General features: G+C 37.5%; 59 protein-coding genes and 1 tRNA gene (1 of these 60 only partly in view). 43 read left to right on the top strand and 17 right to left on the bottom strand.

All coding sequences use genetic code 11. The features are described 5' to 3' along the window. On the top strand, positions 1 to 681 hold the end of the coding sequence (locus HMPREF1551_RS13170; protein ID WP_021628422.1) for a hypothetical protein. Its footprint begins 894 nt before the window's first position; only the last 681 of its 1,575 coding nucleotides appear in the window; its start codon lies beyond the left edge, outside the window; its stop codon occupies positions 679 to 681. Between the two features lie 239 nt (positions 682 to 920). Here the strand turns inward: HMPREF1551_RS13170 and HMPREF1551_RS07195 are convergent, their stop codons facing one another. The 3 genes from HMPREF1551_RS07195 to HMPREF1551_RS07185 are packed head-to-tail and all read right to left on the bottom strand — an operon-like array spanning position 921 to position 1,760. After that, entirely contained in the window at positions 921 to 1,124 is a 204-nt protein-coding gene (locus HMPREF1551_RS07195) for a hypothetical protein (protein WP_021628421.1), read from the bottom strand. Next, positions 1,121 to 1,498 carry a hypothetical protein gene (locus HMPREF1551_RS07190; RefSeq protein WP_021628420.1) on the bottom strand — a complete coding sequence of 126 codons (378 nt, stop codon included), beginning with the start codon at positions 1,496 to 1,498 and terminating at the stop codon, positions 1,121 to 1,123. Before HMPREF1551_RS07190 ends, HMPREF1551_RS07195 begins: the two co-directional genes overlap by 4 nt. Positions 1,499 to 1,544: 46 nt before the next feature. Continuing rightward, complete coding sequence (locus HMPREF1551_RS07185; RefSeq protein WP_021628419.1) at positions 1,545 to 1,760, bottom strand: hypothetical protein; 216 nt, start codon at positions 1,758 to 1,760, stop codon at positions 1,545 to 1,547. 240 nt (positions 1,761 to 2,000) lie between these two features. On the opposite strand from HMPREF1551_RS07185, the gene HMPREF1551_RS13165 reads away from it, so the two are divergent. The 14 genes from HMPREF1551_RS13165 to HMPREF1551_RS07115 all read left to right on the top strand — a co-directional run bounded on the left by HMPREF1551_RS13165 (position 2,001) and on the right by HMPREF1551_RS07115 (position 12,855). After that, entirely contained in the window at positions 2,001 to 2,666 is a 666-nt protein-coding gene (locus HMPREF1551_RS13165) for a hypothetical protein (RefSeq protein ID WP_021628418.1), read from the top strand. Positions 2,667 to 2,689: 23 nt separating this feature from the next. Next, positions 2,690 to 3,265 carry a head fiber protein gene (locus tag HMPREF1551_RS07175; RefSeq protein ID WP_021628417.1) on the top strand — a complete coding sequence of 192 codons (576 nt, stop codon included), beginning with the start codon at positions 2,690 to 2,692 and terminating at the stop codon, positions 3,263 to 3,265. 14 nt (positions 3,266 to 3,279) lie between these two features. Beyond that, positions 3,280 to 4,353: a hypothetical protein gene (locus HMPREF1551_RS07170; RefSeq protein ID WP_021628416.1), complete on the top strand. Its 1,074-nt coding sequence runs from the start codon at positions 3,280 to 3,282 to the stop codon at positions 4,351 to 4,353. A gap of 1 nt (position 4,354) precedes the next feature. After that, positions 4,355 to 4,663, top strand: coding sequence for a DUF6706 family protein (locus HMPREF1551_RS07165; RefSeq protein WP_021628415.1), 309 nt, complete (start codon positions 4,355 to 4,357; stop codon positions 4,661 to 4,663). Further along, a complete protein-coding gene (locus tag HMPREF1551_RS07160) occupies positions 4,660 to 4,980 on the top strand; it encodes a hypothetical protein (RefSeq protein ID WP_021628414.1) in 321 nt (106 codons plus the stop codon). The genes HMPREF1551_RS07165 and HMPREF1551_RS07160 overlap by 4 nt, the downstream gene beginning before the upstream one ends. Then, entirely contained in the window at positions 4,980 to 5,363 is a 384-nt protein-coding gene (locus tag HMPREF1551_RS07155) for a hypothetical protein (protein ID WP_021628413.1), read from the top strand. Before HMPREF1551_RS07160 ends, HMPREF1551_RS07155 begins: the two co-directional genes overlap by 1 nt. Beyond that, positions 5,360 to 5,761 (top strand): hypothetical protein, encoded by a 402-nt coding sequence (locus HMPREF1551_RS13160; protein WP_021628412.1) that lies wholly within the window; start codon positions 5,360 to 5,362, stop codon positions 5,759 to 5,761. Before HMPREF1551_RS07155 ends, HMPREF1551_RS13160 begins: the two co-directional genes overlap by 4 nt. 12 nt (positions 5,762 to 5,773) lie before the next feature. Continuing rightward, positions 5,774 to 6,223 carry a hypothetical protein gene (locus tag HMPREF1551_RS07145; protein WP_021628411.1) on the top strand — a complete coding sequence of 150 codons (450 nt, stop codon included), beginning with the start codon at positions 5,774 to 5,776 and terminating at the stop codon, positions 6,221 to 6,223. A 70-nt stretch (positions 6,224 to 6,293) separates the two neighbouring features. After that, a complete protein-coding gene (locus HMPREF1551_RS07140) occupies positions 6,294 to 6,782 on the top strand; it encodes a hypothetical protein (protein ID WP_021628410.1) in 489 nt (162 codons plus the stop codon). A gap of 11 nt (positions 6,783 to 6,793) precedes the next feature. Further along, positions 6,794 to 6,979 (top strand): hypothetical protein, encoded by a 186-nt coding sequence (locus tag HMPREF1551_RS07135; RefSeq protein WP_034544465.1) that lies wholly within the window; start codon positions 6,794 to 6,796, stop codon positions 6,977 to 6,979. A 9-nt stretch (positions 6,980 to 6,988) separates the two neighbouring features. Next, positions 6,989 to 7,471, top strand: coding sequence for a phage holin family protein (locus HMPREF1551_RS07130; RefSeq protein WP_021628408.1), 483 nt, complete (start codon positions 6,989 to 6,991; stop codon positions 7,469 to 7,471). Beyond that, positions 7,452 to 7,961 carry a glycoside hydrolase family 73 protein gene (locus HMPREF1551_RS07125; protein ID WP_021628407.1) on the top strand — a complete coding sequence of 170 codons (510 nt, stop codon included), beginning with the start codon at positions 7,452 to 7,454 and terminating at the stop codon, positions 7,959 to 7,961. The genes HMPREF1551_RS07130 and HMPREF1551_RS07125 overlap by 20 nt, the downstream gene beginning before the upstream one ends. A gap of 6 nt (positions 7,962 to 7,967) precedes the next feature. Next, positions 7,968 to 8,477, top strand: coding sequence for a hypothetical protein (locus tag HMPREF1551_RS07120; RefSeq protein WP_021628406.1), 510 nt, complete (start codon positions 7,968 to 7,970; stop codon positions 8,475 to 8,477). A 58-nt stretch (positions 8,478 to 8,535) separates the two neighbouring features. Then, on the top strand, positions 8,536 to 12,855 hold the full coding sequence (locus HMPREF1551_RS07115; RefSeq protein ID WP_021628405.1) for a tape measure protein: 4,320 nt from the start codon (positions 8,536 to 8,538) through the stop codon (positions 12,853 to 12,855). A gap of 25 nt (positions 12,856 to 12,880) precedes the next feature. Here the strand turns inward: HMPREF1551_RS07115 and HMPREF1551_RS07110 are convergent, their stop codons facing one another. The 5 genes from HMPREF1551_RS07110 to HMPREF1551_RS07090 form a co-directional block, all read right to left on the bottom strand. Then, positions 12,881 to 13,270, bottom strand: coding sequence for a hypothetical protein (locus tag HMPREF1551_RS07110; RefSeq protein ID WP_021628404.1), 390 nt, complete (start codon positions 13,268 to 13,270; stop codon positions 12,881 to 12,883). A 16-nt stretch (positions 13,271 to 13,286) separates the two neighbouring features. Beyond that, a complete protein-coding gene (locus HMPREF1551_RS07105) occupies positions 13,287 to 14,372 on the bottom strand; it encodes a type I restriction endonuclease (RefSeq protein WP_021628403.1) in 1,086 nt (361 codons plus the stop codon). A 74-nt stretch (positions 14,373 to 14,446) separates the two neighbouring features. Then, the gene (locus tag HMPREF1551_RS07100) at positions 14,447 to 15,616 is read right to left on the bottom strand and encodes a tyrosine-type recombinase/integrase (RefSeq protein ID WP_034544492.1); all 1,170 of its coding nucleotides are present in this window, start codon (positions 15,614 to 15,616) and stop codon (positions 14,447 to 14,449) included. Positions 15,617 to 15,728: 112 nt separating this feature from the next. Then, positions 15,729 to 15,802, bottom strand: a tRNA-Arg gene (locus HMPREF1551_RS07095). Between the two features lie 19 nt (positions 15,803 to 15,821). Beyond that, a complete protein-coding gene (locus HMPREF1551_RS07090) occupies positions 15,822 to 16,271 on the bottom strand; it encodes a GatB/YqeY domain-containing protein (protein WP_021628401.1) in 450 nt (149 codons plus the stop codon). Between the two features lie 207 nt (positions 16,272 to 16,478). Here HMPREF1551_RS07090 and HMPREF1551_RS07085 point away from each other — a divergent pair, with 207 nt between their 5' ends. The 20 genes from HMPREF1551_RS07085 to uvrB all read left to right on the top strand — a co-directional run bounded on the left by HMPREF1551_RS07085 (position 16,479) and on the right by uvrB (position 38,302). Continuing rightward, positions 16,479 to 18,236 (top strand): ABC transporter ATP-binding protein, encoded by a 1,758-nt coding sequence (locus tag HMPREF1551_RS07085; RefSeq protein WP_021628400.1) that lies wholly within the window; start codon positions 16,479 to 16,481, stop codon positions 18,234 to 18,236. Between the two features lie 120 nt (positions 18,237 to 18,356). Further along, the gene (gene pfkA / locus HMPREF1551_RS07080) at positions 18,357 to 19,343 is read left to right on the top strand and encodes a 6-phosphofructokinase (protein ID WP_021628399.1); all 987 of its coding nucleotides are present in this window, start codon (positions 18,357 to 18,359) and stop codon (positions 19,341 to 19,343) included. Between the two features lie 83 nt (positions 19,344 to 19,426). Further along, a complete protein-coding gene (locus tag HMPREF1551_RS07075; RefSeq protein ID WP_021628398.1) occupies positions 19,427 to 20,746 on the top strand; it encodes a UDP-glucose dehydrogenase family protein in 1,320 nt (439 codons plus the stop codon). Positions 20,747 to 20,761: 15 nt separating this feature from the next. Beyond that, positions 20,762 to 21,610, top strand: a complete 849-nt coding sequence (locus tag HMPREF1551_RS07070) for an NAD-dependent epimerase/dehydratase family protein (protein ID WP_021628397.1) — start codon at positions 20,762 to 20,764, stop codon at positions 21,608 to 21,610. Positions 21,611 to 21,619: 9 nt separating this feature from the next. After that, the gene (locus HMPREF1551_RS07065) at positions 21,620 to 22,369 is read left to right on the top strand and encodes a cytidylyltransferase domain-containing protein (protein WP_021628396.1); all 750 of its coding nucleotides are present in this window, start codon (positions 21,620 to 21,622) and stop codon (positions 22,367 to 22,369) included. Next, positions 22,369 to 23,424: an N-acetylneuraminate synthase family protein gene (locus tag HMPREF1551_RS07060; RefSeq protein ID WP_021628395.1), complete on the top strand. Its 1,056-nt coding sequence runs from the start codon at positions 22,369 to 22,371 to the stop codon at positions 23,422 to 23,424. The genes HMPREF1551_RS07065 and HMPREF1551_RS07060 overlap by 1 nt, the downstream gene beginning before the upstream one ends. Positions 23,425 to 23,433: 9 nt before the next feature. Continuing rightward, positions 23,434 to 23,928 carry a KdsC family phosphatase gene (locus tag HMPREF1551_RS07055; protein WP_021628394.1) on the top strand — a complete coding sequence of 165 codons (495 nt, stop codon included), beginning with the start codon at positions 23,434 to 23,436 and terminating at the stop codon, positions 23,926 to 23,928. Positions 23,929 to 23,939: 11 nt separating this feature from the next. Further along, entirely contained in the window at positions 23,940 to 25,253 is a 1,314-nt protein-coding gene (locus HMPREF1551_RS07050) for a DUF4910 domain-containing protein (RefSeq protein ID WP_021628393.1), read from the top strand. A 31-nt stretch (positions 25,254 to 25,284) separates the two neighbouring features. Beyond that, positions 25,285 to 26,616 (top strand): hypothetical protein, encoded by a 1,332-nt coding sequence (locus HMPREF1551_RS07045; RefSeq protein WP_021628392.1) that lies wholly within the window; start codon positions 25,285 to 25,287, stop codon positions 26,614 to 26,616. Then, positions 26,613 to 28,031 carry a lipopolysaccharide biosynthesis protein gene (locus tag HMPREF1551_RS07040; RefSeq protein ID WP_021628391.1) on the top strand — a complete coding sequence of 473 codons (1,419 nt, stop codon included), beginning with the start codon at positions 26,613 to 26,615 and terminating at the stop codon, positions 28,029 to 28,031. The genes HMPREF1551_RS07045 and HMPREF1551_RS07040 overlap by 4 nt, the downstream gene beginning before the upstream one ends. Positions 28,032 to 28,042: 11 nt before the next feature. Further along, entirely contained in the window at positions 28,043 to 28,663 is a 621-nt protein-coding gene (locus tag HMPREF1551_RS07035; protein ID WP_196800716.1) for an acyltransferase, read from the top strand. Further along, a complete protein-coding gene (locus HMPREF1551_RS07030; RefSeq protein ID WP_021628389.1) occupies positions 28,663 to 29,805 on the top strand; it encodes an NAD-dependent epimerase/dehydratase family protein in 1,143 nt (380 codons plus the stop codon). Before HMPREF1551_RS07035 ends, HMPREF1551_RS07030 begins: the two co-directional genes overlap by 1 nt. A 2-nt stretch (positions 29,806 to 29,807) precedes the next feature. Continuing rightward, entirely contained in the window at positions 29,808 to 30,758 is a 951-nt protein-coding gene (locus tag HMPREF1551_RS07025; RefSeq protein WP_021628388.1) for a hypothetical protein, read from the top strand. Then, a complete protein-coding gene (locus HMPREF1551_RS07020) occupies positions 30,742 to 31,866 on the top strand; it encodes a hypothetical protein (RefSeq protein ID WP_021628387.1) in 1,125 nt (374 codons plus the stop codon). The genes HMPREF1551_RS07025 and HMPREF1551_RS07020 overlap by 17 nt, the downstream gene beginning before the upstream one ends. Next, a complete protein-coding gene (locus HMPREF1551_RS07015; protein ID WP_021628386.1) occupies positions 31,838 to 32,920 on the top strand; it encodes a glycosyltransferase family 4 protein in 1,083 nt (360 codons plus the stop codon). The genes HMPREF1551_RS07020 and HMPREF1551_RS07015 overlap by 29 nt, the downstream gene beginning before the upstream one ends. Next, positions 32,910 to 33,656 (top strand): glycosyltransferase family 32 protein, encoded by a 747-nt coding sequence (locus tag HMPREF1551_RS07010; protein WP_021628385.1) that lies wholly within the window; start codon positions 32,910 to 32,912, stop codon positions 33,654 to 33,656. The genes HMPREF1551_RS07015 and HMPREF1551_RS07010 overlap by 11 nt, the downstream gene beginning before the upstream one ends. After that, the gene (locus HMPREF1551_RS07005) at positions 33,653 to 34,456 is read left to right on the top strand and encodes a glycosyltransferase family 2 protein (protein WP_021628384.1); all 804 of its coding nucleotides are present in this window, start codon (positions 33,653 to 33,655) and stop codon (positions 34,454 to 34,456) included. Before HMPREF1551_RS07010 ends, HMPREF1551_RS07005 begins: the two co-directional genes overlap by 4 nt. Before the next feature lie 36 nt (positions 34,457 to 34,492). Beyond that, positions 34,493 to 35,047, top strand: coding sequence for a hypothetical protein (locus tag HMPREF1551_RS07000; protein WP_021628383.1), 555 nt, complete (start codon positions 34,493 to 34,495; stop codon positions 35,045 to 35,047). Positions 35,048 to 35,053: 6 nt separating this feature from the next. Further along, positions 35,054 to 36,220 carry a metallophosphoesterase gene (locus tag HMPREF1551_RS06995; RefSeq protein WP_021628382.1) on the top strand — a complete coding sequence of 389 codons (1,167 nt, stop codon included), beginning with the start codon at positions 35,054 to 35,056 and terminating at the stop codon, positions 36,218 to 36,220. Positions 36,221 to 36,298: 78 nt separating this feature from the next. Next, positions 36,299 to 38,302 carry an excinuclease ABC subunit UvrB gene (gene uvrB / locus HMPREF1551_RS06990; protein WP_021628381.1) on the top strand — a complete coding sequence of 668 codons (2,004 nt, stop codon included), beginning with the start codon at positions 36,299 to 36,301 and terminating at the stop codon, positions 38,300 to 38,302. Here the strand turns inward: uvrB and aroC are convergent. The 3 genes from aroC to HMPREF1551_RS06980 are packed head-to-tail and all read right to left on the bottom strand — an operon-like array spanning position 38,284 to position 40,130. Further along, positions 38,284 to 39,357: a chorismate synthase gene (gene aroC, locus HMPREF1551_RS06985; RefSeq protein WP_021628380.1), complete on the bottom strand. Its 1,074-nt coding sequence runs from the start codon at positions 39,355 to 39,357 to the stop codon at positions 38,284 to 38,286. The genes uvrB and aroC overlap by 19 nt on opposite strands. A gap of 11 nt (positions 39,358 to 39,368) precedes the next feature. Further along, the gene (locus HMPREF1551_RS14350; protein WP_021628379.1) at positions 39,369 to 39,494 is read right to left on the bottom strand and encodes a hypothetical protein; all 126 of its coding nucleotides are present in this window, start codon (positions 39,492 to 39,494) and stop codon (positions 39,369 to 39,371) included. Between the two features lie 27 nt (positions 39,495 to 39,521). Then, positions 39,522 to 40,130, bottom strand: a complete 609-nt coding sequence (locus HMPREF1551_RS06980) for an IMPACT family protein (protein ID WP_021628378.1) — start codon at positions 40,128 to 40,130, stop codon at positions 39,522 to 39,524. 205 nt (positions 40,131 to 40,335) lie between these two features. On the opposite strand from HMPREF1551_RS06980, the gene HMPREF1551_RS06975 reads away from it, so the two are divergent. The 3 genes from HMPREF1551_RS06975 to HMPREF1551_RS06965 all read left to right on the top strand — a co-directional run bounded on the left by HMPREF1551_RS06975 (position 40,336) and on the right by HMPREF1551_RS06965 (position 42,080). Continuing rightward, entirely contained in the window at positions 40,336 to 41,286 is a 951-nt protein-coding gene (locus HMPREF1551_RS06975) for an acetyl-CoA carboxylase carboxyltransferase subunit alpha (protein ID WP_021628377.1), read from the top strand. A gap of 134 nt (positions 41,287 to 41,420) precedes the next feature. After that, positions 41,421 to 41,660, top strand: a complete 240-nt coding sequence (locus HMPREF1551_RS06970; RefSeq protein WP_021628376.1) for a hypothetical protein — start codon at positions 41,421 to 41,423, stop codon at positions 41,658 to 41,660. Between the two features lie 12 nt (positions 41,661 to 41,672). Next, positions 41,673 to 42,080 (top strand): hypothetical protein, encoded by a 408-nt coding sequence (locus tag HMPREF1551_RS06965; RefSeq protein WP_021628375.1) that lies wholly within the window; start codon positions 41,673 to 41,675, stop codon positions 42,078 to 42,080. 1 nt (position 42,081) lies between these two features. Here the strand turns inward: HMPREF1551_RS06965 and HMPREF1551_RS06960 are convergent, their stop codons facing one another. Beyond that, positions 42,082 to 43,071 carry a helix-turn-helix transcriptional regulator gene (locus HMPREF1551_RS06960; protein WP_034544461.1) on the bottom strand — a complete coding sequence of 330 codons (990 nt, stop codon included), beginning with the start codon at positions 43,069 to 43,071 and terminating at the stop codon, positions 42,082 to 42,084. A 212-nt stretch (positions 43,072 to 43,283) separates the two neighbouring features. Between HMPREF1551_RS06960 and HMPREF1551_RS06955 the strand changes: the two genes are divergently transcribed. Together HMPREF1551_RS06955 and HMPREF1551_RS06950 are read left to right on the top strand one after the other, a co-directional pair. Then, positions 43,284 to 45,608, top strand: a complete 2,325-nt coding sequence (locus HMPREF1551_RS06955) for a TonB-dependent receptor (protein WP_021628373.1) — start codon at positions 43,284 to 43,286, stop codon at positions 45,606 to 45,608. A gap of 26 nt (positions 45,609 to 45,634) precedes the next feature. Then, complete coding sequence (locus HMPREF1551_RS06950) at positions 45,635 to 46,861, top strand: hypothetical protein (protein WP_021628372.1); 1,227 nt, start codon at positions 45,635 to 45,637, stop codon at positions 46,859 to 46,861. Between the two features lie 45 nt (positions 46,862 to 46,906). On the opposite strand, the gene HMPREF1551_RS06945 is transcribed toward HMPREF1551_RS06950, so the two are convergent. Beyond that, positions 46,907 to 47,896 carry a helix-turn-helix domain-containing protein gene (locus HMPREF1551_RS06945; protein ID WP_034544460.1) on the bottom strand — a complete coding sequence of 330 codons (990 nt, stop codon included), beginning with the start codon at positions 47,894 to 47,896 and terminating at the stop codon, positions 46,907 to 46,909. A gap of 181 nt (positions 47,897 to 48,077) precedes the next feature. Here HMPREF1551_RS06945 and HMPREF1551_RS06940 point away from each other — a divergent pair, with 181 nt between their 5' ends. The 3 genes from HMPREF1551_RS06940 to HMPREF1551_RS06930 are packed head-to-tail and all read left to right on the top strand — an operon-like array spanning position 48,078 to position 52,493. After that, complete coding sequence (locus tag HMPREF1551_RS06940) at positions 48,078 to 50,405, top strand: TonB-dependent receptor (protein WP_021628370.1); 2,328 nt, start codon at positions 48,078 to 48,080, stop codon at positions 50,403 to 50,405. Positions 50,406 to 50,428: 23 nt separating this feature from the next. Beyond that, positions 50,429 to 51,673, top strand: coding sequence for a hypothetical protein (locus HMPREF1551_RS06935; protein ID WP_021628369.1), 1,245 nt, complete (start codon positions 50,429 to 50,431; stop codon positions 51,671 to 51,673). A gap of 4 nt (positions 51,674 to 51,677) precedes the next feature. Continuing rightward, the gene (locus tag HMPREF1551_RS06930) at positions 51,678 to 52,493 is read left to right on the top strand and encodes a class I SAM-dependent methyltransferase (protein WP_021628368.1); all 816 of its coding nucleotides are present in this window, start codon (positions 51,678 to 51,680) and stop codon (positions 52,491 to 52,493) included. Positions 52,494 to 52,568: 75 nt separating this feature from the next. Here the strand turns inward: HMPREF1551_RS06930 and HMPREF1551_RS06925 are convergent, their stop codons facing one another. The 4 genes from HMPREF1551_RS06925 to HMPREF1551_RS13155 form a co-directional block, all read right to left on the bottom strand. After that, positions 52,569 to 53,432, bottom strand: a complete 864-nt coding sequence (locus HMPREF1551_RS06925) for a lipocalin family protein (RefSeq protein ID WP_021628367.1) — start codon at positions 53,430 to 53,432, stop codon at positions 52,569 to 52,571. A gap of 120 nt (positions 53,433 to 53,552) precedes the next feature. Then, on the bottom strand, positions 53,553 to 55,031 hold the full coding sequence (locus tag HMPREF1551_RS06920; RefSeq protein WP_021628366.1) for a YfcC family protein: 1,479 nt from the start codon (positions 55,029 to 55,031) through the stop codon (positions 53,553 to 53,555). Between the two features lie 40 nt (positions 55,032 to 55,071). After that, the gene (gene mnmE, locus HMPREF1551_RS06915; protein ID WP_021628365.1) at positions 55,072 to 56,499 is read right to left on the bottom strand and encodes a tRNA uridine-5-carboxymethylaminomethyl(34) synthesis GTPase MnmE; all 1,428 of its coding nucleotides are present in this window, start codon (positions 56,497 to 56,499) and stop codon (positions 55,072 to 55,074) included. Between the two features lie 23 nt (positions 56,500 to 56,522). Then, the gene (locus HMPREF1551_RS13155) at positions 56,523 to 57,233 is read right to left on the bottom strand and encodes a hypothetical protein (protein WP_021628364.1); all 711 of its coding nucleotides are present in this window, start codon (positions 57,231 to 57,233) and stop codon (positions 56,523 to 56,525) included. Positions 57,234 to 57,357 lie beyond the last annotated feature (124 nt).

Genomic DNA, 57,357 nt, shown 5'->3' with positions numbered 1-57,357 from the left:
ACAACCGCAAGTAGTGTGCCGATGTTTCTGTGGGGAGTAGATGGTCAAAGTGAGGGTATATCCCAAAAGGTTATACAAGCAATACAGCCTTTTAGTAGGAGTACTTATGTTTCTTTTGAACCTTTCTCACCTATGATTGTTGAGCATTTAAAGAGGGCAGGTAGCAATGCCAAAAAGCAAGCCCTTTTACAGGAAATCATAGACGATAATAGGGCAAAACTCATCTTCCAACACGAAACAAACGGTGCAAAAACAGTACTTTTTGACCTACATAAGGGTAAAGGAGAAAGTCTAAATAACACCTTAGCAATGGCAAAAGCACTTAACGAGAAAGGAAAATCTGTCGCTCTATTACCTGAATATGAAAATATAAGTAGCGCCGATGCTATCGTTCATTTCAAAAACAAATTAGTAATTGCTGATTTTAAACATAGTACTACTAAAAAGATAGGAACCCTAAAAGCAGATATTGAAAAAGGATTTTTACAATCTGATAATGTTGTATTACAATTAGAAAATGGAAATACAGATTTGTTTGTGCAGTCTATTGAAGAATTAAAAAGAAAAGGAAAAGGACTCGGTAATATGATACTGATGAACAAACACAATGATATATTAGAAATATCTGAAAAAGAATTTAAATTAGGTAAATACAGAAAGTTAGTAAAAGGCTTCTTCTAAATAAAAAACTACCTTGAATATTGTGAGTTCAAGGTAGTTAGTGAGCTTCGGGATATAACCGCAATTACACTCTGGCGGGCGTTGCCCATAAATAAAGTATTTAAAGGTGAAAACTCGGCTTAACATCTATCTCTTGCGTATAGCTTTGCATTCCCGTTCTCTGGCGGGCGTTGCCCAAAAACTTTAAAGCCATTATTTGTATGGCAAAGGTACAACAATATTTCTAAATAGCAAAGAAATTAGGCTAAACTTTCAATTTCTTTGAGTTTTTCAATATAATACGCCTTGAGCCGTTGAAAATCTTCGTCTGTGAATTTATTGCGACCTAATTGTAATCTCTTATGAGTTGCTGTAGATATTGCCTTGCCTATAGCGGCTGATACTTGCCTATCTGATAACTCTAATAGCTCAATGATATATAATACTTTCTCTTGTGTGGTCATAATCCTTGCATTTGTGTTAATTCCCAGTCAAGATAGGCCTTGTACCATTGCCACGCTTCTTCAATGAATTGTTCAACAGAGATAATAGGGGCATATATACCCCCCGTGCTTATTACATTATTCTGAATGACCACAAACCTAAATTGCTCAAGTTCATCATATACGAATAGTTGCTGTGGCATGGCTCTATATGTGTCATTGAGACTTACAATCTCGCTATTTTCTTCAATAACCATTATCAGGCTCATATAGTGAGGAGAGTAGATATAGGTAAGGTCTATATTTGGCACAATAGGGTTTTCTGCTAATAAAAACTTAGGGAGTACCAAATCTGCTACCTCAATTTTTTGATTAAAAATGTCGTCTATATTCATATTGTTTTTATTTTTAAAGCCCTCAATTAAGAGGGCTTGTTGTATACTATCTTACTTCTTCTTCATATACCACCTCTTCAGTCTCATTGCATACTATCTGAACAATGCCACCTTTGTAGTCAGCGAAGTAGCTTTCATTAGTACCATTATAGGTAGCTATGTAATTCTTGCAATAGTCTAATGTGCTTTCAAAGCCTTTATCATTAGAGTTATTGTCATCATTGAAAACTACATTGTAGGTAAGTTTAATTGTTGCGTTCATTTTTTTAAAATTTTATTTGTTACACTTATTTCTTTTTGACACTGCAAAGATACGAATTTATTTTTATTGCGCAATAAAATATATTACTTTTTCACTCTTTGATGTGGTTAAACTTTTCTTAATAGAAAAGACAAAGAAAAAAACAAAAAAAACACAAAGAAAATACAAACATTACACAAACCACTATAGAGCTTATTTACAAGTCCTTGCGTACCTTTGCATATAATAATATCGTTTTTTATGTTCAAAGAAAAAATTCTACAATTACTCAAAACTAAGTATAACCACTTAGGGTTGAGCGGGCAAGTGCTTGAGGGAGTGGCGGCTAACTTGAGTGCTTACGTAACAGAAGAAAGCCAAGTAGAACCTGCCACTGCGGGGGCTGAGGCTATGCTTAAGTTATTCCAATCTTATGCTGATAATCGGGTCAATACTTTCAAGGCTGAAAGCGAAAAGTACAAGAAGGAGGCGGACGATTGGAAAGCGAAAGCAGAGAAAAGCAACGAACCTACTCCTGCTCCATCTGCGGGCAATCAGGGCAATGCTGAAATGAATGCAATTATTGAGAAACTCAATACCTTGCAGAATAGCTTTGCAGAGTTCCAAAAAGGCAAAACAGCCGAGAGCCTTAAGGAGCAATTTGTAAGGCTGATGAAAGAGAAGAATATCCCAGAAAGCTACTATTCACATTCACTCGTGGGGCGTGATTTTGCTGATATTTCTGCGGTGGAGACCTTAGCTAATGCCGTGACAGAGGGTTTTGGCAAGCAAGAGCAAGAGCTTTCAGCACGTGGATTTTCTTACTCCAAGGCGCCTGATACCCCTGATGATCCACAGAAAGAAGAAGAGGCTATTGCTAATCTCATTGAGCAAGAAACCGAGAAACTAACGACAAGTAACAAGTGACAAACCACTAATCATTAAAAAAGATGCCAGCAGGAATTAAGTATGACCTTAAGGGTCAAGAGGTAGAGAAAGAACTCTACAACGTAAAATCAGGCTACCGCTTAGCAGGAGGGTTCAATATTGACGATAGCGATATAGATGACGGACAATATATCCCTGTCTTAGCCCCCTTAGCGGTAGATTTTAAGACACGCACGGCCAAAGTATCCAAGTCCGTAAAAGCCGTGGAAGCGATTAATGCCACTACACTCAAGGTACAGAAAGGGAGCTTTGCCAAAGTAAATATGCACCTTGGTAATGGCACTAATGGCGCAACCATTTCAGCCATCGACACTACCAATGCCGATTATGACACTCTTACCTTGTCAGCTACCATTGCTGACGTAAAAGATGGTGATGTCCTCTTTGAGGCTAAAACTGCTAATGGGAAGGAAGTCAAAAACCCTGCTAATTTCCTTAACTATGCGAGAGTGAAGAAGGAAGCAGGGGCAACTGTTACCGCTTTGGGTCAGGCGTATGAAATCCAAACCAACAAGCTCTATGTACCTGTATCCGATAAGGATAAGGAGACCCTTGGAGCAAGATTTATGTTTATCTAAAAACCAGTAGAACAATGATTTTAACTTTAGAAAAGCTCTTTAACAGCCCTCAAATCATCAGAGCGGTGATTAATAGGGTAATACAGACCGCTGCCGATACGGTGGTATGGAAGCGATATTTGGACTTTGAGGAGACCAAAGCACGCCTATTCAAAACCTACATCGGCACCGTTACAGGAGTGGTAATGGGGTCTGTGATTGACAAGAACTCAGGCAAGCCTATCCGTGAGCGAAGAACCCTCGGTAGTGGCACAGGTGAGGTGGCTGACTTGGGGAACTCCTTTCAGTTGGACAACGAGCGCCTTAGTATCATCAAGCAGCTCACAGACAAATACAACCAAGCAGGAGCAGGACAAGCTGCGGTGATGAATGAGATCATCAACTTCTTAGCCGACGATATTCGTCAATGTACGCTGGCTCCTCACAAGCGTATGGATTATTTGGTAGGGCAACTTATTTCCACGGGTAAGGGAGAGGTTAAGTTGGACGACAACAAGGAAGGGGTCTCTCTTATTGACATGGAATTGCCCGTGATGAAGTTTGACCCAACCTCCGCTGAGAAAACCAAATTCATTAGCTATTTGCAAAAAATAGTCAATGAAACTCGTACCAAGGTAGGTGTTTTTGCGGCTATGGAAATGACACGTACCACTTTCAACAAGCGTGTAATTGCCTCCAATGAGTTCAAGGACACCTACAAAATGGTATTAGGTAGCGCACAAATTGGCGTATCAGGAGGTATTATCACCGAGGCTATGGCAAATCAACTCTTAACAGGTATAGGATTGCCTCCAATTCGTATCGTGGAGGATTATGTAGTGAAAGAGGATGGCACAACGACTAACATCTTTGCAGATGAGCGTATTGCCTTGCTTCCTACTGCCAAACTTGGAAAGATGATGTGGCACGAGCCTTACGAGCTTACTGACCGTGTGCCTAACAAAACCTATACCGTATTGGAAGGCGGGCACTACATCACCACACAGCGTACTGAAGAAGGTCGCTTTATCGAGTATGGTTGTGAGTGGATGCCGAGCTTTGCTGCTCCACAGAGCATGGTTGTGATTAACACCTCTAACATGGGTTAATATGACTAAAAAGGATTATTTCCGTCAAAGGTTTGCCTCATTGGGGCTTTCTCTCACTGAGGCAGACCTTTTAGACTTAGGTATTCCTGATTTGTCAGGTGAAGCCACCGCAGAGGAGCAAAGAAACTTGTATATAGCCTTTATCCGCTTTATTCCACAAATCCTCTTACGTCCCAGTTCTATATCAGAAGGAGGAACCAGCCTCGCAAGGGCCAGCAAAGACGATATAATTGCTTTCTACAGCAATGAGTGTAAGCGGTTAGGTCTCAAGGACGAACTGAGTAAGAAACCTAAAGTCATATTCCGATGATATTAGACAATGGCACATTGCAGATACAGACCACCACAGGCGGCGGCTTGGTAGGAGGTATTCCTCAAGAGGCTACCCTTCAATGGGAGGATCCTATTCCTTGTCATATTGTGGCCAATACCTATAATCAGCGGGGTACTTTCAAGGATAGTACTTTTACCCAAAGCAGCTATACAGTATGGTTTGACTATGGGCTACATATTTTCAATGCCAAAAGGGTACGGCTTATAAGCGGCAAAGGAGAGCAATTAGGCGAATTTGAAGTGCAGAGCATAGAGCATGCCGATAGGGTAGGACGAACTAAAATCATGGTATAATGATAGAAGGAAAGCTAAACATTGCCTTTGACAGAATCAAGGAGCAGTATATCAAGGCAGCCACTCAAAAATTTATAGAGGTAGGCGAACGCTGTATCACTGAATCCAGAGATAATGGCTCCTATACCGATAGGACGGGTAACCTTAGAAGCTCCGTAGCTTATGTGGTGCTATTGGACGGCGTGGTACAATCTCAAGGGAATATAAATAAACATAACAAAGAACAGATTGAGAAAATCAAAGCCAAATATCCCAAAGGCTTGGTGCTGATTGTGGTAGCAGGAATGAATTACGCTGCCTATGTAGAAGCTAAAGGCTATAATGTGCTTTCCAGTGCCGAGCTTATGGCTGAAAACATCTTAAAACAACTCTATGGATCATGAAAAAAGGAGGCACACAGATAGAAAAGGATGTCTTTGACACCTTCCAAACCGAGATAGGCGCTTTTGTCCGTGGAGGAGTGTATTTGCAAGGTACCCGCCCACACAACTCTTTTGAGGAGGATTGTGTTATAGGCTTTCTCACAGGCCTTGATAAGGATATACAAGAAGGAAAGGTTAATATTAACTTCTATGTGCCTAAAATCAATGCAGGATCACAGAAAAAAATAAAAAACATTGCTCGTATTTTGGAGATAGAAGCCTTTATCTGTGGCTTAGTAACTCGTATCACTGATGAATATCGCTTTTATCAGGAACAAACCATTCATAGCTTTGAGGAAGACGATAATCAAACCTTGGTTAATGTCACCCTCAGATACAAAAGATTTAGTAACTATTAAAACACTTAAAACATGGCAAACATTTTAAGCTGGGGAAAACCAGGAATAGAATATGTAAAATTGGAAAACGGCGACTTGCCCAGTACACCCGTTTGGAAGGCTTTCCCTACCCCAGTGGAAAACACTACCAAATTGGAAACTGAAGAAGGAGAGAGCAAGGAAGCCAAAGTAGAGGGCGGCGAGGTGATCGCCACTCGTAAGAATGTCAGCAAATACAAGCTGGAATTTGAAATCTATGAGACGGACGACCTAACCGCTCCTATTCCCGACAATGACGGGATTGTCCTTGACCAGTACGCGGTACGCCTTACCCCTGAAAACACCAGTGCCAAAGGCTTTATCATAGACCGTGCCAGCGTGTCCGTAGTAAGGACTTGGGATAGCGAGAACGGAGGTAAGATAAAATACACCTTTACCGCTCTGAAACCAAAGACAGGGAAAATGCTCAAGCAGTACAATTAATTCATTGATTAGTGGTTAGTGCTTAGTTTGAGCATTAATCACTAATCATTAATCGTTAATCACTAAAAAGATGGACAATATTCAACAAAAAACAGCACAAACCCTATTGCAACAAGCCGAAGAGGTAACCATAGCAGGGATAAAGTACCAAGTACCACAACCCACCCTCGGCACACTGATACTCGTATCTCAAGAGATAGCCCATATACCCATGGAGGAACTCAACCGAGAAAAGACCGTAGGCGAGGCCTTTCAGAAAGCTACCCACGGCAAACATGTTGCCCGTGCCTTAGCCCTGATGATACTTGGAGCATCACACCCAAAGCCTACCCTTTGGAAACGATTTAAGGAGTGGCTACACCCCAAAGAACGCCAAATAAAGAGGCTTACTGATAAGATCCTCCACCAAATGAGTATTCAAGAAGCAGGGATATTATTCATTCAGCTACTCGGAAAAATGCAGACTACCGATTTTTTTATGCTTATCACTTTCCTAAACGAAGCCAATCTGCTCAAACCGACAAGGAAAGTGAGCGAAACGACAGCCTCTGGGCGATAGTCGGTGGGTTTTTGAAACAATATCCTAATGTAAGTATCCATGAGGCTTTGTATGAAATATCCTTTGCTAATTTGCTTCTTTACAATAGCGTAATCCCTGAATATTCCTACAGTGATGACAAGGACAAAGGCAAGGTGGTAACTGATAAAAGCCCTGACTACAACGAGGAATTAGACAAATTAATCAATCAATCTTAAAACTATTCAATGGAAAAAATATTTGTAACCCTATGGATACTCTTTGGTATCTACACTTTAGTACTTGTTATGATCTTGGCGGACTTGTGGAGCGGTGTTCGCAAGGCGCATCGAATGGGAGTTATGCGTACTTCCTACGGCTATAAGCGCACCGTGAGCAAGCTCGCCCAGTATTACAATGTACTGATTGCCCTCTCAATAGTGGATTGTATGCAGATGAGTACGATTTGGTATTTGGAAGCCTACTACCAATATTCCCTATGGCTATTTCCTTTTATCACCCTTATAGGCGCTATAGCCCTTTGCCTTATCGAGGTCAAAAGTATATATGAGAAAGCTGAAGACAAGGTGAGATTAGACCAAGCAGGGCAAACCATTAGTAAAATTGTAGTCAATAGAGACAATTTAGAAGTCGTAGTTAAGGCTATATCCGACTATATGAAAGAAAACGACAATCCTAAAACAGAAGACCATGAACCAAACACAGATTGAATTTATCAAGAAGTATAAGCATTTCGCACTTGACACAGAGATAAAGACAGGTATATCCGCCCTCTTTATTTTGGCACAAGCAGGGTTAGAGAGCGGTTGGGGTAAGAGTGTCCCTGGGAATATGTTTTTTGGGGTAAAAGCCCTAAAGAGCACACCTAAAGAGAAAAAGCAACTCCTAAGAACTACAGAGGTACTCACTACTCCTAACGAAAATAGCAAATTCCCTGAAGTGATTAGTATCACCAAACGTACAGACGGCAAATACCTGTATATCGTACGAGATTGGTTTATGAAGTATGACAGCCCTGAGGAGTGTTTCACAGACCATGCTAATTTCTTTTTTAGGAACAAGCGATACGCCAAGGCGTTGGAGGTCAAAGCCAACCCTTACAAGTTTGCCGAGGAAGTAGCAAAGGCAGGTTATGCCACTGCTCCTAACTATGCTGAGAGCCTCAAAGAACTCATTAAAGAAATTGAAAAAGTAAAATAGTTATGTATGAGAAAGATTTTGTATTTACTATTAGCCCTTTTGTTGCTGATTGGTTGCAAAAGCAAGAAATCAAGCCGAACCGAGCACAGAGAAGAGCAGCGGAGCGAAAGAAAGGAGGTAAAAGACAGCTCCTCACACGTAGAAAAGTCCCAAAAGGTAAGCACTTTTGAGCTTCAGCAATCCCAATCCTATGAAATCACCCTTGAGAGTGACAAAGACGAAATGGGTAATTCCAAAGATCTCTATTTTACTCGTATGAGAGACGGCCCAAATGAAGCCCTCGTTATAAGAGGGGGTAAGGCGACTATACATATAAATCAGAACAATAACCAAGCCCTTACCCAAGAGGATACAATTATACAAGAAAGCACTACCACAAGCCAACAACAAGCCACCATCGTACATGAGCATCGACAAACCACAAAATCACAAAAACAAGTTAGCGCCCTACCTTGGTGGCTTATAGCAAGCACATTACTATTAGGATTGTTAATATTTATTAGGTTCAAACGCTGATTAGCGTGCAACGCCTCAGCAATGGGGCGTTTTTTTACATTTTAAAACATAGATTATTATGAACAACGATAACGGAAGTTTAGATTTTGAAGCCCGTTTGCGCCTTGAGAAGTTAGAAGAAGGGCTAAAAGACATGGAAAAGCTCATGAAAGACTCCATGCAAAGCTCCCAAAAAGAGACTGATAAGCTCCAACAGTCTATTAATAACCTCGCCAAAGGGGCAATGGCATTCTTTACCATCTCAAAAGCCTATGAGTTTTCCCAAAAGATTATAGCTGTCCGCTCCCAGTTTCAACAGCTTGAAATTGCCTTTGGCACTATGCTCAAGAGCAAGGAGAAAGCTAACGAGCTAATGGCACAAATGACTGATTTGGCAGCTAAAACCCCTTTCGGACTACAAGAAGTATCCGAGGGGGCTAAGCGTTTGCTTGCTTTTCAAGTTCCTGCCGAGGAAGTAACCGAGACCCTCCGCCGTATGGGTGATGTAGCTGCTGGATTGGGTGTTCCTATGGGACAACTCATTCACGTATATGGGCAAGTCAAAGCGCAAGGCAAGTTAATGACGAATGATCTCTATCAGTTCATGAATGCAGGTATTCCTATCATTGCCGAGCTTAGTAAGGTCGTAGGTAAGAGTGAAACCGAAATCAAAGACATGGTTTCAGCAGGGAAAATAGGCTTTGCTGAAGTACAAGCCGTTATCAAGGGTATGACAGACGAGGGCGGACTATTCTACAACCTAATGGCAGAGCAGAGTAAGACCCTAAGCGGTCAGCTGTCCAACTTGGAAGATAACTTTGATAATATGCTCAACGAGATAGGCAAGGCTACCGAGGGAATCGCTTCGGGGGCTATCTCAAGCGTAGCTTTCTTGGTTGAGAATTACCAAACCTTGGGTAAGGTAATAGCGGGGCTTATAGCTACCTATGGAACGTACAGGACCGCAATTCTTGTAAATAGTGCCGTTGTTGCTGTTAATGCTGAAGTTACAAAGGGATGGACTATCGCTCAACTTGCCCAATATAAAGGGCTTTTGTTATTAGAGAAAGCTCAAAAACTCCTTAATGCAACCATGCTTTCCAATCCTTATGTACTGGTAGCAACAGCAGCTATGGGATTGGTAAGTGCTTATTTCATTTTGAGAGATAGTACCGATGCAAACACAAGGGCCACCGAACGGCATAACAAATTGCGTGAGGAGCAAGCGGGTATTATTGACAAACAGAAGAGCAAAATAAACGATTTAATCTCTGTTGTACAAGATGAGACCAAGACTTGGGAGCAGAGAAATACAGCTTTTTTGACTCTCAAAAGCACCATGAAAGGAGTTTTTGACCAATATACCTCATTGAATGACTTGTTGAGAAACATGGCCAAGGCTCTAAAAGATGTCAATGGTGAATTTGCCGCAATGGATGAAAATATGTCTCGTGATGCTGTCGTTAAAACAGAAAAAGGCATTAAAGCAAAAGAAGCCGAGATAAAACGATTAGAGGAACTCCAAAAAAAGGTAGATAGTACCGCAGCATTGGGTATTCAAAGGACTATTGATGGACTAAGAAGTCAAATCAAAGAAGATGGGCTACTAAAACGCAAACAAGAAAAGGTAGTTGTTGGCCTTGAAGTGAATGATTTTGCCAATTCTCTTAATGGAATGAATGCTTCTCAATTGGAAGAAACAAAGCGTAAGATAAACGAAGCATTCAACAGAAAGAAAGACGTAAGTACAAAAGGACAATTTAGACTTATAAATGAGGATAATCCATTTCTAAACTATTCGTATGAAGACTTAGGTCGCTTTAATCAAGCCTATAATGATCATATAAAAATGATAGAGAAGGAAAAGGAAAAAACAACAAATGTAGTTGTCCTTAGAAAGGAGATATTAGCCTTAGAAAAGCAAATAAAAACCATAGAAAATAGGAATAAAAACAGCACAAATGTATCAGATAAAATTCAAAAAGAATTAGAAGAAAAAAGATCCACTTTAGAGGCAAAGAAAAAGGAGTATAAGGGACTAACTGGAGACGACTTAAAATCAAAAACCACTAAAGCCGCCAAATCCGAACACCCTATTTTTGACCAAGAAGCGCACCTATTACAGACTACACGACTTGCCATAGATAACGAATTAGCCCAGCAGAAAGCGAATATCGAACAAATGCAGGAAGGCTATGAAAAGGAATTAGCCCTGGTACGTTATTATTATGATGAAAAAGCGGAGGCTATTCGTCGTGGAGGTGAGGACGCTCGTCGTGCCTTGGAAAAGGAACGTGTCGATAGTAAGGGGTCAATGAGTAGCGACACCTATAATACTCGATTGAAGGCTATCAATGAAAATGAGATCATAGCTAATAAGCAAAATAGCCACCTCAAACAGCAACAAGAGGAGAGCCTTATAAAATCAATGTTGGAGAAATACAAAGGCTATGATGAGAAAAGAAGGGATATAGAGCTCAAGTTTCAGGAGGATAAGAAAACACTTTTGAGTGAAATCGCAAAGATAGAAGCCGAGAATGTAGATGGAATATACAATGAGAGGGTAAAACAGCTTAAAAAGGCGCTCAAAGAATTGGAAAAACTAAAGAATGATGAATTATTCAAGTTAGAAACCGAGAGCCGAGAGGCAGGAACCACTATCTCTAACCTATTTGGCGACCTATCCAATATGAATTTGAGTGACTTGGATAGCCTTATTGCCGATGCCGAAGTACTCTATCAGAAGATGAAAGATTTGGGCAATGTTGGTCCGGAGACCCTTCATGCTATTTCTCAAGGACTGGAGAATGCCAAAGGGAAAGCCAGGGAAATAAGACCGGTATTTTCAGCCTTAGCCGAAGATTTCAAGGAGTTCATGAAGGCAATAAAAGAAGGAAAGGATACTGATAAAGCAGCTGCTTTTGAAAAGCTCAAAGGAAGTGTGCTAAAAGCAGCAGGAACCGTGAAGACCTTGTATAACTTTGTCTCTGAATTGAATGTAGTGGATTTAGGGGATTTCTCTGCTAAGATAGCCGAGATACAGAGCCTTATAGGAAATGCTGTAGAAAATGCCATGCAAATGGGTGAGGTATTTAAAAGCCTTGGGAAAAGCGCTAAAACAGGGATGATTATAGGGGCTGTTGCAGGGCTATTATCATCTGGGTTTGAGATTGCCGCCAAGGCACGTATGGAACATGAAAAGAAATTGCAGGAAATTGCAACATCCAAACTAAATCAACAAAGTGAGTATAATCGACTTCTTTGGGAAGAAAGAATGTTGCATAAAGAAAACACTTCGGCTTTTGGTACCAAGGAAATAGCCAATGCTTTGGACTATTTAAAAATATACCAAGAACAATGGAAAGAGTTCAAAAAAAATACAAAAAGCGGCCTTACTAAAGAGCGAAGAGAATATCTAAAGAATAATTCTACGCCTTTTTTTAATAGTAATTGGCATAAGAATATATTAGAATTAGAGGCGAAACAGAGTAATCTTGAAAAAATAAAGATTGCAGATGGAAGCTATACAACTGGGGCTTTGTGGTGGAAAAAATCTCATACTGTTTGGAAAGGAATTACAGATGTTTATCCTGAACTGATAAAAGCTAATGGTGAATTTAATGCAGAATTAGCTAAGAGTATTGTAAATAATAGAGAGTTTGGGGGTAGTGGGAAGCAAGCTTTACAAGATATTATTGATCAATACGATAGAGCACAAGAATCACAAAAGAAGTTCGAGGAATATGTAAAGAATACATTTGGAGAGTTGGGAAATGCTATAACTGATAGTGTGTATAATGCCTTACAGAATGGGGAAGATGCTTTTGAAAGTTTTTCAAAAACTATAGGTAGCGTTATAGGAAAGTTGGGTAAACAACTTATGTTTGAACAATTTGTATCAAAGCCTTTTAAGGAGCTGCAAGATAAGATACTTAAAGCAGGGAAGGAGTCTGATAATAGTGAAGATTTCGCAAGGCGATCATCTGAATTGGTCTCTAACTTTGGAAATACAATGAAAAGCAAGGTAAGTGAAATGGAGACTTTCACTCGACAATGGAATGAGATGGCCAAGGCTAATGGTTTTGGCTTTCTTGATGAGCAACGTAGGGCAGCAGAAAAAGGATTTATACATATGAGCCAAGACACGGGAGTAGAACTCAATGGGCGTTTTACACTTATGACAGCTTTAGAGAAGCAAACGGTTGATAGCATAAAGGAAATGCATCAATCTTTAGTGAGCCTTTCAGAAAGGCAATTAAGACACCTTGCAAACATAGACACCAATACATACCAACTCCACCAAGTAAAAGATGATATATCAGGAATGAAAAAGGATATGGCAGGAGTGAAAAGAGGAATAGACGACCTTACAACCAAAGGAATTAAGATAAGGTCATAAGAAAAGCCCCAATTAAGGGGCTTTTTTATTCATTCCATCTATGTCTTAATACAATATTTTCCGTTTTAGGAATAAAATATATAGTTTTAAATTTATATAATGTTAGTCTGTCTTTCTTTTCATTAATAGATCCTTTTATAGACAAAGAACCATCTTTACTTGTCATTAGTAGATTTGGATAATCATAGGAATAGTTTCCTTTTTCTACACGTGTCTTTGACCATAATTTATCTATGATTGTAAGAATATATTCATCGTACGAAAAAGCTAAATTTACATATTTCTCATTGTGTTCTCCCTCATTTTCAATATATGTCCATGAAACTTCTATGTCCTTAGGTACAATCTTATCTTCTTCTTTTTTAGAGCACCCCAAAGCAATTAGCCCCATAAGGAGCAGTAGTACTTTCTTCATGTGTTATGTGTTTAAGTTAGTAAATTTCAACTGTATGCAATAGGCGTTCCTTGTGGGTGTAAATATCGTCCAAGCTGTCAAGGAGTACCTTTTCGGAGCTATCTTTTCCTTTGTCAAAGAACTCGATATATTTCTTTGCTCCGTTGAAATGCAACCTACAAATAGGCTTGCGGTTGTTATCGTCCAACAATATCCCAAAGTAGGAAATGGTATCTCGGTAGGCAATTCGTGAAGCGGGTACTTTCTCCCTAACAATTGCTTTGACTATCTGAAAGCCTTCCAACTCTTCCTCAGTAGTAATGATCCTACTTTCGTCATCATCTTCTACCATAGGTTCAGGCGATACTGGATCTTCCTTGGGTTGCAGTGCCTTGCCTTCGTTAATATCAAGGGCTGTTTTCAGGCGGGTATTAATCGAATCGTTGAAATAGGAAGTCATGGCGCGCTTGAGGTACCCACGGAATATCTCCAAGCGGCCCGCGGTGATTTGCTTATCAAAGAAACGGCGCGCCAATAGCTTGATAAAGTCATCGGACGGCTCCTGTATCTCCTTTTCAAATTCATTCTTGAGGGCGCGTACATACTTGAGGGCTTCGGCACTCTCTAATATATTGTCAATGCTAAAGGTCGCCTTGGTGAACTTCACCAGCTCCTTAATGGTGCTATCCTTGAGGTTAGCCAAATTCACGGTAAGGAAAGGGTTGTTGTCCATGATATTAGGCTTTTCAAGGTCTGTGAAGAAGTCATACACAATCCCATTGGTAATAATACCAAAGCGTGCATCGGTAACGTGATAATATCGGTGCAATTGGGAGTTATGCGCATTGATATTCTCTTTCCAATGTTTACACTCAATGATAATCACGACCTGATCGTCTTTTTTGATCACATAATCTACCTTTTCTCCTTTCTTAGTACCTATGTCAGCCACGTATTCAGGAATAACCTCGGTAGGGTTGAATACATCGTAGCCGAGTATCTGCAAGAAAGGCATAATGAAGGCGTTTTTAGTAGCTTCCTCCGTGTTAATTTGGTCTTTAAGACTTTCCACACGATTATAAAGCTGCTCTAATTTGCCCTTTAGTTCTGCTTCTATTTCCATGTTATGATTGATGTATTATTTAATTGGGTACAAATTTAATAAAACCTAAAGGAATACGAAAGGAATTTAACATTCTATATCTCTATTTTCAGCTGTTTAAGCATTTCCCTGTCCTTTTTGGCTTTATTGACTTGATAGATAGCGGTGGTATTCTTGTTGGTATGGGAAGCCAAAAGCATAGCGGTGTCACTATCCAAGTTATCAAGCATATAGTGTTTGAGTGAATAAAAATCAGCTTCAATACCGAGTTTATCCTTTACGTGTCGCTTCCAAAATCGAGTAACAATTTCTTTATTTCCCATTTTCTTACTGGGTACGAAGTTCAAGGCAAAAAGATAATCATCAGGGCTTTTACACTCACTGCATACGTCCTGCCAATATTCCAATGCAGGGGAAAGTATCACCTTAGTACATCGTTTGTACTGCCCGCCTTTTTCAAGAAGTATTACGAACTCCTGCTTATCCAAATCTACATCTTTGCGTTGTAGTCTGAAAAGCTCCGTATTACGTGCCCCTGAGTAAAGGAAGATCATCATATAGCGGTAGAAATCGGGGTGTGTCTCCTCTAAGTGCTCCCTTACCCTATCCAATTCATCTTTATCAAGCACAAGGCGAGGTTCCTTGAAAGTCTTTTTAGGATAAATATCCCTGGTGATGTTAGTCTCACAGCACTCATATTCTATAAGCTCTCGATAGAGGCTTGAGATATAAATCACGAATTTATTGTAATACTTGTCAGTAAGCTGTAGATAATCCAACATACGCTTAAGATCCACACGCCGCAAATCCTTGATTTTGATATACTGCATGCTAAGGGCTTCACTGGCTTTTTCTAGTCTATTAATAGCACACTGTATATCATACAGATGTCGCTTATTGTTTGCATTCCTCTTCATTTCCAATGCTCGTCTGAACGCTTCAATAAAGAGCAAATTAGGATATAGCCCTTCATTTCGGATATTCATGTACTTTCTGGTAATAGGATTATACCCATCATTAAATTGTTGGGGAATACTTTTGAGAAAGAAAGAAATAAGCGCCTTACGTTCCTCTATTGTTTGTGGCTTATTAGCCTTTTTACGAAAAGAAAAACCTTTAGGATATTTCTTTTCATAGCGAGGATCAAAAAAGACACATTCGACAAACCAATCTTTGCTTAAATCTTTTTTGGTAGCTTTCTGCCAGTTGGATGGGGATACCCAAAATTCGGTATAGCTACACCCCTGAGATGTTTTTGTTACCATTTTGTTTGTAATTTTTACCATGACGTTTACCATGACGTTTTAGTGAAATTACAAACGAGATTTTAGCCTTAAAATAGTTGTAACACATTGAGTGGAAGAGTGTTACACTTAGTGACCGCGAGAGGCTTCGAACCCCTAACCCTCAGAGCCGAAATCTGATATTCTATCCAGTTGAACTACGCGGCCTTTTATAAATAATAAATATCTATGACAATACTTTCTTAACTATCGCTGCAATAAGCTTCCCATCAGCTTTTCCTGCAAGCTCTTTATTAGCCTCACCCATGACCTTACCCATCTCCTTCATACCAGTAGCCCCTACTCGAGCCACAATTTCTTTGATGATAGCCTCTACTTTTTCTTCAGAAAGCTGCTCAGGAAGAAACTTAGCTATGATTTCGGCCTGTGCCAGCTCTGGAGTAGCCAAGTCCTCTCTTCCTTGTTTTTGGTAAAGATCAGCACTCTCTTTACGCTGTTTTACAAGGCGTTGTAAGAGCTTTATTTCTTCTTCCTCTGCAAGGATCTCCCCTGCTTTGGCTTCTGTCTTAGCCAATAATATAGCTGATTTTACAGCTCGCAAGGACTCCAAGGCTATGGTATCTTTCGCTTTCATAGCTTCCTTGAGGGCTTCCATTATTTTTGCTTCTAAACTCATGGTAAAAAATCTTAAGCAATAGCTTGGCGTTATTGCAGGTGCAAAGTTACATCTTTTTTTCAAACTAAGAAAATATTTTTCTATTTTTGTTTGTATAAAAACAAGTAAGTAATTCTTTTCAGTTCTAATATTTTTCGTACCTTTGCAGCGTGCCTTTATAGCTACAAGGCTTTAAAAGCCTATATTTCAATACTATTTACTTATAAAATGACCCCACAGAAAACTAAAAATACCGATATTTCTATCTTACGCAAGCTCTTCTCTTATGCCAGACCTTATAAATGGACTTTTACCATAGTGGCTCTCTTGTCAATATTTATTTCAGGAGCCAGCTCCCTAAGAGCTTATATATCCAAGGAAATTATCAATAATTATATAGTACCCAAAGATTATGAGGGTCTTCTGTATGCAAGTTTGCTACTGGTAGGGGTACTCCTCTCAGAAATCATCTCCCAAATCTCATTCGCCTACTATTCCGGTTGGATAGGGCAAGCCGTCATTTGTGACATTCGCAAAAAGCTATTTTCTCTGATGCTCCGCTTCAATATGAAGTATCACAACCAATCCTCTGTGGGTGTACTTATCACTCGTGCAGTAAATGACTTGGAACGTATCGGAGAAATCTTCAGCGCAGGCCTATTTGAGATCATCTCGGATGTACTGAAGATGACTCTTATTATGTCTCTGATGCTACTGACCGACTGGAAACTCTCGCTACTGACCTTCCTTACCTTACCTATTATTATCTATGCCACTCACCTCTTCCAAAAAGCTAGTAAAGCTGCTTTTACTGACATTCGTAGAGAGGTCGCCAACCTAAACTCCTTTGTACAAGAACGTATCAGTGGGATTAAGGTTGTGCAACTCTTCAACCGAGAGAATGAAGAATACAAAACCTTCCGAGAGATTAATGAAAAACACAAGAAAGCATGGCTTAGAAATATCCTACAAAACTCCATTTATTTTCCTATAGCAGAGATACTTAGTTCCTTAGCTATTGCTTTGGTTATTTGGTATGGAGGCTTGCAAGTTGCCCAACATGAAATGGCTAGTTTAGGAGTCATCTTTATGTTTGTCCAGTTAGTTCAAGAACTCTATCGCCCACTCCGACATATTGCTGACAAGTTCACCGTGTTACAAATGGGAATGGTAGCCTCTGGTCGTGTTTTTGATATCATGGAGGAAGACCAAGAAAACCAAGAAGAGTTCAGTAAAGGACAACACAGAAAAATACAAGGAGACATTCGTTTCCAAGATGTTACCTTTGGTTATAAAAAGGAAGAAGAGATCCTACATGGTATCAGCTTTGAAGCTAAAAAGGGGCAAACAATTGCCTTTGTTGGAGCTACGGGAGCTGGAAAATCCACTGTAATACAACTACTTACGCGATTCTACCACATTACTTCAGGAGAGATCCTCATTGATGGAATCAATTGTGATGATTATAACTTGGAAAGTTATCGCAAGCAAATAGGTGTCGTCCTTCAGGATGTTTTCCTCTTTGCCAACAGCATCTATTACAATATCTCCTTAGGAGACGAGCGCATTTCCTTAGAACAAGTCAAAGAAGCAGCTAAGGAGATTGGAATCCATGACTTTATAGAGCAATTGCCTAATGGTTATTTCTTCGATGTTAAGGAACGAGGTGCCGTGCTTTCGGCAGGTCAACGCCAGCTGATTTCCTTCCTTCGTGCCTATGTACATAAGCCTAAGATCCTGATTCTTGACGAAGCCACCGCTTCAGTAGACTCCCATTCTGAAAAACTCTTACAGCAAGCCACTGAGAAAATCACCCAAGGACGTACCTCCATCATCATCGCCCATAGGCTCTCTACTATTCGCAAGGCAGATAAGATTATCGTAATGAACAAGGGAAATATTGTAGAAGAAGGCACCCATGATGAGCTCCTAAAGATTGATAATGGCTACTATAAGAACCTGTACGACATGCAGTTTGCCTCTTAGAGGAAAGACCTTAGAATAAAGGGATAAAAATAATTTATAGAAAAATATTTATTTTTTAGGGTACTATCATTTTTTTACGTAAATTTGCCCCCAACAAACAATCACCAATTAATAACAATTATGACAAACATTAAAAAAATAGCCGTTCTCACCTCAGGAGGAGATGCTCCTGGGATGAACGCCGCCATACGCGCTGTAGTTCGTACTTGCGCATACCATAACTTAGCCGTATTAGGAGTATATCGAGGATATCAAGGTATGATCGAAAATGACTTTGCTCCCTTGGATGCCCGTAGTGTCCGTAACCTTGTCAATCGCGGAGGCACCTTTCTCAAGTCGGCTCGTTCTAAGGATTTCCGCACCCCCGAAGGGCGTAAGAAAGCCTATGAAAACCTTATTGCTGCTGGAGCAGATGCATTGGTAGTTATTGGAGGTGATGGTTCCTTTACTGGCGCCCTACTCTTCAATCAAGAATTTGGCTTTCCTGTCATGGGGATTCCTGGTACGATAGATAATGATATATATGGTACCACCTATACCCTTGGATACGATACAGCCCTTAATACCGTAGTAGAGGCTATTGACAAAATACGTGATACTGCCAGCTCCCACAACCGTATGTTTTTTATAGAAGTGATGGGGCGCGACGCTGGCTTCCTTGCTCTCAACTCAGGTATAGGAGGAGGTGCTGAAAAGATTCTTATCCCTGAACAACATAGCACCTTGGAAGACTTGGTAAATGAGATTGCCATCAATCACAACAAAGGGAAAATGTCCAACATCATAGTGGTAGCCGAAGGATATACAACAGGACAAAATGTATACGAACTCAAAAAATACGTAGAGGCACAAAATCCTGACTATGATATCCGTGTAACCGTATTGGGACACATACAGCGAGGCGGTGCTCCGACCTGCTTTGATCGTGTCTTAGCCAGCCGCATGGGTGTGAAAGCCGTGGAATCCCTTCTCGAAGGAAAATCCAACTATATGGTAGGAATCAATAATGACAAAATAGACCTCACTCCACTAGAAAAGGCTATCAAAGGAGGTGAAAGCAAGCTCGATCCAGACCTTATTCGTATCGCAAAGATTATGAGTGTATAACCTTTAAAAACTTTTCGATAAAAAGTTTTTAAATCAAATTATTTTTCGTAACTTCGTCCCATCAATATAGAATTATTTTTTAAATGAAAATAGCAGTTATTGGAACCGGTTATGTCGGTTTGGTATCAGGTACTTGTTTTGCCGAAATGGGTAATAAAGTAACTTGTGTAGATGTAAACACTCAGAAAATAGAGAAACTTAAACAAGGTATTATCCCCATCTACGAGCCTGGATTAGAAGAAATGGTACTGAGCAATGTAGCTCATAAGAATCTATTTTTTACTACTAATATAGCTGAAGCTATCAAAGAGGCTGAGGTAGCCTTTATAGCTGTAGGCACTCCTATGGGTGATGATGGATCCGCTGACCTACAATACGTACTTTCTGTAGCTCAGTCTATAGGGGAGACTATGCAAGGAGAACTTATAATAGTCGATAAATCAACAGTACCAGTAGGAACTGCAGATAAGGTACGTGCTACTGTGCAAGCTGCTTTAGACAAACGTGGAGTGAATTACAAATTTTACGTGGTGTCAAACCCTGAGTTTTTAAAAGAAGGAAAGGCTATTGAAGACTTTATGAAGCCAGATCGTGTGGTAATAGGAGCAGATAACGAATATGCTTTCAAGAAGATGAAAGAGCTTTACAGTCCCTTTTATATGCAGAATGAGCGGATGATTACAATGGATATTCGTTCGGCTGAGATGACCAAGTATGCTGCTAATACAATGTTAGCTACCAAAATCTCGTTTATGAATGAGATAGCTAACATTTGTGAACGAGTTGGTGCTGATGTGAATAAAGTGCGTATTGGTATAGGTTCTGATAGCCGTATAGGCTATAGTTTTATCTATCCTGGATGTGGCTATGGAGGCTCTTGCTTCCCTAAAGATGTATTAGCGCTAAAGAAACTAGCTGAAGAAGTGGATTATAAAGCTGAACTTATAGAATCGGTGGATAATGTGAACAATCGTCAGAAGTATGTTATTGCTCAGAAAGTTGTAAAGAAATATGGAGAAGATCTTACAGGAAAAACCTTTGCTGTATGGGGGCTCTCTTTCAAACCAGAAACTGATGATATGCGAGAAGCTCCCGCTATTTATATTATCAAAGAATTAGTAAAACGAGGAGCTAAAATACAAGCCTATGATCCTAAGGCTGTACATGAAGCTAAAGTATGCTATCTAAAAGGAGTTGATGTAACTTATGTAGAAAATAAGTATGATGCTCTCAAGGGAGCTAATGCTCTTCTCCTCCTTACTGAATGGAAAGAATTCCGTGTACCAGACTTCGATGAAATAAGTAAATTACTAAAAGAAAAAGTAATTTTTGATGGACGTAATCAATACAATGCCTTTGATTTGCCTAACAAAGGGTTTGAATATATACAAATTGGAGTTTAAAATCAGGAAACAGATATGAAAATATTAGTAACAGGAGGGGCTGGCTTTGTCGGTTCTAATCTTTGTGAGGCTTTAGCTAAAAGCTCCAAAAATCAAGTGTACTCATTAGACAACTACTTTACAGGGAGTCGTGATAATCATGTAGAAGGCGTTACTTATATAGAAGGGAGCACAGAACATATTTTTGAGTTGATTGACTTTACCCCTGATCTTGTCTATCACTTAGGGGAATACTCACGAGTAGAACAAAGTTTTGATGATATAGACAAAGTTTTGTTATTCAACAAAATAGGCACTCTTAAAGTATTGGAGTTCTGCCGAAAGCATAAGTGTAAATTAGTATATGCGGGTAGTAGTACTAAGTTTGGTGATGGAGGTATAGGTAAAGATCAAAGTCCTTATGCTTGGAGCAAATCGTCGAACACAGAGTTAGTGAAAAACTATGGTAATTGGTATGGTTTAGAGTATGCTATTGTTTATTTTTACAATGTTTATGGTAAGCGTGAGATCCGTACTGGTAAGTATGCCACTCTTATAGCACTCTTTACTGAGAAGATGAAAAAAGGAGAACCTCTCACTGTAGTAAACCCTGGTACACAACAACGCAACTTTACTCATATTGAGGATATAGTATCTGGATTACTTATCGTAGGAGAAAAAGGTAATGGGGATGGTTTTGGTATAGGAAGTCCAGAAACTTATACTGTTTTAGAGATAGCCAAGTTATTTGGAGGAGAGATACAAATGCTCCCTGAACGTAAAGGCAATCGTATGACTGCTGAAGTGGTTACACAAAAAACTGAGGCATTAGGCTGGAAGGCTAAAAAGCATATAAAAGACTTTATTAAAGAAATAAAGAGATAGAAATAAATAATGAAACGAGCTATTATTATTCAGGCAAGGAATGGTTCCACAAGATTTCCTAAAAAAATGACTGCGGATATAGATGGGAAAGGAACACCTGTATTAGCATTTATTCTCAATCGACTTATAGATAGTTTTAACAAACAAGATATTATTATAGCTACCACTACCAATGAGAGAGATAATGTTTTAGAACAAATAACAACTTCTTTAGGTGTAAAAATTTTTAGAGGAGATGAGGATAATGTGCTTAAAAGATTTATTAATTGTGCAGAAAAATATAATATCACAGAAATAATACGTTTATGTGCTGATAATCCTTTCTTATCAATAGAAGATATGAAAACTCTCTTTATGATTCCCATGAATGATAATGATTATATCTCTTTTGACATAAATGGGAATGTATCAATAAAAACACATTTTGGTTTTTGGGCAGAGTTAGTATCTTTAAAAGCCTTAAAAAAAATAGCTGAACTGACAGAAGAGAAAATCTACTTAGAGCATGTAACTAATTTCATTTATTCAAATAGAAATATATTTAAGATAGAGTTGATACAACCAATATTTGATGTTTGTAAATATCCAATGAATATAAGGCTTACATTAGATACTGAAGAAGATTTTAAACATATAAAATTTGTATTAAAACATATAAAAGATAAAGATTATAGCTTATCAAATATTTACAATATTTTACAAAAAAATCCATTCTTATTAGAAAAAATGACTTTAGAAATTAATAAAAATACAAAATAATGAAAACTAAAAATCAAGAATCTGTTTACATTATTGGTGAAATAGGGCAAAACCATAATGGATCTGTAGATATAGCTAAATTAATTATTGATTTAGCATGTAGGTCTATAGAAGAAGATACTTTTGACCTAAAACTATCCCCTATGGATGCCATTAAACTAACAAAGAGAGATCTTAGCCAAGAACTCTCAAAATCGCAGATGGATGCTCCTTATAACTCTCCACATGCTTTTGCTGAAACTTATGGTGCTCATAGAGCCTATTTAGAATTAAGTGATGATGCTCATTTTGAGATATATAAATATACAAAGTCTAAAGGTGTTGATTTTATAGAGACATTATGCGCCATTGGTTGTTTGAGTCTCTTGAAACTTTTTACTCCCGATTATCTAAAAGTAGCTAGTAGAGATTTAACTAATCTTCCCCTTTTAGAAGCCCTGGCAGAAACTAAAATTCCTATTATTTTGTCTACAGGAATGGCTGGTAAAAAAGAATTAGATGATGCTTTGGATGTAATTACTAAATTTCATGACAATATAAGTATTTTACATTGTGTTTCTCAATACCCTACCCACCCTGATAATGTAAATTTAAGAACTATAGATTTTCTTAAAGAAAATTATAAAGATTACACTATAGGATATTCAGATCATACTATAGGTATTGCTACCTCTTTAGCTGCTGTAGCTATGGGAGCAAAAATCATTGAAAAACATATCACTATTGATAGACGAATGAAAGGAACAGATCAAGCTGGTTCTTTAGGTCCTGACGGAGTAAATAGAATGGTAAGAGATATTCGTCTTTTCGAAAAATCTCTAGGTGAGAAAAAAATTTTTATTGAGGAAAGTGTTGCCTCTTCTAAAAAGAAACTTGAAAGATCTATTGCTACCAATAAAAAAATGAAAGTAGGAGAAATAATCACTATAAATGATATTCACTTATTATCACCTGGTGATGGATTAAAATGGAGTGAAAAGGATAAATTAATAGGTAAAACTATTATTAAAGATATAGAAAAAGACGAAATTCTTTATTCTGAATATTTTAATTAAAACACAATTATGTTAACACTTCCAAAATTAATAACTACTGATATTGATGGTGTTTGGACTGATGGAGGTATGTATTATGACCAAAAAGATAATGAATGGAAAAAGTTCAATACTTATGATAGTGCTGGAATCTTTTTTGCAAGAAAACTAAATATTCCTATTGCCATTATTACAGGAGAAAACACTGAAATAGTAAGAAGAAGAGCTTCAAAATTGAATGTTGATTACTTATTCATGGGTGTTGAAAATAAGCTAACTATACTTTCAAAACTTTGTAAGGAACTCTGTATATCTTTATCAGAGGTGGCTTATATAGGGGATGATATCAATGACATAGAGGTCTTAAAAAATGTTGGACTCAGTGCTTGCCCCTCCTCTGCTCCTGATTATATAAAAGAATTATCAACAATTATTTGTTCTAAAAAAGGAGGAGAAGGAGTTTTTAGAGAATTTGTAGAAATTATTGTAGGAAATGACAAGATAGCAGAAATATTATCATTATAACTTCGTATAAAATGGATATAAAATTATTAGACTCCTATTTTGATAGACTCTATCCCATTTGTAGATCTATATTAGGTAAAGGATATCGCGAAAGTTTAGAGATTATGAGAGAGATAATTCCCTTTGAAATATTAGAATTTCATTCTAGACAAAAAGTTTTTGACTGGGTGATACCTGATGAGTGGGAAGTGAATAAAGCTTATTTAGAAAATATTAACGGTGAAAAAATCATTGATTTTAAAGATAATAATCTACATTTAGTAAACTATTCTGATAGATATATAGGAGATGTATCATGGGAAGAATTAAAAGAGCATCTTTATTTTGACAAAGATCTTCCCAAAGCTATCCCATATGTTACAAGCTATTACAAAAAGAGATGGGGGTTCTGTCTTTCTTATGAACAGTTTAACAAACTACCAAACACCAATTATAAGGTAGTTATAGATACTTACTTTAAAAAAGGTATTTTACAAGTAGGTGAATATCTTTTAAAAGGAAGAACAGATAAAGAAATACTGATAACTACTTATTTGTGTCACCCTTCAATGGGAAATAATGAATTAAGTGGCCCTCTGGTAATGATGTATTTATACCAACAATTAAAGCAAATTAAAGATAGAACTTTTAGCTATAGATTTGTAGTAAACCCTGAGACTATAGGTTCTATTTCATATCTAAGTTTGAGAAAAGAAGAACTTCGAAAAAATGTTTTAGCAGGACTTGTATTAACTTGTTTAGGAGGAGAGGTAGATAAATTGAGTTATAAAAAATCTAAGAACGGGAATTCCATTATTGATAGACTTTTTATAGAAGCTATGAATAAGGATGGTGATTTAAGAGACTTTACACCTTTAGGAGGATCTGATGAAAGACAATATAATACCATTGGTATAGATATACCTGTAGGACAGATAGCTAGAACTGTTTATAATGAATATCCAGAATATCATACTTCTTTAGATGATAAGAACTTTATGAGTTTAGAGCAAGTATATAAGAGTGCAGAAGAAATTTTTAGATTATTTAATCTTTTAGAAACTACTTCTTATTTTGAAAATTTATTTCCTTTTGGAGAGCCTCAATTAGGGAAGAGAGGACTTTATCCTAATATAAACACCAAGCAAACACGAAGAAGTAGAGCATCATCTTCAAATAATTTAGCTTACAGTGAAAATTTTACCAAAATTGTGATGTATTTATTAAACTATTCTGATGGCACTTTTTCAACAAGAGAAATAGCTGAGATGATAGATATTAAAGAACAAGAGATATTGAATGTAGCTTATAAATTAGAAGAGCATAAACTATTGAGAAAAATTTGAACCAATAAAAAACAATAACTTATTAAAAATTATGGAAAAAGATTTTTGGGATAGATTTTTAACCCTCGAAAAAGAAAATCATTTTTTTGATTTACAAGATAAATATGGTACTTATTATTGGGATATTTTAAGATATGAAGTATGTCCAAAACTTTTATGGAAAATAGCTTCTTCTTCTCTTAAAAACAGAAGTTTTAAATATATTACAACAAGAATCTTTTCAACACTTTATGAGCCTTTTAGATTATTCTTCTTCTCTCCTAAAAAAGAAAATTTATTTTATTTAAGTTCTCGTAATAAAGTTAATGGAAAACTTATAGACCAAAATGCAAAATCAGTATATGATCTTTTCCCAGAACAGAACAATTTAGTAATAGAAACTTTTGATAATCATAATTATTTAAAAAATAGTTACTTTCTACCTCAAAGCCTTTTCAGAAGACTCTTTAAAAAAGGAAAAAATACAGATTTTTCTTTTTTAATGAAAATTTTAGAGTCAGAATTTGGTAGACTCCCTTTTAACGAGGCCTTTTTACAAGAAAAACTATCTAACTATTATGCTGACATCTATTTTTTTTCAAACTTATTTCGCAAGAAAAAGATTAAGCGTGTTTTCCTTACTCAAAATGGAATTCAAAAAGGGCTTATGAGGGCTGCTAAAAACTTAAATATTCCTGTCTTTGAATTCCAACATGGTATAGTAGATTTTGGACATTTAGCATATAATTATTCTAAAATGGATTATAAGGAAGGACAAGTTACATTATCTGATACTATTTTTTCCTTTTCTCCTTTTTGGTTTAAGGAATTATATCTACCCAATGTAAAAATAGTTCCTATTGGTAATGATTATTTTTATAATCCTTTAGCCCAAATCATAGATGATATAGATAATTATGTAGCTAAAGGTATATTGATTATTTCATCTAATGTATTTGGAAAAGAATTGTCTGATTTTATATTGAAAATAGATAAGAAATATTTAGAAAATATACCTATATACTTTAAATTACACCCTAATCAATTTTTTGAAAAAGAGTATTACACAAAAAAGTTAAGTAGTATAAAAAATATAAAAATAATCACTAACGAACAATCAGTAGGGGAACTATTGAAAATATGTAGTACTATGCTTGCCATACAATCTACAGCTATTTATGAAGCTCTACAAGCTAACAGAAAAGTAATCTTATTAAAAAAGAATTCATATTTACGTCATAAACATGTTTTTGATAAAAAAAATCTACATTTAGTGGACACTGTCGATGATTTCATCTCTGCACTTACTACTGAAATAGTAATAGACCCTAGTGCAGTTTTTTTTGCTCCTTTTGATAAAGAAGCCTTTCTAAATGTTTTATGAGTAAACTATTTAAACAATCGCTTTTATATGCTATAGGGGAAATTATACCTAAGTTGGTAAGTTTCTTCCTATTGCCTGTGTATACTCATTATCTTTCCAAAACGGATTATGGGATTATCAGCTATACCAACTCCTTTGTGATGTTTCTTTTTGTACTTTGTGTACTCTCTCTCAATACTTATGTGTTACGATTTTATTTTGAAAAAGAAGATGAGACTTATCGCAAACGATTATTAGGTAATTTCTATATCATCATCACAGGAATTAATCTCTTACTCTCTCTGTTAGCCTACCTATTGATGCCTATTATTATTGAAAAATACAACATACAAGTACCTTGGAATCCCTATTTTAAATTAGCTGTAGTATCTAATTTCTTAGAAGTTTTTTCAGTGATTCCATTGGTGCTCTATCGTGTAAAACAACAAGCCAAGTGGTTCACTTTCTTGAGCTTGAGCAGAACTCTTCTACAGATGTTGCTAATATTTCTTTTAATAGTAGTTTTTAAATGGGGTATATTAGGTCATTTTTATGGTAGATTATTCAGTCTTATTCCCTTTTTCTTCGTCTATTGGGCTATTATTTTACGTAATGCTACTCTTAATTTTAATTTTGCAGAACTAAAAAAAGGACTTGTCTTTGCCACTCCTTTACTACCTGGAGCTTTAGCTTATTTAGCTTTAAGTCTTTCAGATAGAATTATCTTAGAGCGCTTCGTTCCTCTATCACAAATAGGAATTTATAGTTTGGCCTATACTTTAGCCCTTACACTTAATATTGTGATACAAGGTTTTTATAAAGCTGTAGAACCAGAAATCTTTCAACAATATGGAAAGGTGGGTTTTAATACCTTTATAAAAAAAACTCAAAGTACTTTCTTTCTAATAGTATATATGGGAGCAATGTTCATTACCTTATTTAGCCAAGAAGTATTTAAAATAATGGCTTCTAAGGAATTTTATGAAGGATATTTATTAGTACCTATCCTGATGATAGGAGTAATTATGACAGGACAAAATGTAATATTTGGAGGAATTATTATAGCTGAAAAGAAAACAAAAGTAGAAGGCATAGCCACTATAACAGGAGCAATTATAAGTCTTGTTTTTAATCTTTCCTTAATGAAGTATGGAGGTGTTTATATTGCAGCTATCTCTTCTGCTGTATCCTTTGCGGTAATGAATACTATTCTTTATAACAAAATGAGCTACACAGAGAAAAGTCTAAAAGCTCCTCTATTAGCTCTTTTCCTATTTATTGTAATAAGTTTTGGACTATTCTACATTGTTAATATCTCTTTTTCTTTATTTGCTTTGCTTATTAAATTTTTATTGCTACTTTTGTACTTTATTTTACTATTAAAAGTATTCAAGATACCTATGAGAGATTTACTAACTATTATAAGAAGAAAATAATGAGACTTTTCGTGAGAATATTCAATAAATTATATTTGGGAGGAAGATATTTCTTAAAACAAAAATTCTGGTTTTTATTGAATAAACCTTTCTTTAGATATTTAGGAAGGGGAACATTTATTGATTCTCCTCTAAAAATAACAAAGAAATATATAGAATGTGGAAGAAAAGTTTATATTTGGAAATTTGGTAGAATAGAAGGTATTAACCAATATAATTATCAAAAATATAGCCCAAAAATTATTTTTGAAGATGGAGTAACTATTCAACAGTTTTTACATCTAACATGTGCAAACCAAATAAAAATAGGAAAAAATACAGCTATTGCGGCTTCTGTGACTATTACGGACATCCATCATCCTTATAAAGATATTACTATTCCTATTGAACAACAAGATATTGTAGTCGGAGAAGTTATTATAGGTGAAGATAGTAAAATATACAATAATACAGTAATACTACCTAATACAAAATTAGGAAAACACACTACAGTGGGTGCTAATAGTGTAGTATCAGGTGTTTTCCCCGATTATTGTGTAATAGTAGGGGCGCCTGCTAAAATAGTAAAACGTTATTGTTTTGAAGAACAAAAATGGAAAAAAACAGATCATAAAGGTAATTTTATAGAGTAATGGAAAAAATACTTATTACAGGAGGAGCAGGATTTATAGGCTCTAACCTCGCTTTAGCTCTCCTTGAAAAAGGACACCAAGTAACTGTACTGGATAACTTATCAGAACAAATTCACGGAAAAAAACCTGAAGAAACTTCTCCTTTATACTTGAGTATTAAGGATAAAGTACAGTTTATCAAAGGGACTGTGGCTTGTCGTGAAACTTTGCGAAAAGCTATTGCTGACAATACTGTAATTGTACATTTAGCCGCCGAAACGGGTACAGGGCAATCTATGTATGAAATCCAACGCTATACTGATATCAATATAGGAGCGACTGCCCTATTATTAGATATCCTTACCAATGAAAAGCATTCTGTAAAAAAAGTAGTAGTAGCTTCCTCTCGTGCCATTTATGGCGAAGGTAAGTACTATAACAAAACTAAAAATACTTTTGTTTATCCTCTACAACGTACTGATGAGGATATGCAAAAAGGTGATTTTGAGGTAAAAGACCCTCAAAATCATTCGGATAAGCTTGAATTAGTAGCTACAACTGAAGACTCTATTATTCATCCTACTTCAGTATATGGTATTACTAAACAAGTACAAGAACAATTAGTAATGACAGTTTGCCCCACAATAGGAATTGCAGGAGTGGCTTTTCGTTACCAAAATGTATATGGGCCTGGACAATCTCTAAAAAATCCTTATACTGGGATCCTTTCTATCTTCTCTACTCAAATAAAAAATGCGAATGGTATCAATATCTTTGAAGATGGAAAAGAAACTCGTGACTTTGTGTTTATCAGTGATGTAGTAGATGCTACTGTTTTAGGTATAGAAAAAGAAACTGCTAACAACCAAGTATTTAACGTAGGGACAGGAGTAGCTACGGATGTCATTACTGTAGCTACAGAGCTTTCCAAGAATTATGGAATTCAAATACCTATCACCATATCTGGTAATTATCGTTTAGGAGATATTCGTCATAATTATGCTGATATCTCTAAGGCTAAGCAATTATTAGGTTTTGAACCAAAGATTTCCTTCCAAGAAGGATTAAAACAATTTACAGACTGGGTAAATACTCAAGAAGTAGAAGAAGATAAGTACCAGCAATCTATAGAAGAAATGAAAGCTAAAGGATTATATAAATAGATATGGATAAATATTTAGATTCAAAAAAAGTACTTTTTATAGCGCCTATTTTTTTTGGGTATGAAAAGGATATACAAGCAGAGCTAGAGAGTCAAGGGGCTGAAGTTACTTTTATAGGAGATAATAAAAAACTATGGAATAAAGATTTACCCACTATCAGAAATATAGTAAAAAAAGAATATGACTACCTTTTTGTTATTAAAGGAGAATTTGTTGAGAAAACTATATTAGAACTCTTTAAAGAAGCCAATCCTAAAGCTGAACGCATATTATATCAATATGATACTCTAAAAAGATATCCCCACATTATTGAAATATTCAATTTATTTGATAGAATATACTCTTTTGATATAGAAGATTGCGAAAAATATAATCTTATTTTAAGACCTTTGTTTTTTGTAAATACGAAAGAAAGTAATACTTCTATTAAATATGATATTTCATCTGTAGCCTCTTATTATCCAGAGAGGTTAGAAGTGATAAAAAAACTAAAAAAACAATGTAGAGAAGATAACATTAATTACTATTTTTATATCTTTTTATATTGGAAGAATTTTGTAGGTAAATTTTTTAAATTATATAAATATTTCTTTAAAATTCATTTTAAATCACTACCTAAAGAAAGAATGTTCTATATTTTGGATCATTCTAAAGCAATTGTTGATATTCCAATAAAAGGACAAAATGGACTTACAATGCGGACTTTTGAGGTGATTGGCATGGAAAAAAAATTAATTACGACTAACACCTCTATTGAAAAGTATGATTTTTTTAATTCTTCTAATATTTTTTTATTAAAAGAAAAGAATATGAAACACTTAAAAAATTTCTTATCTATAAAAGCACAAATTATAGATGAAGAAATATTAAAAAAATATTCATTGCCTCTTTTTTGTGAAGTAATGTTTCGCAATATAGAAATAAACTATCTTAGAAATGCTTTTAAAGATTGAAACAATAAATAAATATATTTTCTATTTACTTTTTGTAATATTTTTCATATTGCCTGAAGTTTTACAAAAAATATTTAGGATAGGTTTAGGAGTGTTCTTTGTTTATTATGCTTATGTATTGATGTATAATCATAAGATTTCATTTTCTTCTATTATAAAGATACATTTGTTGATTATAGGTCTTCTATTAGTAATACTAAATGGAAGTTATCAATCCTCTGTGATAAATGTAATGTTATGTACCTTTGGAGTTTTTATTATCAAAGAAGATACTAATATTGAGAATTATAAAGATAAGAGATTATTTAATATTTTGTATTATTTATCTATAGTTTCAATGACTACTCAGTTACTTATATTAAGAACTGAGGATGGAAGACCTAATTTATCGTATGAAATAAACCTTTCTGGAGCTTATTTATTTCTTTTCTTTTTATTAAGTATTTTAACTAAGAAAAAAATTGGTGTAATTTTTGTTTTTTTAGCTTCCTTTTTATTATTAAGTAGGTTACTCATTTTTGCAATTACACTATATTACATTCTTAATTTCACAAGAAAGTTTCTACCTAACTTTATATTTAAAATTAATTTTAAATATATATATGGATTAATAATTATATTTTTTTTTATTTTTAACTTTTGGTTCTTGTCAAATATTAAAATTGAAAGTTCTTATAAGACAGATTCTAGTAGGATTACTGAACTAAATGATGGTTCTAATATGTTACGTTTTATGATTAATTCAAAAGTAATAGTCGGACTATTTATTGAAAAGGATGAAAATTTAAAATTTGGGTATGGACAAATCTCTAAGGGAAAATCTATTAAATATTCTAACAAATATGGTTTAATGCCCCATAATGAGTTTTTAATGGCTATAGCTGAGTATGGTTATATTTTTACTTGTTTATGCTTTTTATTTATTATATCTATTTATAATAACTTTTTTGATAAAAAAAATATTATTATAATAGCTCCTTTATTACTTTATACTTTTATATTATGGGTACGTTTTTTGATAGTTCCAAGTTTTGAAATGATTTTTATTCTCTATCTATTAAAATTTAATTCTATAAGAAATGAAAAAAATAGCATTTTTGGTTCATGATATACACTTTGGAGGGGGAGGAGAAAGAGTTGTATCTAATCTATCAGATCTTTTTACAAAAAAAGGATACTCTATTACTATTATCTCACTCTGCAAAAGAGAAAATAACACTTTTTCTTTCCCGATAAATGAAAAAGTTCAGATAGATTACTTAAATACAAATATCTTTAAAATAGAACTTTTTAATAAAATAAGATCCTTATTTCTCCTAAAAAAATACTTTAGAAAAAATTACTTTGATTATATATTAGGAATAGGTACTTACCTTAACATATTATTAGCTTTATCTCAAATAGACAAAAATCTAACTAAAACAATAGGATGTGAACATAATTATTTTTTCAGTGTTTCTATTTTTTGGAATTTACTTAGACGACTGTTTTATAAAAGATTATCTGTAGTTGTTTCTTTAACTGAAGAAGATGCTACACAGTTACAAAAAATCAATAAGAATTTTATAGTTATTCATAATCCCTTGCCTTTTAAAACTGAAAAAAAAGCCTTATTAGTAGAAAAAAAAATTATTGCTCTAGGAAGAATTTCTTTTCAAAAAGGTTTTGATTTAATGTTGGAGATGTTTAAAGAATTTTGTAAAATAAACAAAGAATGGACTTTAGAAATAAGAGGTAATGGTGATTATAAAAGATTAGAAAATTATCTTAAAAAATTCAATATTACAGATAGAGTTACCTTATTACCTGCAACAAACGATGTTCTTTCTACTTATATGGATGCTTCAATATATTTAATGACTTCTCGTTTTGAAGGATTACCAATGGTGCTATTAGAAGCCTCAGAATGTGGTTTACCTATGATTGCTTATGATTGCAAAACAGGTCCCTCAGAGATTATTAAAGATGGAGAGAATGGCTTTCTGATACCTTGTTATGATAAAAAAATGATGGTAGAGAAACTAAATATACTATGTAATGATTTTGAGCTGAGAAAGAAAATGGGAAAAAAAGCAAAACAATTAGCAAAATGCTTTGATAAAGATATTATATGTAATAAATGGATAGATTTATTTAACACCTTAGATAGAAATGATTCCTAAAAAAATACACTACTGTTGGCTAAGTAATGACCCTTTACCTGAATTAACACAAAGGTGTTTAGCTTCTTGGAAAAGAAAATTACCTAATTATGAAATTATATTATGGGATTTAAACAAATTTGATATTAATTCTTGTTTATGGACAAAAGAATGCTTTGAGACTAAAAAATATGCTTTTGCAGCAGATTATATTCGATTATATGCCCTTTATACAGAAGGAGGTATTTATCTGGATTCTGATGTAGAAGTTATAAGGTCATTTGATCCGTTTCTTAATTATAAATCCTTTATAGGATTTGAAACTAGTGGCGATATAGAACCTGCTATAATTGGAACTGAGCCTGGAACTCTATGGATCGAAGAATGCTTAAACCACTATAAAGATAGACATTTTATAAAGCCTGACAATTCTTTTGATACTAAACCTTTACCCTTAATAGTTGAGAAGGAATTAAAGAAAACACTAAATATAAAAAATTTTAATAGAACTAAAATTTTCAAAGATGATAAAATTAGTATCTATCCTTCAGAATATTTTTCACCTAAAAGTTTTCATACAAAAGATATATATATAACAAGTAATACAGTATGTATACACCATTTTGATGGTAGTTGGATTAAAAGTAATTTTGCAAATAAAATAAAAATTATTTTACATCAATTTATTATTAGAGTAGTAGGTAGAAATAATCACAAGAAAATAGTAAATTTAATTAGAAAAATTATCAAAAAATGAATTTCTCTGTATTATTATCTCTTTACATCAAAGAAAAACCTAATTTTTTATATGAATGTCTTGAAAGTTTAGAAAATCAAACTGTTCAAGCTACTGAGATCATAATAGTTTATGATGGCCCCATTACACCTGAATTAGGGAGTATTGTAAATAAATATGCTGAAAAGCTACCTATAAAAATAGTCCAATTACCTAAAAATGTAGGTATGGGAAATGCTTTCAATGAAGGACTAAAAAATTGTTCTTATGAGTGGGTTTTTAGAATGGATACTGATGATATTTGTATACCTGAACGTTTTGAAAAACAAATAAATTTTATTAAGCAAAACCCAGATATAGTACTATTAGGTTCGCATATAGCAGAATTTAATGATAATATTAAAGATCTTGTTAGTTATAGAAAAGTACCTATAGGAACTGAAGCAATCAAAAGATATTCTCTATACAGATCACCATTTAACCACATGACTGTAGCTTATAAAAAAAAGGTGGCTATAGAAGCTGGTGGATATAAGGCGTATCTATTAGAAGATTATAACTTATGGCTACGCATAATCGCCAAAGGATATAAAGTCGAAAATATTAATGATATTCTTGTCTATGCTCGTATAGGAAATAATATGATTGCTCGTAGAAGAGGAGTTAATTATATCAAAGGAGAATGGGATCTTTTCAAATTAAAAAGAGAATTAAAACTACAGAATATATTTTCAGGTTTCTTTACTTTTCTCCTACGTGTTATTCCAAGGATATTACCTACTAAAATATTAAAAACAATATATAAATTTCTTAGGAAATAAAATAATTTTCGTACCTTTGCCTCAAAATCTATACTTATGGATCTCCCCCAAAAGCTCAAGCAAATCTTTATAAGTGATTTAGAAAGATACTCTCCATATATGGAGCGGGATCTGAAAAAGTTGCTTATGAACATCTCTATTCCTTATCTTGAGGGAAAGCAGGTGGGGCATGTAAGGGCTTTTTGCTTTGAGTATGACCATGAGGATTTGACTATTTCCTTTTGGGCTTTGGGAGAAAAAAGTGAAATAATCTCTGATATACTCCTACTCCCTACCGAAAGGGATGAAAAGCACTTCCCCTCGGATAAGTTTGTCGTGGAAGAAGAAGACTTGGAAGACCTCCTATATGAAACAGATTTGGAAGAAAACGAAATCGAAGACCTATTGATCGAATACCGACAGGAAAAATTGGCTATCTTTACCAACTGGTTTATAGCTCGTTGGAGAAATGTAAGCGAACAACTCAATACCACCATCGATGCTTATTTCTCCAAACTCAATGCTTTTTATAAGACGGATCTCAACACCTTAGAGCCCATCAGTTGGGAGGAAATTCAAGAAAAATATACGAACACTGACGATGATATATAATTTCTTATGACCATGAAAACATTAGTTCGCATTTTTTGCTTAGGTTGTCTTATCTTTGGTGGTAATCTACCAATGAATGCACAGACAAAAGGGCATTTCTCTGCCAAAAGATTACATACTGACACCTCTACGGTAGGTTGTGATGGCCCTTATATCTTTTATGACACCCAAAAGGCTACCATAAAACAGATTATAGAGAAGAATGGACAGCCTATAAAGATAAGTGAAGAACTTTCCCTCCCTATTGCAGGCAAGAAACTCAAGTGTTATGTAGATGAAAAGGAATATTTCACCTTCAAGGTACAGGAATTGCTAAAAAACCAACCTTCGGTATATTCTATGCCAGAGAAGCTCATCGCTATCTCAGATATTGAGGGCTGTTTTGAGCAGTTCAAGGACTTCCTTATTGCCAATAAGGTGATGGACAAGCACTATAAGTGGACTTTCGGGAAGGGACACTTAGTCACTGTAGGGGATTTCTTTGATCGAGGCTTGCTTGTCACTCAAACTTTATGGCTTATCTATTCCCTAGAGGAGCAGGCTGAAAAGGCAGGAGGTAAGGTTCATTTCATCTTGGGTAACCATGATCTTATGAATATGAACAATGACTTTCGTTATGTGCGTAAAAAGTACTTGGAAAATGCTACTTTTTTAGGACAAGAATATTACGACTTCTACAAGCCTGATACGGAATTAGGACGTTGGTTAGCAACCAAAAACCTCATGGAGAAGATTGGTGACTATGTCTTTCTCCATGCAGGGATCTCTAAGGAAGTAAATGATCTGAATATGGGAGTAGAAGAAATCAATAAGTATGCCAGAACTTATTATTTTAATAATAGAAAAGCAGCCTTATATGCTGATCCTATAGGAAAAACTATCTATATGTTTGGAAAAAGCCCTATGTGGTATCGTGGTTTTGGAAAAGAAGATATCAAAAAGTCGGTATTCGCTGCCATTTCCAAAAATATGGGGGCCAAGAAGTTTGTCATAGGACACACCCTTCATCAATCGGTTACCTATCTCATGGATAAAAGGGTAATCGATCTGGATGTCGCTCATGCCAAAGGAACTACACAAGGACTGCTCATAGAAAATGGTCAAGAATACACCGTTGATATTCATGGACAGAAGTCTGAAATCAAAAACCAAGCTAAAAAGATAGACGATTAATATTTACTCATGAACATGAAAAATCAATTTAGAATACTCTTTTGATTATTCTAAGTTGATTTTTTTATATTACCTCAAATGAAATTCCAATTAGTATCCGATTTCAAGCCTATGGGCGACCAGCCCGCTGCGATTGCCTCTTTAGTCAATGGTATCAATGACCAGGAGAAATATCAAACACTCTTAGGGGTTACCGGCTCCGGAAAGACTTTTACTATCGCCAATGTAGTGGAACAGGTGCAGGTACCTACTTTGGTTTTAGCACATAACAAGACCCTTGCTGCTCAGCTCTATAGTGAGTTCAAGGCGTTCTTCCCGAACAATGCAGTGGAGTATTTCGTATCTTACTATGACTACTACCAGCCTGAGGCGTATATCCCTGTGACGGGGGTATATATAGAGAAGGACTTGTCTATCAATGAGGATATTGAGCGAATGCGTCTCAGTACTACCTCTGCCCTACTCTCTGGCCGTCGCGATGTGCTCGTGGTGGCTTCTGTGTCCTGCCTATATGGTATCGGAAACCCCTTGGAGTTCCAGAAGAATGTCATCTCTATAGAAGAAGGGCAAACACTCACCCGTACCAAGTTTATGCACCAACTTGTACAAAGCCTCTATGCGCGTACCACAGCCGACTTCCTTCACGGGAATTTCAGGGTAAAGGGAGATGTCATCGATGTCTTTCCTGGGTATAGCGAAACGCCTATTCGGGTACATTTCTTCGGGAATGAAATCGAGCTGATAGAATCTTTTGACCGTGAGACGAATAAGACTATAGAACGCTTGGATAAGCTCAATATCTACCCTGCCAATATGTTTGTCACCTCTCCCGATGTGTTGCAGGCCGCTATTCGTGATATCCAAGATGACTTAGTCAAGCAAATAGAGTTCTTTCAATCGGTAGGAAAAACCTTGGAAGCAAAGCGTTTGGAAGAGCGTACTAATTTTGACTTAGAGATGATACGTGAGCTCGGCTACTGCTCTGGGATAGAAAACTATTCGCGCTACTTGGACAGGCGCCCACCAGGAAGTCGTCCTTTCTGCCTAATAGACTATTTCCCTAAGGACTTCCTTATGGTTATTGATGAGAGCCACGCTACCGTTCCCCAAGTACGCGCTATGTACGGAGGGGATAGAAGTAGAAAAGAGAACTTAGTAGAGTATGGTTTTCGCCTTCCTGCAGCGATGGACAACCGACCGCTTAAGTTTGAAGAGTTCGAAGCACTACAAAATCAGGTAATCTATGTGAGTGCTACCCCCGCAGACTACGAATTGCAGAAGTGCGGAGGTGTATATGTGGAACAAGTCATTCGCCCTACTGGTTTGCTCGACCCTAAGATAGAGGTACGCCCTAGCAAAAACCAAATAGATGACCTCTTAGAAGAAATACAGAAGTGTGTAGAGGAAGACCAACGTGTATTGGTAACCACCCTTACCAAGCGTATGGCGGAAGAGTTGACTAAATACCTAACAAAGATGGAGGTACGTTGTCGCTATGTCCATAGTGATGTGGATACGCTGGAGCGTATTGAGATTATGCAAGACCTTAGAAAAGGGCTTTTTGATGTACTTATAGGAGTAAACCTACTCAGGGAAGGATTAGACTTGCCTGAGGTTTCCTTGGTGGCTATCTTGGATGCTGATAAGGAAGGATTTTTGCGTTCCGCACGCTCTATGACACAAACGGTAGGACGTGCTGCCCGTAATATAGACGGACGTGCGATTATGTATGCTGACAAGATTACCGATAGTATGCGCGTGACCATTGAGGAAACTGCCTACCGAAGGGAAAAGCAGATGAACTATAACCTCACCCACGGCATCACCCCTCAGCCGCTACATAAAAAGATTGAAAATGCCCTCAGCAAAAGCCCTATTACAGAATTTCATTACGAAAATACGCCAAAAAAGAAAGAACACTCCCCTACCAAACCTATGAGCAGAGGAGAATTGGAGAAAGAAATACAACAAACTCGCAAGCTGATGGAAGCCGCTTCCAAAGAATTAGACTTCATCCAAGCAGCACACTATCGAGACCTACTCAAGGAACTTCAGGAAAAACTTCAAGAAAGCTCCTTATAAGCATTGTGTATCAGCAAATAATCGGCGAGCACCAAGGCAGACATCGCCTCTACGATGGGTACCGCACGAGGTACTACACAGGGGTCGTGTCTGCCTTTTCCTTGGAACTGCACCACCTCCCCTGCCCTATTGATCGTCTCTTGCTCTTGCATAAGGGTTGCTACCGGCTTGAAGGCTACACGGAAATAGATATCCATCCCATTGGAAATGCCCCCTTGTATACCTCCTGAGTAGTTAGTACGAGTGGTACCATCAGGTAGAAATATATCATTGTTTTGGCTACCTCTTTTTCTAGTAGAGGCAAATCCCCCTCCATACTCAAATCCTTTTACAGCATTGATAGAGAGCATTGCCTTACCCAGCTCAGCGTGTAGGCGATCGAAAACGGGTTCACCCAGTCCCACAGGTACACCTTGTATGACACAAGAAACAATCCCTCCTACGGTATCTCCGTCCTTGCGTACCTCTTTGATATAGGCTTCCATTTGTTCAGCTAATATAGGATCTGGACAGCGTACGGGATTTTTTTCTATTTGAGAAAAATCAAGCTGACTATAATTATCTTCAGGTAATGATAACTCCCCTACGGCTGATACATAGGCTGTAATTTTTATCCTTTTTAGGAACTGCTTGGCGATAGCTCCTGCCACTACGCGAACGGCTGTTTCCCGTGCAGAACTACGTCCGCCCCCACGATGGTCACGCAAGCCATATTTCTGCTCATACACATAATCCGCGTGAGAGGGGCGATATAGCTCCCTCAAGTGGTCATAGTCCTGAGAATGTTGTTGGGTATTGGCTATGATAAACCCAATAGGTACCCCTGTGGTTTTTCCCTCAAAGATACCCGAAAGAAACTGCACCTTATCAGCCTCCTTTCGTTGAGTTACGATAGCCGATTGCCCAGGCCGACGCCTATCAAGTTCTCTTTGTATTTCCTCGAAATCCAATGCGATTCCCGCAGGGCAACCATCAATCACGCCACCTATAGCCTCTCCATGTGATTCACCAAAGGTAGTGAGCCTAAACAAATGTCCAAATGTATTTCCTGCCATAATACTATTTTTTATTCAGATAGTTCTTTTTCTATGTAGGCTGTACAAAGATACATCTTTCCTACAAAATAGTCAATAAAAAACACTATTTTCTCTTGCAATATTCTATCTAAAACATCTTCTACTTGTGTGTCCATTCTTTTATCATCTAATTTTTACTAACTTTATCCCTCTATTGGTGTGATAGTAACTTCATAAAGCTGCTTAAAAAGCTGTTCTACATAGCTGACTTCAGCCTTTCGCACCTCTACAAGGAGCGTGCAGTTCAGTTCTAAGGTTTGGGAAACAATAGTGAGGTTCCTATCCTTGATGATTTTCATCACCTTATTCATATCCTTATAATCAAAGACAATCTGGTAAGTAAGGTCAATGGTGCGTTCCTCTATCTCGGCCTCTTGTAGGGTGAGCTGAGCGGTAATTTTGTAGGCGGTAATAAGTCCGCCCACACCCAGCTTAATCCCACCAAAGTAGCGCACTACAATCAGTAGGACATTGGTCAGCTCAAAGGATTGTATCTGTCTGTAAATAGGTAGCCCTGCTGTACCGCTGGGTTCGCCATCGTCATTCGCTCTATAGGTAAAGTATTCTTTGCCCAACTGATAAGCATAGCACCAATGCCTCGCAGAAAAGTGTTCTTTCTTAACCGCCTCCAAGTGCATTTTTACTTCCTCTTCAGTAGTAATAGGATACAAATAGCCTATAAACTTACTGCTTTTATCCTTATAGATAATATTGGTAACGGGTCGTGTGATGGTTTTATAAGTATCGGTCATGGGAAGTGAAAAGCTACCTATTATACGAGGCAAAAGTACAAAAAAATTAGTAGATTTGAAAATCTTTACCCTTCCACTACTTTAAAGAGAGGAAGGTGTTCAAAAAGTGTCCTAAAAACTCATTTGCATTTCTTAGAAAAAATACGTACATTTGCCCCGCTAAATACAGTAGCTATTATAGCCACTTCAAATCAAACAAAAAGATATGGAATATTTAGATTTTGAGCTACCTATCAAGGAACTTGAAGAACAATTAGATAAATGTATTGCCCTTGGAAATGAAAGTAATGTAGATGTCTCTGATACCTGCAAAAAGCTAAACAAGCGTTTGGAACAGGTCAAAAAGGATATCTATGAGAATCTTACTCCTTGGCAACGTGTACAAGTATCCAGACATATCGACCGCCCTTATGCGCTCGACTATATCCATGCCCTCTGTGGAGATACCTTTATCGAACTCCATGGCGACCGTACCGTAGGGGATGACAAGGCTATGATCGGGGGATTAGGAAAAATAGGCGATCAGTCCTATATGTTTATCGGTCAGCAAAAAGGAAACAATACCAAGAGCCGCCAGTATCGCAACTTTGGGATGCCCAATCCTGAAGGCTACCGCAAGGCCTTACGCCTGATGAAGTCGGCCGAAAAGTTCAACTTGCCTGTAGTTACCTTTATCGATACCCCTGGAGCCTATCCTGGTATTGAGGCTGAGGAGCGTGGACAGGGAGAGGCTATCGCTCGTAACCTATTGGAAATGTCCCGCTTACAAGTGCCCATCATCGTCTTTATCATAGGAGAAGGCGCCTCGGGAGGTGCGCTCGGTATAGGGGTTGGAGACAAGGTTTTTATGTTGGAGAACACTTGGTATTCTGTAATTTCTCCAGAGTCTTGCTCCTCTATTCTTTGGCGTACTTGGGAGTATAAGGAGCGTGCCGCCGATGCACTCAAACTTACCGCTAAAGATATGAAAGCCAATGGCCTCATTGACGATATTATCAAAGAACCTCTTGGAGGTGCGCACCGAAACAGAGAGGCCGTTTTTGAAAGTGTCAAAAAAGCTATTGAAGAGACCTACAAGAAACTTTCTAAACTTTCGGTAGAAAAACTCATTGAAAAAAGAATGGACAAATACACCAGCTATGGTGTTTATAAATAACAATTATAAGAATGAAGCATTGGTTTAAAATTGTATGTATAGCCCTTTCTTTAGGGCTATTGGCCAGTAGCTGTGGGGCTTTTCAAGGATTTGCCTGCCCTCATGGCAGAAGATGCTAACCTAATCCCCTATCTATGTCGGCCAAAATACGCGCTTTTTTATTCAACTTCCTCTGTTTTGGAGCGTTGTTTCTCTTAATTCGCTTAGGAATCCTCTATTGTTTTCCTCAGCTTCCCTATCTCATTACCTTTATTATAACAGGAGGCTTGGCTATCGTACTCTCTCCGCGCTTTGCTGCTTATGAGGATGATGAGAAAGGCAAGGAGGTACTCCTGATGCGCTGGATATTCCTCAAGGGAATACGCCAATTCTAAATCGCATAGCCCATGCAGATACAACTCAAAAAATTAGGCAAGAAGAAAATTAAAATCATTGAAGTAACCTTAGAAAAGCAGCCTGAAACGCTCCGAGAGCTGATCTCGGAGTGTGTCAAGAGTGAAGTAAGGCGCTTTAATGATTCGAGAGAGGATACTTCTCTTATTCCTTTCCTCTCTGCCCAAGAAATAGGGGAGCAAGCCCAAGAGGGAAAAATCACCTTTGGGGATAAGGAAAATAGAACCTTGGCCGACCTCACTGTGGCCTTGGACACTGCTTTCCTTGCCTTTACCGATGGACTCTTTGCTGTCTTTGTAGATGACGAGGAAGTCAAAGCCTTGGATGCTCACCTTACCATTACCCCTGAGACGGTTATCACCTTTATCCGACTTACTTTCTTAGCCAAAGCTCCTTGGTAATTTAGTTCCCCCTTACCCCCTGCGGGCTACGACCAAACTTGCGTTTGAAAGCGCTAGAAAAGTGCGACAGATGCTCATAGCCACATTGAAGTGCTATTTCACCTATAGACTTATCGGTATGTAGTAACAATTGTCGGGCGAGATTCATTTTATAATCATAGAGATAGCCGAAGATGGTATTGCCAAAAACCTCCTTAAATCCATAGCACAATTTCTTCTCATTCATACCTACTCCTTTTGCCAGTTCTGAGATAGAGGGAGTATGCTGCAAATCGTGAATAATCAGCTCGCTTGCCTGATGTATCTTATCTATATCGGTGTGGGTCTTACAATATTGGTAGTTTTGGTACTTCTGAGTGTTCAACAGGTGGAACTGCAATAGGAACAATTCCAGCACTTTCAAGTCGGCATATACCCCTGCGGCATTGCCCAAAAGTTCTGTATTATTGAGTTGTTGCAAGATAGTTTGCATTTGAACAGGAGTACAATAACAGCCATAAGGATTGAGCAAGAAACTTCCTCCTCTCTGGTATCGCTCATAGATGACCATAAAACTATCAGGGTATTGCTGCGCCATTTGAGCAAACTCCGCTTCACTTATTGCAATTGTAATTATTTCTAAATTATCATTTTTGATAAAAATATCCTTCCCTGAACATTCCTCCTTACAGAAAAAAACATTGTGCTCTCCTTGATTGGCAGAAACTAACTGCCCTGCTACATCCACACATGATTTCTTTCTAGATTTGATAGCAAAATGAAATCGTACCGAAGGAATTGACATTCGCCCCTCAAAGGAGTAATTTTCCTTTATCTGAGCTTGCCAATTATAATAGGTATGCTTACCTATCTGCTTACCACAAGTTACAAAGGTAACTATATCGTTCTGAAGACACCCATAATAGCGCTCCATTTCCCTCTCATCCTTTATCAAAGGTGCTTCTTGTTCTATAGTCAACTCCTGCAAGTCTTCTGCTGTTAATCGCTTCATCATAAATTTGCTATTGAGATTAAAATTCTGCTATTGAGATTAAAATTTTCGCTATTGAGATTAAAATAAATTAAGTATATTAGATGTAAATTTGCATACTTAACCTTGATACTCAGAACAAAAATAAATAATCATTTTAAATCTCACAAGTCTTTTTTATTATTTAACAAGACTAAATAAACTAAAACACAATTAATCAACTCATTACATTTATGTCAGTTAAGAAGTTTTTTTATCTATTACTCTTTTTTTCTTCCCTTAGCTTCGCACAAAATAAAGGAATGCTTTCAGGGAGAATTGTAGATAAGAGCACAGGAGACCCCTTAATCAATGCCGAGATTATCATCAAGGAAACAGGAAAGGGAACCACTACCAATGAAAAGGGATTCTACTCATTGTCTCTACCTAAGGGAAGCTACACCATAGGCTTCTATTATCTTGGCTACCAGAGTATTAGTAAAAAAATTACTATTAGTGGAGATACCAAGCAAAATATAGCGCTTACCCCTGAGAAGCAGGAAATAGGCGAAGTGGTATTCACTGCCAAGACCATTGCTCACCAAAAGAAAGAAGAAGCCATGCCTGTTACGGTGATTGACTTGTCCAATATGCGAGGTACCGTCAGCAGCGTACAAGATATATTGGTCAAGACCGTAGGGGTTACCATCCGTTCCTCTGGAGGGGTAGGTAGTAGCTCTCGCCTTTCTGTCCGTGGCTTGGAGGGTAAGCGTATCGGTTTTTTTATAGACGAAGTACCTATGACCGATCAAACAGATTATATTGACTACAACGATATTCCTGTGGATATGATTGACCGTATCGAGATCTATAAGGGAGTGGTACCTGCCCGACTCGGTGGGTCTTCCCTTGGTGGGGCGGTCAATATTGTAACTCGCGAATATCCTGATAAATATGCAGACCTCAGTTACGGCCTCGAGTCTTATAATACCCATAAGGTACAAGCCATCTTCAAGCGCAATCTCAAGGATAAGGGACTTACCTTTGGCATTGGAGGGGGCTATACCACCTCAGATAACAATTATTCTTTTGACTCTCCCTATCGCGAGGGCTTGCGCCTGACCCGTAACCATGACAAATATCAAAAAATATTGGCAAGTGCTGGGCTTGAAGCTAAAAAATGGTGGTTTGATAAGGTAGAAATAGAAGCTGTTACCATAAGAACCTACAAAGAAATACAAGGAATAGAGTATGATATTCGTCAGGCACATAGCCGTTCCTTTGTGGTCGGATTGCCTATCAAACTCCAAAAGAATCATTTCCTTTGGGATGGGCTTAACCTTGATATGCTCAATGTAACAGCACTCACTCAAATGAATTTTATAGACAAAGCCACCCGTCGTTACGAATGGGATGGCTCCTCCTACCCCACAGCTTCTCGCTATGGAGGGGAAGCAGGCTATAGATACCCTTCTGATTCCGATGACCAAAAACTTACCATTGGCAATAAAACCAACTTGGAGTATTTGATAAACCAGCAGCACTCGCTTAATTTCAATTCGGTACTGGCCTTTGCTAAGGGAAAACCCAAGGACGAACTCAAGCAAATGAGCTTAGGTAAGCAAGTGAATTTTGATTCTCATATGCTCAGTTGGGTCGGTGGGCTTACCTATGACTTCCGTTCTTCGGACGACAAGTTCCTCAACTCCCTTACGGGGCGCTACTATCTTTATACCATGCATACCCAAATGGCTCATCTTTTCGTACCAGGACAATATGATGTAGACTTGAACAAAAAGGATTTCGGTATCAATGATGCTATGCGTTATCGCTTTCTTCCTTCCTTAATGGGAAAATTCTCGGTAGGGTATGATGTCCGTATACCCTCTGAAACGGAACTCTTAGGTGATGGTATCGCTGTAGTACCCAGTGGGAATTTGCTCCCCGAACACAATACCAGTGTCAATGTTGGCTGTCTCTTTGATTTGGTTGGCAAGCACCCTACCAATGCCCAAGTGGAACTCAACTTCTTTTATATGTATCTGAAAGATATGATTCGATATACCGCAGGGGTTATAGGAGCCCAGTATCAAAACTTCGGTCAGATGCGTACCTTAGGGGTAGAGTTCGAAGCCAAAGCCGATATACTCCCTTGTTTATATGCCTATGTGAATACGACCTACCAAGACCTGAGAGATGTTCGCAAGTATGAGACTAACAGTAGTGTACCCAACCCTACTAAGGACAAGCGTATGCCCAATATTCCCTACCTTATGAGCAATATGGGAGTAGAGTTTCACCGAGAAAACCTCTTGGGTGGTACAGGACAGAACACCCGTATCTTCTTAGATTATGCCTTTGTAGAAGAATATTACTATGATTTTGAGATAACCAAGCGAGAAAAGCGCCGTATTCCCCGCAGTATGACCTTTGATTTGGGCTTTGAGCATAGTTTTTTCAACAACAAACTCTTTATTTCAGGAAAAATACGCAACCTTACCAACCAAAAAGTAGTTACCGAGTTCAATAAACCGCTTCCAGGGATCAACGGAGGGGTCAAGCTCCGCCTTATATTCTAAGAAATTAACTAAAAAATCATATTATTATGTATTCAAAAATTCTCTTAACCCTATGTGCTTGCGCTGTACTAAGCACCGCTTGCAAAAAAGATGATGAACCAACACCTGCACCTACTCCAGAGGGCAAGGAGTACACAGGAGATTTCCTATTGGAAACCACAGTGAAAAACCCTGATGGTATGAGTGGAAGCTCCTATGTACAAGTATTCCAAAAATTATCTGGAGCTATCACCAATGATAATGCCGAACAATTAGAGTTCGCCTCCTGTGTACAAGTGATAGGCAAAGACGTCTATATCTTTGACTTGATGAAAGGGACAAATGTTACCCATTGGGTATATGATCCTACTGCTAAAAAGCTCAATAAAGGAGCCAGCCTTCCTACTCCTGTAGGTTCCTTTGTCGGACACCTAGAAAAAGTAAGTGATACCAAAGCCTATATGCCGCTCTATACTCAAGGAGTAGTATGGATTATCAATCCACAAACTATGAAAAAAACAGGAGAAATTGCCCTCCAAGAGTATGCCCATGGAGATAACAGTGCGGATCCTGCTATGGGATTCGTGCGAGATGGTAAATACTACTTATCTCTTAACCAAATAGATCCTAATGCAAGTGCTCCCTATGCTGATTATCCACAAAGTGATGTAGCTATCATCGATGTCCAAACCGATAAAGTTGAAAAAATAGCTTCAGAGAAGACCTCTGGACTCATCTATCCTACCCGTTCTATGGCTCCACATAGCGGTATGATGTTTACTAACGAAGCGGGCGACCTCTATATAGCTACTTCAGGATATTTTGGATACAATCCTGCCAATACCAAGTGTGGCTTCCTCTGTATTCCTAAGGGAACTACAGATTTTGACACCAATAGGTCATGGGATATTTCCACTACTCCCATCGAAGGCTATGAGCATAAGGCAGCCACTGTCATTAATACACAATATATAGGCAACAACAAAGTAGCAGCCTATGTAGGTATTCGTGAACTAAATGAACAAAATCCTTATATAGCCAAAAATGTCATGGCTGTTATCATTGACCTTAGTGCTAAAACTATAAAGAAGATAGATGGTATTCCTTTCAGCGACGGACACAGTATAGCTATTGGCAAACTGGAAAATAAGGCAGTCTTTGCCGCTTTCGGAACCGATAAGGTAGGTTTGTTCTCCTTTGATCCTGCTACAGGAGCTGTTCAACAACTCCTTAGTACTCAAGGAAACCCCGCTTATTTCCATGCTTTTGAATAATAGACTAAAATGTACCCATGTTAATTTTATCTGCATGGGTACATTTTACCTTCTCATCTCTTGTGGACTTAGTCCAAACTTGCGCTTAAAAGCAGTAGAAAAATGCGACAGGTGCTCATAGCCACATTGAAAAGCGATCTCACTGACAGACTTATCTGTTTGTAGCAACAGCTGTTGGGCAAGTTGCATCTTATAATCATACAGATAGCCGAAGATGGTATTACCAAACACTTCCTTAAACCCATAGCATAATTTCTTCTCATTCATCCCTATTTCCCTCGCCAATTCACTGATAGAGGGCGTGTATCGTAGGTTATGGATAAGCCGCTCACTTACCTCATATATCTTATCTATATCCGTATGGGTCTTACAATATTGGTAGTTTTGGTATTTCTGAGTGTCCATTTGGTGAAACTGTAACAGGAACAATTCCAATACTTTAAGGTCAGCATATACCCCTGCTGCATTGCCCAAAAGTTCTGTATTATTGAGCTGTTGCAAGACTGTCTGCATCTGCATAGAAGTTAGAAAACCTCCTTGACGACTGAGCAGAAAGTTGTCCTCACTTTGGTATCTCTTATAGATCGTCATAAAGCTATCAGGGTATTGCTGTGCTATTTGGGCAAACTCTTCTTCACTTATGGCTATAGTAATCACTTCCATCGTATCATTTTTCAAAAAAATATCTCTCCCAAAGCATTCATCTTTGCAAAAGAACACATTATGTTCTCCTTGCTTAGCCGTGAAAATCTGCCCATCTATATCCACATGTATCCCTTTTTGAGACTTAGTTACAAAATAGAATCGTACTGAGGGGATCGCCATACGCCCCTCAAAGGAATAATTATCCCTTACCTCGGCCTGCCAACTGTAATAAGCATGCTTACCTATCTTCTTGCCATGGGTGGTGAAGGTTGCTAATTTGTCCTCAAGACGGCCACAATAGATCCCCATCTCTGCCTCACTCTTTACCAAGGGTACCTCTACCTGCTCTAAACTCAGTTCCTGTATATCTTGTTTGGTCAATCGCTTCATCATAAATTCGCTATTGAGATTAAAATCTTTGCTATTAAGATTAAAATAAAAAAACGTACGTTTGCCTTACGAAATTAATTATTTAGAGCAAAGATAAATAAATTTTCCAAATCTCACAATTTTTTTTCATTTTGAAGGAAAACAAATAAAATAAAACACACTGAATCAACTTATTACACTTATGCTACTTAGAAAGATTTTTTACTTACTACTGCTTTTTTCTGCTTTTAGCTATGCGCAACAAAAAGGTAGTCTTTCTGGAAAAGTGATAGACAAGACCACGGGCGAACCCTTAATCAAGGCAGAAGTCTTCATCAAAGAGACCGGAAAAGGCACCGCTTGTGATGAAAAGGGTTTTTATTCTTTTCCCTCCCTGCCTAAGGGCAACTATACCATAGGCTATTATTACCTTGGCTACCAAAGTATTAGCAAAAAAATAACCATTAATGGGGATACCAAGCAAAACATCTCTCTTACCTCTGAAAAGCAGGAAATCGGAGAGGTCGTCTTCACTGCCAAAACCATTGCCCACCAAAAGAAAGAAGAAGCCATGCCGGTTACGGTGATTGACCTATCCAATATGCGAGGTACCGTGAGCAGTGTACAGGATATATTAGTGAAGACCGTGGGGGTTACGATTCGCTCCTCTGGAGGCGTAGGAAGCTCCTCTCGCCTTTCTGTACGTGGCTTGGAAGGCAAACGTATCGGTTTCTTTATTGATGAATTGCCCTTATCAGAACAATCAGACTATATAGATATCAATGATATCCCAGTGGATATGATTGACCGTATTGAGATTTACAAAGGAGTCGTCCCTGCCCGCTTTGGAGGTGCCTCCTTAGGGGGGGCCGTCAATATTGTGATTCGTGAATACCCTGAAAAATATGCTGACCTAAGCTATGGGGTAGAGTCCTTTAATACTCATAAGCTGCAAGCGGTCTTCAAGCGTAACCTCAAGGATAAAGGGCTTACCTTTGGCATCGGAGGAGGCTATACAAGTTCTGACAACAACTATACTTTTGAATCCCCTTATCGAAAGGGACTCTATATCACTCGCAATCATGATAAATACCAGAAAATACTGGTAGGAGGAAGTTTTAAAGCTCACCAATGGTGGTTTGACGAGATAGAAGTAGAGCCTATTGTGGTCAAAACTTACAAAGAAGTTCAAGGAATAGAGTATGATATTCGTGAGGCACATAGCCGTTCGCTCATGGCTGGACTGGCTACCAAACTCAAAAAGGATAACTTCTTCTTAGAAGGGCTCAACTTTGATATGCTCAACGGCTTGGTACTTACCCAAATGAACTTTATAGACAAGGCTACTCGTCGCTACGAATGGGACGGTTCCTCCTACCCTACTCCCTCACGCTATGGGGGCGAAGCGGGCTACAACTTCCCTTCAGATTCCGATGATAAAAAGTTTTCTTTTGTCAATAAAACCAACTTGGAGTATCTGATAAACGAGCAACATTCACTGAATTTCAACACAGTACTCTCTGTTGCCAAAGGCACTCCCAAGGACGAGCTCAAGAGGTTAAGTTTAGGAAAGCAGATCAATTTTGACTCTCATATGCTTAGCTGGGTTAGTGGCCTTACCTATGACTTCCGCTCTTCAGATGATAAGTTCCTCAACTCTCTCACTGGGCGCTATTATCTATATACCATGCATACCCAGCGGGCACCCCTTTTCGTACCTGGTCAGTACGATGTAGATCTGAATAAAAGTAGTTTTGGTATCAATGATGCCTTGCGCTACCGCTTCTTCCCTACCTTTATGGGTAAACTATCGGTAGGTCATGATGTACGTATCCCCACCGAAAATGAACTCTTAGGCGATGGGATTACTATTGTCCCCAGTGGTGATTTGCTCCCTGAGCACAATACAAGTGCCAATATAGGTTGTCTATTTGACTTAGTAGGCAAGCACCCAAGCAATGCCCAAATAGAACTCAACTTTTTCTATATGCACCTAAAGGATATGATTCGTTATACGGCAGGTCTTATTGGTGCCCAATACCAAAACTTCGGAGAGATGCGTACTATGGGAATAGAGTTTGAAGCCAAAGCCGATGTGCTTCCTTCGCTCTATGCTTATGCGAATACTACCTACCAAGACCTTAGGGACATTCGCGATTATGAGCCTGCCAGTACAGTACCCAACCCTACCAAGGACAAGCGTATGCCCAATATTCCCTACCTTATGGGAAATATGGGGTTAGAGTTTCATCGGGAAAATCTCTTTGGAGGCACCAGGCAGAACACCCGTATCTTCTTAGATTATGCTTTCGTAGAAGAATATTACTATGATTTTGAGATGACCAAGCTCAACAAGCGCCGTATTCCTCGTAGTATGACCTTTGATCTGGGCTTTGAGCATAGTTTTCTCAACAACAAACTCTTTATCTCAGGGAAAATACGCAATCTTACCGACCAAAAAGTACTCACCGAGTTCAACCGTCCCCTCCCAGGGATCAATGGAGGAGTAAAACTCCGATTTATATTCTAAAATCAACTAAAAATCATATTATTATGTATTCAAAATTTTTCTTAACCCTATGTGCATGTGCGGTACTAGGTACTGCCTGCAAGAAAGATGACAACAACGACCCTAAACCTACGCCTCCTGTTGGAGCTAAGGAATATATAGGGAACTACATTCTAAAGACATCCCTAAAAAACGAAGATGGAAAGAGTGGAAGCTCTTATCTACAAGCTATTAACAAACTTAGTGCTACTGAAAGTGTAGATAATTCCAAGGCGGAACAAGTGCCTTATATGTCCAGTGTAATAATCTATGGTAATGAAGTGTATTCCCTTGATGCCATAGATGGAGCTTATGGAGTAGTCAAGTTCCAATATGATCGCAACAATGGAAAACTCACCAAAGGAGCAAAAATGGATACACCTGCACACGCTATGCCTTGCAACTTTGTCAAAGTAAGTGATACCAAGGCTTATCTCCCTTTGTATAACTCAGGAACTGTATGGATATTCAACCCACAAACCATGCAGAAAACAGGAGAGATAGACATCACCTCTTATGCTCATAGTGATAACAGCCCTGATGCTGGCTTCGGTGTAATCCGTGGCAATTATTACTACCTCCCTCTATTGCAATTAGGTCCCGATTATGCCCCTTATGCAGATCACTTACAAAGTGATGTGTTAGTAATCAACACACAAACTGATAAGGTAGAAAAACTCATCTCTGAAACTGCTACCCACTTGGCTATGCCTTCTCAGCCTTCTTATAATAGCTGTATTTTTATGAACGAGAACAAAGATATCTACATCATGTGTGCTGGATATTTTGGCTTCAACCCACAGAATACACACTCAGGTTTTGTTTGCATTCCTAATAAAGGAGATCTTTCCCAAATAAATTTTGACAGTTCTAAATCATGGGATATCTCCTCCACTCCTATAGAAGGTACTCCCTATAAGCCTAACACTATATATAGTGTAGTATATTTAGGAGGCGGCAAAGTAGCTGCTTTTGTATCAGCTGCTGAGCTTAATATCAGCAACCCTTTTATCGATAAAAATGGTATTGCGGTACTTATGGACTTAAATACTAAAACAATCAAAAAGATAGATGGTATTCCTTATACCGACAGCCATAGTGTAGGTATCACCAAATACAAGGATATTGTTGTTTTTGGTGTATCTGGCAAAGAGAAAAGAGGGCTATTCGGTTATAACCCTACCACTGGTACTACCCAACAACTACTTACCACCATAGGAGGTACTGACTTTTTCCACGCTTTTGAATAGAATTATGAAATTAGGAAAAATACCCGAAACCATGCTCATTACCTTATGGGCAAAAGCGGAAGAACGCCACTACTCCCAACCCTTTCTCATAGACAAGAAAGCAGAAGAGATGATTCCTCTGATAGACTATGACTTCTCCAAGTTCAGCAAATCCAAATTCAGCCAAGCGGGGGTCTGTCTCAGAGCAAGCCTTATAGATAAGGAAGCTCAAGCCTTCATCTCTGCCCATCCTGATGCAGTAGTAATCCAGTTGGGTGCTGGCTTAGACGCTCGTTACGAACGCCTAGGAAGCCCTGCGGTGACCCATTGGTACGAATTGGATCTACCTGAGGTGATTGAATTGCGTAAAAAGTTCTTTGAGGAGAATGATAGGCGTACCTTTATCCCTCTTTCTCTTTTTGATTACCAATGGATAAAGACCATAAAGGCACATCAGAAGCCGATCCTTATTATTGTAGAGGGGGTACTGATGTACTTTGAGCGTACACAAGTGAAGGCTTTCTTTGAGAACCTTTGCCAAAAGTGCGAGAAGGCTACCTTTCTCTTTGATATGTTAGCTTATAGTCTTGTGGGGCATGCCAAAAATCACGATTCTCTCGGCTCTATGGACAAGGAACAGCGCCCCGAATTTAGATGGAGTGAACTGGATAGCCATACCCTCGAGCAGTGGCATCCTCATCTGCATATTGGTCAAGAGTACTATATGAGTGACTACAACCGCGGACGTTATCCCTTTATCTTTAGACTACTCTATAAACTCCCTTATTTCTATAAGCGATTCAACCAAAGAGTAGTAAGAGCGGAGATAAATGAAAAGTGAATAACAAATAGTGATAAATGAGAAAGAGGCTGTCCCAAGAGGGACAGTCTCTTTCTTATAGTTTTATTGCTTATTTTATCGCAATAAAGCATCTAATTGGGCTTGGGTAATTCTCTTGTATACAACTACTTTTCTTATAGCATTACTTACAGTGGTCATTGTTAAGTTATCTCCTACTATAGAAATGAAATGTCTTTTTCTCTCTACTTCAATAGTAGTATCACTTGAAACAGTAAAATTCTTTACTTTTATTTCAGATATACATCCTACAGGCTTTTGTTCAAAATCATAATATAATATTTGATTTCCTGAGATTTTTATAGATGCCTTCTTTTCACAATTATCAAACTGTTCTATAACTTCATTTTCTGTCACGGAAACTATCTGCCAAATCCCATCGAGATTTGCTATTGTTTTTCCTGTATTGTTATTGCCTCCTTCATTACTATTGTTTCCACCTCCATTGTTATTGCCACTTCCATTGTTGTTTCCACCTGCTTTATTAGCAGAGGCTAATAAAGCATCAAGTTGGGCTTGAGTGATTTTCTTAAATTTCATAACAAGTGACACCCCTTCTTCCTTCTTTGTTAGAGTAAGTGTATTCCCTGAAATAGAAAAAGGAAATGATTCTCTCTCCTCTACATCATAGATAAGATTACCCTTTACTACATAAGGACCTCCTTCTATGTCATATTTACAAAGATTTCTTGCTGCATCTTTCTCAAAGTCATAAAAAGTTGCTTGAGTTTGTGTAAAAACAAAAGTTGTCTTTTTGCTACAATCATCAAGAGGTAGAGGTACTGACAAACCTTCTAAACTAACTGACTCTACTTGCCAAATTCCTATAAGATCTTGAGTGGTAGAGGAACTCTCATTCTTCTCACAAGAAGAAAATAGCAAAGCTACAAAGGCCATTGCCCCTAAAAAAATTCTTTTCATAAAAATCAATATTTCGGTTTTTATAAGGGCAAAGATACTACTTTTTCTGTAATAAAAAACTATTTATAAAAATATTAGCTATTTCTCACTTTTCACTCTTCAATCTTCACTTTAAACTCATCAGAACCATAGTAAAACTGTCAGTACCACTGCAAAGATAGCAATCAATGGCCAAACAAACTTAAGCCATTGGTTATAGTTGATATTGACCATAGTCAATGAAGGGAGGATCATACCAGTAGGGGTAATCAGTGCCATGATTCCCATACCAAAGAGGTAAGCACTCACTACCTTGTCTCCCTCTATTCCTACGACAGTGGCCAAAGCCCCCATAATAGGCATGGTAAGCACTGCCATTCCCGAAGAAGACGCAATAAACAAGCTCAATACAGCAAAAACTAACATGAGGATAGGTAAAAATACCATGGGTGACATACCTTGTACTAATTCTGTAGCATAGTAGAGTATGGTACCCGATATCTGTCCTTCATTAAGGATAAAGGATACACCACGAGCGATCCCTATGATAAAGGCTACTCCTAAAAGGTCTCGAGCACCTGTTAGGAAATGGTCTATGAATGGTTGTTCTCCTGTGCGTTGGATCACAGCAATGACGATAGCCGCTACCAAGAAAAGCCCCGTCATCTCCTGGAACCACCAGCCCCAATGGGATACACCTATGATCATCACTATAAAAGTGAGCGCAAAGATAAGGAGCTGTATCTTGGTAGAGGATTTGAGTTTAGTGGTAGCCTCCGCTGTTTGAGTTGCATAGATTTCAGGAAGAGCTACCCCATAGACCAAGGATTTTTCGGGATGTTTCCTTACCTTTTCTGCATAGCGGATGATATATATGATACTAATAGCAAGGCATAGCACCAAGGCCGTTGCCCGTATGGCAAGCCCAGATGTCCAATCCACTCCAGCAGCATCGGAGGCGATAATCACAGCAAACGGATTGGAGGTGGAAGCCATAGATCCCACACTGGAGCCTATATAGATTACAGCCAAGGGCACCAACAGGTCATAACCAGCTGCCAAGAAAATGGGTACCAACATAGGATAGAAAGCCAAAGTCTCCTCGGCCAACCCAAAAGAGGTCCCTCCTAAGGCCATCAGCGTAGAGAGTACGATAATGAGAATTCCTTCCTTCCCCTTGAAGCGGTGTGCTAAGTAGCCTACCCCCTCATTGAGCGCCCCAGAGCTATTGAAAACTCCTATAAAACCACCTATAAAGAGTACAAAAAGAATCAAACTCACGGTCTCATAGATACCCTTGATAGGGGCAAAGAGAATTTCCGAAAACCCTTGTGGAGTTGCCTCCCGCTGCTTATAGGTATTAGGAATAGAAATGGGGTTTTTGATCTTCTGCTGCTTGAACTTGTCAAGACTAATGGAGATATTACGGCTGGTAAGTGCCTCTTCGGTGGCTGCTACCTCCTGGGTTTTGTCTGCACTTTGGATAACAAATACATCTTTGTACTTATCATACCAAAGGGTATCATATCCCCCGGCTGGTAACAAATAGGTAAGAGCAGCCGCCAAACACATCACAATCACAAGGACGGTATAAGGCGTAGGAAACTTTAACTTCTTCATTCCTTTTTAGAATTAGAGAGACAAATGTACGAAAAATTCTTTATTTACCAATACAAAAACGAGAAAATATATTCCCCAATACCTCATCATTGCTCACTGCACCAGTGATACTTCCCAAATGGTAGAGCATTTCCCGTATATCGATAGCCAATAAGTCTCCTGAAAGCTGTGAAGAAAGCCCCTCCTCTACCCTATCAAGAGCCAAAAGCGTTTGCTGGAGCGCTTCTAAGTGGCGAATATTGGTAATTATAGTCACACTTTCTGTAGTGGTAAGCTCCTTGGCATAAAAAGAAAGAAGCTCTTTAAGCGCCTCTATATTGATTTTTTCCTTGGCCGAGATTCTTAGCTGACCATAACCATATTTTCGTTCCTTAGGATTTAGTTTTTTCTCTATTGCTTCATCAAAATCAGATAAACCTATATATTCATTATCTGTTTTGTTATGTAAGAGCAATATTTTAAGGTCTTTTCGGTAATTTCCTTGAACAAACTGAACTACTTCATCGGTAGTATTCTCTTTTTCATTATAGAGATAGAGTACTATCTGTGCCTTTTTTATCTTTTCCTTAGCTTTTTCTACCCCAATCGCTTCTATTTTATCCTGAGTATCACGAATTCCTGCGGTATCTACAAAGCGAAAGGTAACCCCTGCTATATGAAGTGTCTCCTCTATAGTATCGCGTGTAGTCCCTGCGATGTCCGATACGATGGCGCGTTCTTCATTGAGCAGAGTATTAAGCAGGGTTGATTTGCCTGCATTGGGTTTGCCTACAATAGCAACAGGTATCCCATTCTTAATCGCATTACCTGCGGAGAAAGATTGTATAAGAGTTTGCAAAGTAGTTTTTATCCTTTTGAGTAGTTGTTCGAACTGACTTCTATCTGCAAATTCGACATCTTCTTCTGAGAAATCCAATTCCAATTCTATCAAAGAAGCAAAGTTAAGTAGCTCTTGTCGCAAATCTTCTATTTCAGAAGTAAAACCACCTCGCATTTGTTGCAAAGCTACTTGATGAGAGGCTTTACTATCTGAGGCAATAAGGTCAGCAACTGCTTCGGCTTGGTTAAGGGCTAATTTTCCATTGAGGAAAGCACGCTTGGTAAATTCTCCAGCTTCGGCAAGCCTTGCACCATTTGCTAAACATAATTTTATTACTTCTTGAGTAATATAAGCACTTCCGTGACAAGAAAACTCTACTACGGGTTCGCCTGTATAAGACCTCTTTCCTTTGAAAATAGTTGCTAAGCACTCATCAATTACTTGGTTTTCGCTTTTGATAGTTCCTAAATGAACGGTATGAGAAGGTGCCTCGGATAAAGGCTTTCCACTTACTGTTTTGAATATTTTGTCAGAGAGTTCGATAGCTTCTTTTCCTGATAAACGTATTACCGAAATAGCTCCCACACCTGTGGCAGTAGCTAAAGCAACTATAGTATCATTTATATAAGGTGTTTTTTCGTGATTCATAGGTGAAATATTCTTTTTTACAGCTATTCTTTTTTATTTTTAATGATAAATACAGGGCAGATATCATAAGAAAGGATTTCATTTGGTGCAAAGAGAGCATATTCTAACTGTGGATGGGTATATACATCGTATTCGCCATAATTTTCTAAGATACCTCCATACATATGAAAGTATTTGGTCTTATCTTTCATTATATTTCTATGATTGTATATACTTTCTTTGTTCTTAAGATCAAAAGTTTGTCCGTTTACTTGTAGTTTGAAGAATAAAAATCCTTTTTCCCAAGTGGTAAGATAAGACATAGAACCACCCCCTATGGTAGAACCTCTATGACTACCTCTTTCTTCTATTTTAAAATATTCAGGAATAAACTTATCACGTTTTTCACTTTCCTCTTTAGGTGCAAACTCCCGTTCTTCTCGTGAAAAAAGACTAATACATTTTCTTTCTTGCATTTTCTTTTCAGAATACATGTCATCTATTCCATATTTCAACTCTTTCCAATCAGAATGGTATATTTTTGTAGGAAAGTAGCTCCATTTGTTATCTTTGAAAAAGAAAAAGTTGTCGTCTATAATATCATAATAAGGTGATTTATCTTTTATCTCTTCTAAGTAAAAGTTTTCTTGAGTTTCTCTATCCCATTGCTCAGAATGGGGAACTAATTCCATTTCTTTAAAAGACTTATCACCATCTATTGCCCAAGTGCAATAACGTTTTCCTTCAAAATCCATCAGATAATCCCCATAAAATCTATTTAAAAGATGTTCTCTACCGTCTAAACTCTTGGTTTCTATCTTATCAATAACATTTCCTTTGGGGTCATATTTTAACGTGAGTTCGATATAAGAAAGTTAC

Source organism: Capnocytophaga sp. oral taxon 863 str. F0517 (assembly GCF_000466425.1).
GTDB lineage: Bacteria > Bacteroidota > Bacteroidia > Flavobacteriales > Flavobacteriaceae > Capnocytophaga.
This window is presented reverse-complemented; position numbering and strand designations above follow the sequence as displayed.

Coding starts and splice junctions, on each gene's coding strand:
- HMPREF1551_RS07195 (WP_021628421.1), bottom strand. CDS start 1,124: ATGACCACACAAGAGAAAGTATTATATATCATTGAGCTATTAGAGTTA.
- HMPREF1551_RS07190 (WP_021628420.1), bottom strand. CDS start 1,498: ATGAATATAGACGACATTTTTAATCAAAAAATTGAGGTAGCAGATTTG.
- HMPREF1551_RS07185 (WP_021628419.1), bottom strand. CDS start 1,760: ATGAACGCAACAATTAAACTTACCTACAATGTAGTTTTCAATGATGAC.
- HMPREF1551_RS13165 (WP_021628418.1), top strand. CDS start 2,001: ATGTTCAAAGAAAAAATTCTACAATTACTCAAAACTAAGTATAACCAC.
- HMPREF1551_RS07175 (WP_021628417.1), top strand. CDS start 2,690: ATGCCAGCAGGAATTAAGTATGACCTTAAGGGTCAAGAGGTAGAGAAA.
- HMPREF1551_RS07170 (WP_021628416.1), top strand. CDS start 3,280: ATGATTTTAACTTTAGAAAAGCTCTTTAACAGCCCTCAAATCATCAGA.
- HMPREF1551_RS07165 (WP_021628415.1), top strand. CDS start 4,355: ATGACTAAAAAGGATTATTTCCGTCAAAGGTTTGCCTCATTGGGGCTT.
- HMPREF1551_RS07160 (WP_021628414.1), top strand. CDS start 4,660: ATGATATTAGACAATGGCACATTGCAGATACAGACCACCACAGGCGGC.
- HMPREF1551_RS07155 (WP_021628413.1), top strand. CDS start 4,980: ATGATAGAAGGAAAGCTAAACATTGCCTTTGACAGAATCAAGGAGCAG.
- HMPREF1551_RS13160 (WP_021628412.1), top strand. CDS start 5,360: ATGAAAAAAGGAGGCACACAGATAGAAAAGGATGTCTTTGACACCTTC.
- HMPREF1551_RS07145 (WP_021628411.1), top strand. CDS start 5,774: ATGGCAAACATTTTAAGCTGGGGAAAACCAGGAATAGAATATGTAAAA.
- HMPREF1551_RS07140 (WP_021628410.1), top strand. CDS start 6,294: ATGGACAATATTCAACAAAAAACAGCACAAACCCTATTGCAACAAGCC.
- HMPREF1551_RS07130 (WP_021628408.1), top strand. CDS start 6,989: ATGGAAAAAATATTTGTAACCCTATGGATACTCTTTGGTATCTACACT.
- HMPREF1551_RS07125 (WP_021628407.1), top strand. CDS start 7,452: ATGAACCAAACACAGATTGAATTTATCAAGAAGTATAAGCATTTCGCA.
- HMPREF1551_RS07120 (WP_021628406.1), top strand. CDS start 7,968: ATGAGAAAGATTTTGTATTTACTATTAGCCCTTTTGTTGCTGATTGGT.
- HMPREF1551_RS07115 (WP_021628405.1), top strand. CDS start 8,536: ATGAACAACGATAACGGAAGTTTAGATTTTGAAGCCCGTTTGCGCCTT.
- HMPREF1551_RS07110 (WP_021628404.1), bottom strand. CDS start 13,270: ATGAAGAAAGTACTACTGCTCCTTATGGGGCTAATTGCTTTGGGGTGC.
- HMPREF1551_RS07105 (WP_021628403.1), bottom strand. CDS start 14,372: ATGGAAATAGAAGCAGAACTAAAGGGCAAATTAGAGCAGCTTTATAAT.
- HMPREF1551_RS07100 (WP_034544492.1), bottom strand. CDS start 15,616: ATGGTAACAAAAACATCTCAGGGGTGTAGCTATACCGAATTTTGGGTA.
- HMPREF1551_RS07090 (WP_021628401.1), bottom strand. CDS start 16,271: ATGAGTTTAGAAGCAAAAATAATGGAAGCCCTCAAGGAAGCTATGAAA.
- HMPREF1551_RS07085 (WP_021628400.1), top strand. CDS start 16,479: ATGACCCCACAGAAAACTAAAAATACCGATATTTCTATCTTACGCAAG.
- pfkA (WP_021628399.1), top strand. CDS start 18,357: ATGACAAACATTAAAAAAATAGCCGTTCTCACCTCAGGAGGAGATGCT.
- HMPREF1551_RS07075 (WP_021628398.1), top strand. CDS start 19,427: ATGAAAATAGCAGTTATTGGAACCGGTTATGTCGGTTTGGTATCAGGT.
- HMPREF1551_RS07070 (WP_021628397.1), top strand. CDS start 20,762: ATGAAAATATTAGTAACAGGAGGGGCTGGCTTTGTCGGTTCTAATCTT.
- HMPREF1551_RS07065 (WP_021628396.1), top strand. CDS start 21,620: ATGAAACGAGCTATTATTATTCAGGCAAGGAATGGTTCCACAAGATTT.
- HMPREF1551_RS07060 (WP_021628395.1), top strand. CDS start 22,369: ATGAAAACTAAAAATCAAGAATCTGTTTACATTATTGGTGAAATAGGG.
- HMPREF1551_RS07055 (WP_021628394.1), top strand. CDS start 23,434: ATGTTAACACTTCCAAAATTAATAACTACTGATATTGATGGTGTTTGG.
- HMPREF1551_RS07050 (WP_021628393.1), top strand. CDS start 23,940: ATGGATATAAAATTATTAGACTCCTATTTTGATAGACTCTATCCCATT.
- HMPREF1551_RS07045 (WP_021628392.1), top strand. CDS start 25,285: ATGGAAAAAGATTTTTGGGATAGATTTTTAACCCTCGAAAAAGAAAAT.
- HMPREF1551_RS07040 (WP_021628391.1), top strand. CDS start 26,613: ATGAGTAAACTATTTAAACAATCGCTTTTATATGCTATAGGGGAAATT.
- HMPREF1551_RS07030 (WP_021628389.1), top strand. CDS start 28,663: ATGGAAAAAATACTTATTACAGGAGGAGCAGGATTTATAGGCTCTAAC.
- HMPREF1551_RS07025 (WP_021628388.1), top strand. CDS start 29,808: ATGGATAAATATTTAGATTCAAAAAAAGTACTTTTTATAGCGCCTATT.
- HMPREF1551_RS07020 (WP_021628387.1), top strand. CDS start 30,742: ATGCTTTTAAAGATTGAAACAATAAATAAATATATTTTCTATTTACTT.
- HMPREF1551_RS07015 (WP_021628386.1), top strand. CDS start 31,838: ATGAAAAAAATAGCATTTTTGGTTCATGATATACACTTTGGAGGGGGA.
- HMPREF1551_RS07010 (WP_021628385.1), top strand. CDS start 32,910: ATGATTCCTAAAAAAATACACTACTGTTGGCTAAGTAATGACCCTTTA.
- HMPREF1551_RS07005 (WP_021628384.1), top strand. CDS start 33,653: ATGAATTTCTCTGTATTATTATCTCTTTACATCAAAGAAAAACCTAAT.
- HMPREF1551_RS07000 (WP_021628383.1), top strand. CDS start 34,493: ATGGATCTCCCCCAAAAGCTCAAGCAAATCTTTATAAGTGATTTAGAA.
- HMPREF1551_RS06995 (WP_021628382.1), top strand. CDS start 35,054: ATGACCATGAAAACATTAGTTCGCATTTTTTGCTTAGGTTGTCTTATC.
- uvrB (WP_021628381.1), top strand. CDS start 36,299: ATGAAATTCCAATTAGTATCCGATTTCAAGCCTATGGGCGACCAGCCC.
- aroC (WP_021628380.1), bottom strand. CDS start 39,357: ATGGCAGGAAATACATTTGGACATTTGTTTAGGCTCACTACCTTTGGT.
- HMPREF1551_RS14350 (WP_021628379.1), bottom strand. CDS start 39,494: ATGGACACACAAGTAGAAGATGTTTTAGATAGAATATTGCAAGAGAAA.
- HMPREF1551_RS06980 (WP_021628378.1), bottom strand. CDS start 40,130: ATGACCGATACTTATAAAACCATCACACGACCCGTTACCAATATTATC.
- HMPREF1551_RS06975 (WP_021628377.1), top strand. CDS start 40,336: ATGGAATATTTAGATTTTGAGCTACCTATCAAGGAACTTGAAGAACAA.
- HMPREF1551_RS06970 (WP_021628376.1), top strand. CDS start 41,421: ATGTCGGCCAAAATACGCGCTTTTTTATTCAACTTCCTCTGTTTTGGA.
- HMPREF1551_RS06965 (WP_021628375.1), top strand. CDS start 41,673: ATGCAGATACAACTCAAAAAATTAGGCAAGAAGAAAATTAAAATCATT.
- HMPREF1551_RS06960 (WP_034544461.1), bottom strand. CDS start 43,071: ATGAAGCGATTAACAGCAGAAGACTTGCAGGAGTTGACTATAGAACAA.
- HMPREF1551_RS06955 (WP_021628373.1), top strand. CDS start 43,284: ATGTCAGTTAAGAAGTTTTTTTATCTATTACTCTTTTTTTCTTCCCTT.
- HMPREF1551_RS06950 (WP_021628372.1), top strand. CDS start 45,635: ATGTATTCAAAAATTCTCTTAACCCTATGTGCTTGCGCTGTACTAAGC.
- HMPREF1551_RS06945 (WP_034544460.1), bottom strand. CDS start 47,896: ATGAAGCGATTGACCAAACAAGATATACAGGAACTGAGTTTAGAGCAG.
- HMPREF1551_RS06940 (WP_021628370.1), top strand. CDS start 48,078: ATGCTACTTAGAAAGATTTTTTACTTACTACTGCTTTTTTCTGCTTTT.
- HMPREF1551_RS06935 (WP_021628369.1), top strand. CDS start 50,429: ATGTATTCAAAATTTTTCTTAACCCTATGTGCATGTGCGGTACTAGGT.
- HMPREF1551_RS06930 (WP_021628368.1), top strand. CDS start 51,678: ATGAAATTAGGAAAAATACCCGAAACCATGCTCATTACCTTATGGGCA.
- HMPREF1551_RS06925 (WP_021628367.1), bottom strand. CDS start 53,432: ATGAAAAGAATTTTTTTAGGGGCAATGGCCTTTGTAGCTTTGCTATTT.
- HMPREF1551_RS06920 (WP_021628366.1), bottom strand. CDS start 55,031: ATGAAGAAGTTAAAGTTTCCTACGCCTTATACCGTCCTTGTGATTGTG.
- mnmE (WP_021628365.1), bottom strand. CDS start 56,499: ATGAATCACGAAAAAACACCTTATATAAATGATACTATAGTTGCTTTA.
- HMPREF1551_RS13155 (WP_021628364.1), bottom strand. CDS start 57,233: ATGGATTTTGAAGGAAAACGTTATTGCACTTGGGCAATAGATGGTGAT.